Origin of the sequence: Vibrio hepatarius, from assembly GCF_018860525.1 — a bacterium.
Classification (GTDB): domain Bacteria; phylum Pseudomonadota; class Gammaproteobacteria; order Enterobacterales; family Vibrionaceae; genus Vibrio; species Vibrio hepatarius_B.
Genome location: NZ_JAHKPM010000029.1, coordinates 1 through 57,671, shown reverse-complemented (window position 1 = coordinate 57,671; position 57,671 = coordinate 1). Strand labels below are relative to the sequence as shown.

Annotated in this window: 49 protein-coding genes and 1 pseudogene (1 of these 50 running past the window's edge); 25 read left to right on the top strand and 25 right to left on the bottom strand. The window is 40.6% G+C overall.

Going from position 1 to position 57,671, the window contains the following annotated elements:
* The 4 genes in view from KO511_RS08125 to KO511_RS08110 are tightly spaced (at most 45 nt apart) and all read left to right on the top strand, a layout consistent with a single transcriptional unit that may run on beyond the window.
* On the top strand, window positions 1–253 hold the 3' end of the coding sequence (locus KO511_RS08125; protein WP_215986947.1) for an HlyD family type I secretion periplasmic adaptor subunit. It extends 1,139 nt beyond the left edge of the window; the window shows 253 of its 1,392 coding nt (coding positions 1,140–1,392); its start codon lies off the left edge, out of view; its stop codon occupies window positions 251–253.
* A gap of 45 nt (window positions 254–298) precedes the next feature.
* Window positions 299–961 (top strand): transglutaminase-like cysteine peptidase, encoded by a 663-nt coding sequence (locus KO511_RS08120; RefSeq protein ID WP_215986946.1) that lies wholly within the window; start codon window positions 299–301, stop codon window positions 959–961.
* A 5-nt stretch (window positions 962–966) separates the two neighbouring features.
* The gene (locus tag KO511_RS08115) at window positions 967–2,877 is read left to right on the top strand and encodes a bifunctional diguanylate cyclase/phosphodiesterase (protein ID WP_171360883.1); all 1,911 of its coding nucleotides are present in this window, start codon (window positions 967–969) and stop codon (window positions 2,875–2,877) included.
* 17 nt (window positions 2,878–2,894) lie between these two features.
* Window positions 2,895–5,009 (top strand): type I secretion system permease/ATPase, encoded by a 2,115-nt coding sequence (locus KO511_RS08110; RefSeq protein WP_215986945.1) that lies wholly within the window; start codon window positions 2,895–2,897, stop codon window positions 5,007–5,009.
* Between the two features lie 76 nt (window positions 5,010–5,085).
* On the opposite strand, the gene KO511_RS08105 is transcribed toward KO511_RS08110, so the two are convergent.
* Together KO511_RS08105 and KO511_RS08100 are read right to left on the bottom strand one after the other, a co-directional pair.
* Window positions 5,086–5,682 (bottom strand): GTP cyclohydrolase II, encoded by a 597-nt coding sequence (locus tag KO511_RS08105; protein WP_215986944.1) that lies wholly within the window; start codon window positions 5,680–5,682, stop codon window positions 5,086–5,088.
* 418 nt (window positions 5,683–6,100) lie between these two features.
* Window positions 6,101–8,638 (bottom strand): glycosyl hydrolase family 18 protein, encoded by a 2,538-nt coding sequence (locus KO511_RS08100; RefSeq protein WP_215986943.1) that lies wholly within the window; start codon window positions 8,636–8,638, stop codon window positions 6,101–6,103.
* 409 nt (window positions 8,639–9,047) lie between these two features.
* Between KO511_RS08100 and KO511_RS08095 the strand changes: the two genes are divergently transcribed.
* Window positions 9,048–9,695 carry a DUF2057 family protein gene (locus KO511_RS08095; protein WP_215986942.1) on the top strand — a complete coding sequence of 216 codons (648 nt, stop codon included), beginning with the start codon at window positions 9,048–9,050 and terminating at the stop codon, window positions 9,693–9,695.
* 18 nt (window positions 9,696–9,713) lie between these two features.
* Here KO511_RS08095 and KO511_RS08090 read toward each other — a convergent pair whose 3' ends face one another.
* The gene (locus KO511_RS08090; RefSeq protein WP_215986941.1) at window positions 9,714–10,985 is read right to left on the bottom strand and encodes an HD-GYP domain-containing protein; all 1,272 of its coding nucleotides are present in this window, start codon (window positions 10,983–10,985) and stop codon (window positions 9,714–9,716) included.
* Window positions 10,986–11,298: 313 nt separating this feature from the next.
* Here KO511_RS08090 and KO511_RS08085 point away from each other — a divergent pair, with 313 nt between their 5' ends.
* The 3 genes from KO511_RS08085 to KO511_RS08075 are packed head-to-tail and all read left to right on the top strand — an operon-like array spanning window position 11,299 to window position 12,772.
* On the top strand, window positions 11,299–11,727 hold the full coding sequence (locus KO511_RS08085) for a hypothetical protein (RefSeq protein ID WP_215986940.1): 429 nt from the start codon (window positions 11,299–11,301) through the stop codon (window positions 11,725–11,727).
* Window positions 11,724–12,323, top strand: coding sequence for an SCO family protein (locus KO511_RS08080; RefSeq protein WP_215986939.1), 600 nt, complete (start codon window positions 11,724–11,726; stop codon window positions 12,321–12,323). Before KO511_RS08085 ends, KO511_RS08080 begins: the two co-directional genes overlap by 4 nt.
* Window positions 12,323–12,772, top strand: coding sequence for a copper chaperone PCu(A)C (locus tag KO511_RS08075; protein WP_125319893.1), 450 nt, complete (start codon window positions 12,323–12,325; stop codon window positions 12,770–12,772). Before KO511_RS08080 ends, KO511_RS08075 begins: the two co-directional genes overlap by 1 nt.
* Before the next feature lie 291 nt (window positions 12,773–13,063).
* Here KO511_RS08075 and KO511_RS08070 read toward each other — a convergent pair whose 3' ends face one another.
* The gene (locus KO511_RS08070) at window positions 13,064–13,834 is read right to left on the bottom strand and encodes a hypothetical protein (protein WP_215986938.1); all 771 of its coding nucleotides are present in this window, start codon (window positions 13,832–13,834) and stop codon (window positions 13,064–13,066) included.
* 308 nt (window positions 13,835–14,142) lie between these two features.
* Between KO511_RS08070 and KO511_RS08065 the strand changes: the two genes are divergently transcribed.
* Both KO511_RS08065 and KO511_RS08060 read left to right on the top strand, forming a co-directional pair.
* Window positions 14,143–15,645 carry an arylsulfatase gene (locus tag KO511_RS08065; protein WP_215986937.1) on the top strand — a complete coding sequence of 501 codons (1,503 nt, stop codon included), beginning with the start codon at window positions 14,143–14,145 and terminating at the stop codon, window positions 15,643–15,645.
* A 249-nt stretch (window positions 15,646–15,894) separates the two neighbouring features.
* Window positions 15,895–16,601, top strand: a pseudogene (locus KO511_RS08060) (alpha/beta hydrolase).
* Between the two features lie 238 nt (window positions 16,602–16,839).
* Here KO511_RS08060 and KO511_RS08055 read toward each other — a convergent pair.
* Entirely contained in the window at window positions 16,840–17,298 is a 459-nt protein-coding gene (locus tag KO511_RS08055) for a YaiI/YqxD family protein (protein ID WP_215986936.1), read from the bottom strand.
* Window positions 17,299–18,003: 705 nt separating this feature from the next.
* Here KO511_RS08055 and KO511_RS08050 point away from each other — a divergent pair.
* Window positions 18,004–19,308 (top strand): dicarboxylate/amino acid:cation symporter, encoded by a 1,305-nt coding sequence (locus KO511_RS08050; protein ID WP_215986935.1) that lies wholly within the window; start codon window positions 18,004–18,006, stop codon window positions 19,306–19,308.
* A gap of 199 nt (window positions 19,309–19,507) precedes the next feature.
* On the opposite strand, the gene KO511_RS08045 is transcribed toward KO511_RS08050, so the two are convergent.
* Window positions 19,508–19,711 carry a hypothetical protein gene (locus KO511_RS08045; protein ID WP_215986934.1) on the bottom strand — a complete coding sequence of 68 codons (204 nt, stop codon included), beginning with the start codon at window positions 19,709–19,711 and terminating at the stop codon, window positions 19,508–19,510.
* Here KO511_RS08045 and KO511_RS08040 point away from each other — a divergent pair.
* On the top strand, window positions 19,710–22,823 hold the full coding sequence (locus tag KO511_RS08040) for an HD domain-containing phosphohydrolase (protein WP_215986933.1): 3,114 nt from the start codon (window positions 19,710–19,712) through the stop codon (window positions 22,821–22,823). The genes KO511_RS08045 and KO511_RS08040 overlap by 2 nt on opposite strands.
* Window positions 22,824–22,880: 57 nt before the next feature.
* On the opposite strand, the gene KO511_RS08035 is transcribed toward KO511_RS08040, so the two are convergent.
* A complete protein-coding gene (locus KO511_RS08035; protein WP_215986932.1) occupies window positions 22,881–23,534 on the bottom strand; it encodes a tail fiber domain-containing protein in 654 nt (217 codons plus the stop codon).
* A gap of 278 nt (window positions 23,535–23,812) precedes the next feature.
* On the opposite strand from KO511_RS08035, the gene nhaD reads away from it, so the two are divergent.
* Window positions 23,813–25,246 carry a sodium:proton antiporter NhaD gene (gene nhaD / locus KO511_RS08030; protein ID WP_215986931.1) on the top strand — a complete coding sequence of 478 codons (1,434 nt, stop codon included), beginning with the start codon at window positions 23,813–23,815 and terminating at the stop codon, window positions 25,244–25,246.
* Window positions 25,247–25,308: 62 nt separating this feature from the next.
* Here nhaD and KO511_RS08025 read toward each other — a convergent pair whose 3' ends face one another.
* The 3 genes from KO511_RS08025 to KO511_RS08015 are packed head-to-tail and all read right to left on the bottom strand — an operon-like array spanning window position 25,309 to window position 27,517.
* Window positions 25,309–25,674, bottom strand: coding sequence for a hypothetical protein (locus KO511_RS08025; RefSeq protein WP_215986930.1), 366 nt, complete (start codon window positions 25,672–25,674; stop codon window positions 25,309–25,311).
* Entirely contained in the window at window positions 25,674–26,156 is a 483-nt protein-coding gene (locus tag KO511_RS08020) for a methylated-DNA--[protein]-cysteine S-methyltransferase (protein WP_215986929.1), read from the bottom strand. Before KO511_RS08020 ends, KO511_RS08025 begins: the two co-directional genes overlap by 1 nt.
* Window positions 26,153–27,517: a DNA-3-methyladenine glycosylase 2 family protein gene (locus tag KO511_RS08015; RefSeq protein ID WP_215986928.1), complete on the bottom strand. Its 1,365-nt coding sequence runs from the start codon at window positions 27,515–27,517 to the stop codon at window positions 26,153–26,155. The genes KO511_RS08020 and KO511_RS08015 overlap by 4 nt, the downstream gene beginning before the upstream one ends.
* Window positions 27,518–27,678: 161 nt before the next feature.
* Between KO511_RS08015 and KO511_RS08010 the strand changes: the two genes are divergently transcribed.
* Complete coding sequence (locus KO511_RS08010) at window positions 27,679–27,882, top strand: hypothetical protein (RefSeq protein ID WP_215986927.1); 204 nt, start codon at window positions 27,679–27,681, stop codon at window positions 27,880–27,882.
* 64 nt (window positions 27,883–27,946) lie between these two features.
* Here KO511_RS08010 and KO511_RS08005 read toward each other — a convergent pair whose 3' ends face one another.
* Window positions 27,947–28,438 carry a GNAT family N-acetyltransferase gene (locus KO511_RS08005; RefSeq protein WP_215986926.1) on the bottom strand — a complete coding sequence of 164 codons (492 nt, stop codon included), beginning with the start codon at window positions 28,436–28,438 and terminating at the stop codon, window positions 27,947–27,949.
* 123 nt (window positions 28,439–28,561) lie between these two features.
* Window positions 28,562–28,918, bottom strand: coding sequence for a YibL family ribosome-associated protein (locus tag KO511_RS08000; protein WP_215986925.1), 357 nt, complete (start codon window positions 28,916–28,918; stop codon window positions 28,562–28,564).
* Between the two features lie 431 nt (window positions 28,919–29,349).
* Here KO511_RS08000 and KO511_RS07995 point away from each other — a divergent pair, with 431 nt between their 5' ends.
* The 7 genes from KO511_RS07995 (at window position 29,350) to KO511_RS07965 (ending at window position 40,107) form a co-directional block, all read left to right on the top strand.
* Window positions 29,350–31,011, top strand: a complete 1,662-nt coding sequence (locus KO511_RS07995) for a methyl-accepting chemotaxis protein (protein ID WP_215986924.1) — start codon at window positions 29,350–29,352, stop codon at window positions 31,009–31,011.
* 339 nt (window positions 31,012–31,350) lie between these two features.
* Window positions 31,351–32,931, top strand: coding sequence for a S8 family peptidase (locus tag KO511_RS07990; RefSeq protein ID WP_215986923.1), 1,581 nt, complete (start codon window positions 31,351–31,353; stop codon window positions 32,929–32,931).
* Between the two features lie 294 nt (window positions 32,932–33,225).
* Window positions 33,226–34,659, top strand: a complete 1,434-nt coding sequence (gene xdhA / locus KO511_RS07985; RefSeq protein WP_215987044.1) for a xanthine dehydrogenase small subunit — start codon at window positions 33,226–33,228, stop codon at window positions 34,657–34,659.
* On the top strand, window positions 34,652–36,973 hold the full coding sequence (gene xdhB, locus KO511_RS07980) for a xanthine dehydrogenase molybdopterin binding subunit (RefSeq protein WP_215986922.1): 2,322 nt from the start codon (window positions 34,652–34,654) through the stop codon (window positions 36,971–36,973). Before xdhA ends, xdhB begins: the two co-directional genes overlap by 8 nt.
* 27 nt (window positions 36,974–37,000) lie before the next feature.
* Window positions 37,001–37,852 carry a xanthine dehydrogenase accessory protein XdhC gene (gene xdhC, locus KO511_RS07975; RefSeq protein ID WP_215986921.1) on the top strand — a complete coding sequence of 284 codons (852 nt, stop codon included), beginning with the start codon at window positions 37,001–37,003 and terminating at the stop codon, window positions 37,850–37,852.
* Between the two features lie 32 nt (window positions 37,853–37,884).
* A complete protein-coding gene (gene guaD / locus KO511_RS07970; protein WP_215986920.1) occupies window positions 37,885–39,192 on the top strand; it encodes a guanine deaminase in 1,308 nt (435 codons plus the stop codon).
* Window positions 39,193–39,372: 180 nt separating this feature from the next.
* Window positions 39,373–40,107 carry a methyltransferase domain-containing protein gene (locus tag KO511_RS07965; RefSeq protein WP_125321004.1) on the top strand — a complete coding sequence of 245 codons (735 nt, stop codon included), beginning with the start codon at window positions 39,373–39,375 and terminating at the stop codon, window positions 40,105–40,107.
* 18 nt (window positions 40,108–40,125) lie between these two features.
* Here the strand turns inward: KO511_RS07965 and KO511_RS07960 are convergent, their stop codons facing one another.
* The 7 genes from KO511_RS07960 to puuE all read right to left on the bottom strand — a co-directional run bounded on the left by KO511_RS07960 (window position 40,126) and on the right by puuE (window position 47,234).
* On the bottom strand, window positions 40,126–42,243 hold the full coding sequence (locus KO511_RS07960; RefSeq protein ID WP_215986919.1) for an ATP-binding protein: 2,118 nt from the start codon (window positions 42,241–42,243) through the stop codon (window positions 40,126–40,128).
* Between the two features lie 5 nt (window positions 42,244–42,248).
* Entirely contained in the window at window positions 42,249–42,749 is a 501-nt protein-coding gene (locus tag KO511_RS07955) for a hypothetical protein (RefSeq protein ID WP_215986918.1), read from the bottom strand.
* Window positions 42,750–42,905: 156 nt separating this feature from the next.
* Entirely contained in the window at window positions 42,906–44,159 is a 1,254-nt protein-coding gene (locus tag KO511_RS07950) for a urate hydroxylase PuuD (protein WP_215986917.1), read from the bottom strand.
* 42 nt (window positions 44,160–44,201) lie between these two features.
* Window positions 44,202–44,720: an ureidoglycolate lyase gene (locus tag KO511_RS07945; RefSeq protein ID WP_215986916.1), complete on the bottom strand. Its 519-nt coding sequence runs from the start codon at window positions 44,718–44,720 to the stop codon at window positions 44,202–44,204.
* A 14-nt stretch (window positions 44,721–44,734) separates the two neighbouring features.
* The gene (gene alc / locus KO511_RS07940; RefSeq protein ID WP_215987043.1) at window positions 44,735–45,718 is read right to left on the bottom strand and encodes an allantoicase; all 984 of its coding nucleotides are present in this window, start codon (window positions 45,716–45,718) and stop codon (window positions 44,735–44,737) included.
* Between the two features lie 75 nt (window positions 45,719–45,793).
* A complete protein-coding gene (gene uraD / locus KO511_RS07935; protein WP_215986915.1) occupies window positions 45,794–46,309 on the bottom strand; it encodes a 2-oxo-4-hydroxy-4-carboxy-5-ureidoimidazoline decarboxylase in 516 nt (171 codons plus the stop codon).
* On the bottom strand, window positions 46,296–47,234 hold the full coding sequence (gene puuE / locus KO511_RS07930; RefSeq protein WP_215986914.1) for an allantoinase PuuE: 939 nt from the start codon (window positions 47,232–47,234) through the stop codon (window positions 46,296–46,298). Before puuE ends, uraD begins: the two co-directional genes overlap by 14 nt.
* A 277-nt stretch (window positions 47,235–47,511) precedes the next feature.
* On the opposite strand from puuE, the gene KO511_RS07925 reads away from it, so the two are divergent.
* Window positions 47,512–48,348, top strand: coding sequence for a DUF1460 domain-containing protein (locus tag KO511_RS07925; protein ID WP_215986913.1), 837 nt, complete (start codon window positions 47,512–47,514; stop codon window positions 48,346–48,348).
* A 375-nt stretch (window positions 48,349–48,723) separates the two neighbouring features.
* On the opposite strand, the gene KO511_RS07920 is transcribed toward KO511_RS07925, so the two are convergent.
* From KO511_RS07920 to KO511_RS07895, 6 genes are read right to left on the bottom strand one after another with little or no spacing between them, the layout of a single operon-like run.
* A complete protein-coding gene (locus KO511_RS07920) occupies window positions 48,724–49,692 on the bottom strand; it encodes a sterol desaturase family protein (RefSeq protein WP_215986912.1) in 969 nt (322 codons plus the stop codon).
* 3 nt (window positions 49,693–49,695) lie between these two features.
* Window positions 49,696–50,718, bottom strand: coding sequence for a Gfo/Idh/MocA family protein (locus KO511_RS07915; protein WP_215986911.1), 1,023 nt, complete (start codon window positions 50,716–50,718; stop codon window positions 49,696–49,698).
* A complete protein-coding gene (locus tag KO511_RS07910; protein WP_215986910.1) occupies window positions 50,711–51,013 on the bottom strand; it encodes a pyrimidine/purine nucleoside phosphorylase in 303 nt (100 codons plus the stop codon). The genes KO511_RS07915 and KO511_RS07910 overlap by 8 nt, the downstream gene beginning before the upstream one ends.
* A complete protein-coding gene (locus KO511_RS07905) occupies window positions 51,000–51,605 on the bottom strand; it encodes a hypothetical protein (RefSeq protein WP_215986909.1) in 606 nt (201 codons plus the stop codon). The genes KO511_RS07910 and KO511_RS07905 overlap by 14 nt, the downstream gene beginning before the upstream one ends.
* Window positions 51,606–52,355, bottom strand: a complete 750-nt coding sequence (locus KO511_RS07900) for a ferritin-like domain-containing protein (protein ID WP_215986908.1) — start codon at window positions 52,353–52,355, stop codon at window positions 51,606–51,608.
* Window positions 52,348–53,526: an MFS transporter gene (locus KO511_RS07895; RefSeq protein WP_215986907.1), complete on the bottom strand. Its 1,179-nt coding sequence runs from the start codon at window positions 53,524–53,526 to the stop codon at window positions 52,348–52,350. Before KO511_RS07895 ends, KO511_RS07900 begins: the two co-directional genes overlap by 8 nt.
* Window positions 53,527–54,528: 1,002 nt before the next feature.
* On the opposite strand from KO511_RS07895, the gene KO511_RS07890 reads away from it, so the two are divergent.
* From KO511_RS07890 to KO511_RS07880, 3 genes are all read left to right on the top strand, one after another.
* A complete protein-coding gene (locus KO511_RS07890; RefSeq protein ID WP_252724284.1) occupies window positions 54,529–55,338 on the top strand; it encodes a helix-turn-helix domain-containing protein in 810 nt (269 codons plus the stop codon).
* Window positions 55,339–55,431: 93 nt separating this feature from the next.
* Window positions 55,432–56,625: an MFS transporter gene (locus tag KO511_RS07885; protein WP_215986906.1), complete on the top strand. Its 1,194-nt coding sequence runs from the start codon at window positions 55,432–55,434 to the stop codon at window positions 56,623–56,625.
* Window positions 56,626–56,817: 192 nt separating this feature from the next.
* Window positions 56,818–57,671, top strand: an 854-nt coding sequence (locus KO511_RS07880; RefSeq protein WP_215986905.1) for a transposase, incomplete at its 3' end; no start/stop codon positions are given.

Here is a 57,671-nt window from a genome sequence, read left to right as displayed (position 1 = left end):
CGACTTTACTAAATATGGTGGCCTAGAGGGTAAGCTCGAACACATCAGTGCTGACACAACAACAGATGAAGAAGGCAATAGCTATTATCTTGTTAGAGTAAGAACGAAGGAAACGAGTCTTAACAATGATGTCTCACTCCCTATCATTCCAGGTATGACAGCATCAGTGGATATCATTACAGGAAAGAGAACCGTTATGGAATACTTACTTAAGCCGATTCTCGGCGCCAAAAATAACGCATTAAAGGAATAAATATGCTCAGCACTCGACCCAAATATTCACCTAAAATGTAGCGCGATGAAGTTCTGGCTTTCTATCCTCGTGATTATTTTAGTTTCGACGGCTTCAAAAGCACTCAATACCCAAGAGCAACGTTGGGTAGAAGCAGTTCGTAAAACTTATGGGGAACGCGCAGGGAAAAGGGTAGAAACTTGGCGTAGAGAAATGGTGCAATTTAAAACTATTTCAGAAAAAGAGAAGCTGGTCGAAGTAAACCGTTTCTTCAACCAACTAAACTTCGTTAATGACGATCGCCTCTGGGGCAAAAAAGATTATTGGGCCACACCACTTGAATTTCTTGGAAGTAATGGTGGGGATTGTGAAGATTTTACGATTGCAAAATATTTTTCATTACTTGAGCTTGGGGTCTCGGACAGAAAGCTGAGGCTGGTTTACGTTAAAGCAATCTCATTAAACCAATTCCATATGGTATTAGCTTACTACTCGAAACCAAGCGCAGAACCCATTTTGCTCGATAATATTGACCCACAAATAAAAAGAGCCTCAAAACGCAGAGATTTATTACCAATTTACAGCTTCAATGGTAAAAACTTGTGGCTAATGAAGTCGAAAAAAGGACAGCTGGCAGGGAAGTCATCAAGACTTAGTTTATGGAATGATCTCAGAGCCAGAGAAAAATCACTCAAATTGAACAAACCAATTTTGAATTACGATGAGTAAGCAATATGACTTTATATAAACAACTTGTCGCGGGAATGATAGCCGTATTTCTGATGTTGATGGTCTCAGTCTTCATCATCGAATTTAATACCACGCGAAATAGTTTGATTCAACAGCAGCGTTCAGAAATGAACAATACCATTAACACCGTTGGCCTTGCCTTAGCCCCCTACCTGGAGAGCAAAGATCAAGTCGCCGTCGAATCTGTGGTTAATGCGCTATTCGATGGCAGTACCTACTCCATTGTTCGATTGATTTTTTTAGATAATGGTGAAGAAATCATACGCTCATATCCCGTTAAACCACTCGACGTACCGGACTGGTTTACCAATCTTAATTTATTTGAACGCATTCACGATCGCCGAGTCGTCACCAGTGGCTGGATGCAACTCGCAGAGGTTGAGATAGTCAGCCACACTGGGGAAGCCTACGCCCAGTTGTGGAATGCCTTCTTACGGCTACTTGTTGCGTTTAGCATCATTTTTTCCATTGGTTTATTATCGATTGCTTTTATTCTCAAGCGCGCATTACGTCCGTTATTGCTGATAGTAACCAAGATGGAACAAGTAGCTAAGAATCAATTCGGCGACCCATTACCTATGCCAAAAACCCTAGATCTTATTGCAGTGGTTGAAGGGATAAATAGTATGTCAACGCAAGTTGAGCAGTCTTTCAAAGCTCAAGCAAAGGAAGCTCAACAACTTAGAGAACGCGCCTATATTGAGCCAGTTTCAGGGCTTGGTAACCGCGCTTACTACATGAACCAACTCAATGCATGGCTTGGAGAAGGTGGAGTGGGAGGTGTCGCTATCCTTGAAGCACACTTTCTTGCTGAAATTTATGAGGACAAGGGATATAAAGAAGGAGACAGTTTAGTAAAAGAACTTGCTAACCAACTCAGCGTTGCACTCAACTCATCCGAAATGACTATTGCGCGAATTTCTAATGAAGAATTTGGCTTCATTATGCCTAATATGGATGAGGGAGAACTAAAATCGATTTCGGAGGGCATTGTTAATTATGCTCATGGGACCAATGCAGATCCGACAGGAATGGCCAAATCAAATTTAGCTCTTGGCGTAGTGTATAACGAAAGTAATAAGAGCACATCTGATATTCTGACGATGCTCGACAACGCTCTTGCAACCGCAAAATCTGATCCAGAAATCAATTATGGCTATGTCACTAGCGATAACTCAGAGAATCTAATGGGTAAGCAGCAGTGGAAAACACTGGTTGAAGAAGCGATGAGCAATGATTGGTTTAAATTCCGTTATCAAGCAGCTAATGATGGCTCAGGCAAGACTTATCATCGCGAAGTTTTCTCCGCAATAGAAAGGGATGGGGAGAGGTTCAGCGCCAATCAATATATGTTTGCATTAGAACAACTTCATGCCAGCCATATATTTGATGAGTACGTAATAGAAATCATGGTATCTCAACTTGAAAATGGCGTATTCTCAGACCCAGTCGCTATCAATATTTCACAAAGCAGCATTGCTGAACCAAGCTTTATCCGCTGGATCGGCCAAGTCTTAGGCAAGCATAAATCTGCTGCAGCTCTTTTGCACTTCGAAATACCTGAAAACTGCTTTGTCAATACACCACACCATACAGCTCTTTTCTGTAATGCCGTCAGGAGCGCTGGGGCTGATTTTGGTGTAGATAATTACGGTCGAAATTTCCAGTCTTTGGACTACATCAACGAATTCAGGCCTGCTTATGTTAAAGTAGACTACTTGTATACTCATCACTTAGATGATGAAAATCAGAAATTTACCTTAACGTCTATTTCACGTACCGCACACAACCTTGGTATCAAGACCATCGCATCACGAGTTGAAACACAAGCCCAACTTGATTTCTTGGCTGAACATTTTATCGATGTGTTCCAAGGTTTTATTGTAGATAAGTAACAAGGTTATAGCCGTACATGCAAGATCCTTTACTCAACTCGCTCATATACATCAGTCGATATTTCGGTTTAGCTAACTCGCCTGAAGCCCTTATTAATGGCTTACCCTTGTCCTCTGGAAAGTTAACCCCCTTTCTTTTTCCCCGCGCAACCGAACGTGCTGGTTTAGTCGCAAAGGAAAACCGTTCTAACTTGACAGACATCTCAGAGTTAGTATTACCGGTCGTCTTACTCCTTAAGGATGGAGATGCCTGTGTATTGAACACCATTGACTTAGAGAAGCAGGAAGCTGAAATTGTGACTGGGGAATCAGGCCTAGTACCTACTGCTGTATCATTGGAAGAACTCAATGAACTCTATATTGGCCGTTACTTTCTAGTTAAAAAACAGTTTCGATATGATGAACGCTCGCCCGAGATACTAAAGACCCGAGAAGGGCATTGGTTTTGGAGCACATTATGGCAGTCAAGAAATATCTACAGAGATGTCTTTATTGCCTCGATACTGATTAACTTATTCGCAGTTGCTGCCCCCATGTTTACCCGCTTAGTCTATGACAAAGTTGTTCCGAATTTAGCTTTTGAAACACTTTGGGTACTCGCTAGTGGTATCTTTGCTATTTTCATATTTGAACTCACATTAAAAATTCTTCGCAGTTACTTTATCGATATTGCTGGAAAGAAATCTGATGTTTTAATTTCCTCAAAAATATTTAGTAAAGTACTTGGGATTCGTATGGAAGCAAAACCTCCTTCAGTTGGCGCTTTTGCTAAGCATCTACAGGAATTCGAGTCGATTCGGGAGTTCTTTGCGTCAGCGACTATTGGCTCCCTTATAGACTTACCATTCGCTCTTCTCTTTCTACTATTAATTTGGTTGATGGCAGGCAGCTTAGTCATTATACCGATTATAGGTGTATTGATTTTAGTAATTTACTCAATAATCATACAAGGTCCACTGAAACGTTCCATTGAAGAAGGCTCACGTTTAGCATCACAAAAATATGCCAATCTCATTGAGAGCTTATCTGGCCTAGAAACTCTCAAACTTTTCGGTGCACAAAGCCAATTTCAATATAAATGGGAAGAAGCGGTTGCTCATATGTCCAAGTGGAGCATTAAAAGTAAGCGTATCACAGATGGAATTCACAATACCGCAGGATTTGTTCAACAAGCATCCAACATTGGCATGATCATTCTCGGCGTATATTTAATTGCTGATGGCGAGCTAACAATGGGCGGACTTATTGCCGCTACCATGTTGAGTAATCGAGCCATTGGCCCTATGGTTCAGCTCTCGCTACTTTCTACCCGTTACAATCAAGCCAAATCCTCTTTGGCTATTATTGAACAAATCATGGCAATGCCAGATGAGCAAGAGGAAGGTAAGCGTTATATCCATCGCCCCATTGTTAAAGGCAAAATTGAATTAGATAAAGTGACCTTCCACTACCCAGATGCTCCTATCGCTTCAATACGTGATTTAAGTCTCACCATCAACCCAGGAGAAAAAGTCGCTATCATTGGCAGAATCGGATCTGGTAAAACAACGCTTGAGCGTCTGATCCTTGGGCTTTATAAACCAACCGAAGGCCATGTTCGTATTGATGATACAGATATCCAGCAGCTACACCATATTGACATCAGACGTAATATCGGATGTGTACAGCAAGACTGCCAGCTATTTTATGGGTCTATACGAGACAATATCACGCTTGGCCGCCCACTCAGCGACGATCGAGATGTTATGGATGCAGCTAACCGATCAGGTGTTAGCGTCTTTACTCAGCAAGATCCGGCAGGGTTGGAACGACAAGTTGGTGAAGGCGGGTTACTGCTGTCCGGAGGTCAACGTCAAGCCGTTACTATTGCTCGTGCCTTCTTACATAGGCCGCCCGTTCTACTGATGGACGAACCGACAAGTGCAATGGATAATCGCTCTGAAATGCAAATTAAGCAACAGCTCTCTCAACTAAAACCATCCGAAACTTTAGTTTTGATAACCCATAAGACGTCCATGCTAGAAGTGGTTGATCGAATCATCGTAATGGAGAAAGGCACTATTATTACCGACGGCCCCAAGGCTGAGGTTCTCAATAACCTAAGGCAAGGTAATATTCGCGCCGTAAACTAATCAGAGGAACAGGTAGTAGAGTGTAACAAGAACAGGTTCAACAATGATATGTTAGTTGAACCTTTCATCTCTGTTCTTACACTGTCAGTAAATGATTTCCATGACATACTTTGGCTTTGAGGTAATTTTTATTGCCGTCTTTAATATGGGCAGATGTATTCACCACTTCAATGATATTAATCCCATATTCAGATAGCTCACTAATTTTTTTCGGGTTATTTGTTACCAATCGAACCTGAGTAATACCTAGTGCATTTAACATTTGAGCGGCCTCTGTGAAATCACGCAGATCATCATCAAAGCCTAGGTGATTGTTGGCCTCATAGGTATTCATTCCTTGGCTTTGTAAGCGATAAGCATCAATTTTATTGTATAAGCCTATACCCCGTCCTTCTTGACGCAAATACAAGATAATACCACCCGACTCCCCCATCAGATTGATTGTTTCTTCAAGCTGCTCACCACAATCGCATCTCGAAGAGTGAAATACATCTCCAGTAAGGCATTCAGAATGCATACGTACTAGCGGTACTGCCTGCATTTTGTCAGCATTTTTAAAAATGACTGCCACGTGTTCTTTATCTGTCTTCAGACCATGAAAAGACACAATTTCAGCATCAATGTTACTTTGTTGCCCGACTTTAAAGTCTACTCGTGTACGTACATCTGACATATCTATACTCACTTTATTATTAAATATACCTAGCTATCACACTCGCCGAACATTACCTTATGCTAGTAATGTAATAACATAACTAATTACAACTTACATTATTACATTAGTTGAATATAAAACCTATATCAAATCTGTTTCATATTTAATGGAGATATGTTTGTTATAAATCAATACAAGATTGGAAAGTAAAGCATTTAAATTACTGGTATCAAACCTAACACCTACACTTACCTTTTAAATCCCCCAAAAAACCAGTTCAATAAGGCTCGACTGAATTAGAGCATACTCTAACGTCCAGTTGGCCTAGTGAAACTTTTATACTGAGTTGATTTTGATTGCTTAAGGCTTGATAAATCGCATGTAAAATGAATAACATACACACTCCATCGTGTGTATGTTATTCAGAAATACTGACTTAGTGGGTTGTGCAATTTGCTGCCCCGATGTCCTCCCATACGCCCCAAGGGCCAGATTGGGAAGGATTCTCACCTTGTGTCCACCACCTCGCTCGCCACTCTCTCTTGTCCCAAATCACTTTATCGCCGCTATTGTAAATACTATTTGCATCCCAAACGTTATCACATTGCCCTCCTCCAGCGCCTTTCTTTGCTACAACGACCGTTACTGACGCTAAAGAACTGGCTTTGGAGTCACTGACATTCACCGTAAATAATAAAGAGGTATCTTGATTAAACTCTGGCGAGATAAAACTCACCCGCGCGCCATCAATGTCCACTTTCATACCAGATGGAGTATCCCAGCGATAAGTAAGTGGATCATTTTCTGCATCGGTCGAACCCGAGGCATCAACCACAACTGCGTCTCCAGCTTTCACTCTATCTGGAGCCGATACTCTCGCAACAGGAGCTGTATTACCAGGCCCGGTATCTTTAGGCTGTATCGTCACTACAATAGCATCTGTACCCGTAGCACCATCATCATCCGTGACGGTTAGCGTGAAGGTTAGCTGTTCCGCTTTTGCCACCTCTGATACACTGAAAGTTACCTTGGAAGTGTTCGCGTCTTCGAGTGAAACAGGTATACCTGTCGTCTGTTCCCACTGGTAGCTAACAATAGTGCCGTCAGGATCACTAGAACGGGAGCCATCCAAAACGATAGAAGCAGGTCCAGTTGATGACATATCTGGTCCCGCATTCGCTAATGGCGCTCGATTAGCTGGCGTTCCACCAGCCAAACCTTCATGCATAGCATTAAGTATATCGCCATTATCAGCATCGATTTCCCACGAGAATAATCCCGCTAAACCTAAACTGCGAACATAAGCTCCCTTAGCTTTTATCGAGCGATCATCGTCAAAGGTAATCAATTGGCCAGTACTAGGATTCCAAACCCAAGGTGCTTCAGCCTGGCTGTCATAGCCATATTCAAAACCATTAACGCCCGTTTTATTTGGACCAAGCATATAGGTTTTGACACCTTTATAATCAATCACACCAGCTTCCCAAACACCTTGCTGTGTCGAGCCTTTAAGCTTCCCTGTTGCTGTACCTGTCATAGGATCATTTGAATCAGTCAAGGTATCTGGCGTTACGCCTTCCCAGCCACGCCCATACATAGCGGTACCAAGCACCAATTTATTTGCCGGAACACCCTGATCAAGGATCAATTTTATACCGTTATCACCTGTGTAGGCTGGACCTTTATAAGGAACACCATCACCATCCATACCAGAACCATCACACTGGCCAGGACGCATAAAAGTACCGCAATAAAGAGCTGTCTGATGACCAGGTACGTTGTCCCAACCGCCATAAAAGTCGTATGTCATAGCAAAGATGTAATCCATATACTGAACGGCATCGGCGTAATTCACATCTTCAATTTTGTCGTAACCAACCCCGATAGCGGATGTCAGCTCATAAGTTCGGCCAGAATCTCGCTCAAGTTGATCTAGCATGGTACGTAATTCACTCATTAAATTCACATACGCAGGACCATCATTGGCTGGATCGCCTAAATCAGGAGCTGCGCCACCTCCACCAGGGAATTCCCAATCAATATCAACACCATCATAAAATTTCCATGTCGTTAAAAACCTCTTAACAGACGCGACAAAAATATCTCGGTTCGCCTTAATGGTAAAATCATAAAAAGGATCAGAGAGTGTCCAACCACCAATGGAAGGAATAACTTTAAGTTCAGGATAACGCTGTTTAAGCGCCATTAGCATGGCGTAGTTACCTTTTATGGGCGAATTAAACGTATGCCCTGCCTGAGAAAAGTTTTTTTGATATGCCGCCCAAGGATCATGAATCACCACTTCATAATCTGGCACCCCAGTACACGCCGTTTTTAGCGCCTGATAACTATTACCACCGACAGATTTGAGTGATTCGTTGGGACCACATATAGGAATAAAGCCGTACAATATATGAGTCAAATTATGAGCTGGGATGTTATCAACCGTAAAATCGCGTCCATATATGCCCCACTCAACAAAATATGTCCCCATCACCGTATTGGGGTCCATATTGTAGTCATTGTTGTTAGGATCAACATTCATCGGTAGGGGTTCTAAGTGAACGCCATCTGTATCAGCAATAATCACAGTCGCGGGTGAACTGACGCTACATCCAGATGCATCGCAAGCTTCAACCGTTAACTGGTAACGTCCACCTTGGGCATACTTGAAGTTAGCTGTAGTTTGGCTTCCTGAAATATCACCATTGGCCACTTCATTTCCATCAAAGTAAATCTTGTATGTATTTCCTGTCGTACCACTCCATTGGTTAAACTTGATGCCTATATCAGCTTTTTCAAAATACTTCACCATCTGGTTATATCCAGAAGTCGTATCCATCGCCAACTCAACTTTGGAAAACTGGAGATTATTTGACCCATTCACATCAATAGTTGGGGTTGCGGGCAATGCCATTACTGAGCTCGATGATGCTATAGCGATACTGGCAACATACAACGTTATACGATTCATAACTGTCTCTCTCATTCCTATGACTTTCCCTAAAATGGGCAAGTCTTGTCTTTTCTTATCAACAGAAGTTTCTTACGGTAGTGATAAGTAGGCTCTATTCTTCGATTACCATCCGATGAACATATTTTCGAAGAACCTATTTTGAGTATTTAAGAGACTTTTTTTTTGATGAAAAAAATAAACATTGTTTTCGAGGCAAGCTTAAAAATTCGCAGAGCAAATTTACTTTGTTACACTGTAAACTGGATTTCGACCCAAATTTTATAAAATAGTAGCCAGCATTAATGACTCAACTATTCACTATAAAAGTTAACTTTCCGTGAAATCTTATCACTTTGACATTCGTCTAATTGAAATATCCCGATTCGCTTGGCAAAGTGTATGCTAACCAAAATAAGTGGATTGAGTCATGAACATCAAAACAACATTCTTGGCCGCAGCAGCCCTGACAATAAGCAGCATGGCTGTGGCTGACGTGACAATAACAGTACCAGACACAATTGATCTCTTAGTTGTAAACGATGGTAAGCCGGAGCTCTCTGGCAGTTTCTTCTCTAAAACAAAAAAATTAACCCTCCCCGATGGAGAAAATCAAATCTTGTTTCGTTACCAGCCTTATTTCATGCAAGGTAATGACCGCATCATCCTAGAAAGTGACCCGATTATCGCCAAGTTCAACGCCAAAGAAACTGAACTTACTTTCGATATGCCGCAATACCGAGATCGCCATGAAGGTGAAAAGGAAATCAAAAATTTTGAGTGGCAACTGACGTCAGCTGGCGGCGCTGCCGTAGCAGTAACACAAGACAAACTCATCAAAGATGGAATGCAGATTGGCCGAAATTTCAAGATAGAACTGGCTGACTATAACCGCCGAGGCGGCGTTGCGGCTATAACGCCTATCACAGCCACTACCATGCTTCCCACAAAGAAGATCGCAAATGAAAACCTAGGTACCGACTCAACCGCAGAAGAAATGTTGCATTTTTGGTACAGTAAAGCCGATGCGGAAACTCAATCTCGCTTTAAAGAATTCTTGCTAAGCAACGGTTCTTAACTCTAAGCAGCCAGTTTATTAAGCGCTGGCTGTTTCTTGCGCTGCTGTTGAAATAAAATAGCATTCTTGGCTATGATCATGTAAACAATCAAATACTGTCTGGTCTAATTTACCCCCCTCCACCAATGCCTGTATAATTTGCAGAGCCTCATTAATGGTTAGCCCCTGACGATATGGCCGAGATTGAGTCAAAGCTTGAAAAACATCGCTAATTGCAATAATACGGCTTGGAAAATCAATATCATTCGCCGATATTCCTAGCGGGTATCCTGAACCATCAAGTCTTTCATGGTGATTCGCGGCCCATTCAACAATCTGGCTCGACTGAAAAATATTCATCAAAGTATGCCGAGTATCTGTGGCATGACGTTTAATACACGCGTATTCCTGTTCAGTTAAATCTGTCGGTTTATGCAGCACAATTGACGGAGTTTTCAGCTTACCTATGTCGTGAACTAATCCAGCTAAGTACAACATACGCTGTGCTTTAGCTGAAAACCCGAGTTTTTTGCCAATAAAAGCGCTCAGACGAGCAACTTTACGTGAGTGCTGGCAGGTAAATGGGCTTTTGGTATCAACAATCTCTGCAAATAGTTCGGCGACTGAAATCGAGTTTTCTAACCCCATTCGAGCAGAAAAAAAAGGCACACTCGGGAAGCGACTCGCCATAGTCTCAATGTATTCTGGCCGCATTGAAAACCAGAAATCATCGTTGTGTATTAGCTCAGACATACAAGCCACTAAATTAGGCTCAAAAAGTGAACCTGAATTCTCCACAAGCTCATTAGCGATAACATTCTTATCAGAGTTTGTCAGATGACCAAATTGATCGAAAATACTGCCTAAGTAAAGAAAATCCACCCTATCACTTATGAAGATCAGACTGGCTAGCTTTTTGTCTGTTGATGACGGTCGGTTCTGATTAGAAAGTGTTACCCAATCGGTATGGTGATATAAAACCGGCAGTGCAAGCCCAGCAAGAGGCGGGCAAGATCTTAGGAGTTGATACCCTTTATCACAATGCGCTTGAACATTATCAGGTTGCAACTTTGTAAATAAAGAGGTGCGCTCTTTAGGCTTGGATACACCACAATCATGAATCAATCCAAGAGCAAAAGAAACTTGGGCAAGTTCTTCTTCCCACCCCATTCGTTGAGAACATTGATACGCCATATAAGCAACACGGTAGCCATGCTGAATATCATCAACCCCAACAGCATCAAGGGCTGTAGCAATTTCAAATAATAACTTACGTAAGTCTATACTGACATTATCAAGTAGCACATCCATCCTTAACCACCTAACTGACTGATCGCTTTGTTTGGCTTAAACAGGCTAAACTATGTTATTCGTTAAAAACCACACATTATTCATTCACGCTCATATAAATGTGACAAGAGTAACACCGTGGTAAAAATGACGTGCCGCAACTGAAATAGCCAATTTTCCAGCCACAGCTCATTACATTGTGTGGTGCATAAAGTCACAACTAACAAAACATCGTCACACACTCATTGATTATCTGCACAATTTTTTAGAGAGCTTCGCTATTTATCAACATCTAGTGATAGGATCGCCTCTTAGCATAAAATGAGAACGCTCTGTGTCTTCAATACTTAAACTCGTGGTGGTAGCCTGTGCGATAAGTGCGGGTTTCTTTGCCGGTGACATTTATCAATGGTTTAAAATACGTGCTCAAGTCAAACCTTTGTCAGAATATTGTCTCCTAACGACTCAGGCTTGTGAACTTGGTAATATTGGTATAAAAGTTGATCGAGATATCAGCCAACCTTTGGTACCAACCCACATCACTGTTGACTGGCCTGGTTCTAAACAGCAAAGCTTAATGATGACTTTGCAAGGCTATGAAATGGAGATGGGTACTCTAATGTTTAAACTCAACAAAAGCGGCGCTTCTCAATACAGTGGCTTAATTACGCTCCCTATCTGTACCACCAATACTATGACTTGGGTAGGCGAGGTAACTGATGGCCAACAAAGTGTGAGCGCTTCAATTAGGATGGAACAATGAGTAAAATATGGTCTTTAATCTTAGTCGCAGCGTTTGCACTCGGATTTGGAATCAATGCCTACTTGGATTCGCAACCCGAAGTCGAGGCACCAGTTGTATCAGACAAAGACGTTATCTTGTTTGGTAAAGATGACAAACCTGTAACTATCTTTGACCAACAAGACTCACGGATCCGTATTGTTTACTTTGGTTTTACACGCTGCCCTGATGTATGCCCAACATCACTTGCTATGTTAGCAGGAGCACTAAACCAACTTGATGATTCAGTGACTACTAAATTTAGGCCTATGTTCATCTCTTTAGATCCTGAGCGTGATGCGGCGGCTGACTCTTATAAGTATGCGCAGTATTTTCACCCAATGATTGAAGGGTTATCAGCACCTCTTGATGTCACCTCCCCTCTTGCACATAAATACGGCGTCATTTTCCGTAAAACTAAATTGAAAAACTCTGAGCTGAAATACACTCTCGATCACAGCTCATATTTTTACTTTCTAAAACCAGATGGCAAGTTAATCACTAAAGTGCCACACACGCTAACACCAGCACCTTTGGTACAAGCAATGAAAACCCTTACTTCACAAGGAAATTCGTAATGAAGTTCAAAGCCCTAATTCTAACCTCTCTCGCCCTTAGCCCATTTGCTCATGCTTGCGAAGACATTATGTTGTCACACACTTATGCGCGCGCAACGCCACCAAATGCGGCAACCAGTGCCGTATTTAGTGAAATAATGAACCACAGCGATAAAGACCGTGTAATTGTCTCAGCGACAACAGAAGCTGCTGGCAAAGTAGAACTGCATGACGTGATTAAAGAAGGCGACGTGATGAAAATGCGTCAAGTAGATAAGCTTACTATCCCAGCAAAAAGCATGATCGAACTAAAGCCTGGCAGCTTGCACATTATGCTGTTCAACCTAAAGAAACCACTAACCGAAGGCGAGAATATCGATGTGACCCTCACCTTTGCTAACGGCGAAAAGAAAGTCGTAACGGCGCCAATCAAAAAGGTCATGAGCGGCATGAAGCATCAACATAAATAAAACCGATCATCTTTCAACATACACACCACCTTCTATGGTGTGTATGTTTTCCTCGCGCATACTAACTTAACGATTCACAACATTGAAAATAAAATGAAATGGAACTCTGCTGCGAGTTATTAATTTTATGACCAATTAAATTTGAAAAATAATGCCGCCAATATGCTGCATTGTCTACTTGGTTCGAGGCATACTAGTGGTGAAAACATCAAGGTGACTTTCTTATAACCGACTACATTGGAGTTTCCCTCCTCATCACTTAATAAAAATTAATTATTGTGAGACAGTAGATTAGAAATGTGCAGTCCAACCAATTAGAAAGCCCTGTGACGCTGTGTCGTATTCAAAGTTTCCTTTGTTTTCGTAATCAACCCAGGTCGATTTGTAGGCAACATTTAAGTCGGACCAACTGTTTATCTGGTATCGAACACCAGTTAAAAGAGATGAGGTAAAGTCGGTATCACTACCAATCCCTGCATCAATAGTTGCATGAAACCTCCAATCCTTATCGATCTGCGTTATCCATCTCACACCTATTTGATAATCTATCCAATCTTCATCGAGTGATCGGTCGACACTTAGTCGACCACCTGAACCATAAAGCTTGGCATCAATGTCGTTATCCCACCAACGAAGTCCAAACAGATAATCAATCATTCCAAAATCGTATTGATTGCGCGTAAAACCTTTTACATCTAAAACACCTTGTCGGATATCAAGATTGCCTTTCAATATCTCTAGGTTGGCATCTAACACTGAGTTTGTTTTTCCACTTAGCTTCATGAAGCTGTAATCAATGTAATAGCCCCACTGATTGTCATAGATCCCCTCTAAACGCACCATGGCCGTCATATCAAGGTGATCCATGATAAAAGATGGATCGACATCGACATCTGCAGACAAATTACCAATAGTGCTATCTCCACGGATATTGAGTGCGAGTGCGTAGATTTCGAAGCTATGTTGCCACTTTTTTATGTCCGCATGTGTACTTGCTTCTTGCGCATTTATGGTTGAACTAACAGTCAATGCTGATGCGAGTAGGTAACGCCATTTAGCCATATTGATATCCCTATCCTCGATGTAAAATATCACAATTGCGAATGCATACCTTAACTGCCCACCATTTCAATATGCAACTTGTATATCATTGATTGTAGACTATGTTTTTTGAAAAGAGCCAAATTAAAAGAGTAAGGATATGAAACTACAACCTGTATTTTGTTCGGCGCTGTTTTGGCTTTGGCTGCTGGCCGGATCATTAGCTTGATATTGGATGGCATTTCTCTTCGTTTATCTGAGCTTGGCTTTGGCCTAATTGGTTTAAAAATGATTCATAACGAGCAATCTGAAACAAAAAAGGACATTCTATGAAAAAGGTTTTCCATATTCTTATACTGAATTTGTTGAGTAGCTTTTCGCTCTCAGCATGGTCAGCTCATGAGCAACCAAATATCTTCGTTATCTTCACCGATGATGTCGGAATTTCAAACCTGAGTGCTTATCACAACGGCGTTATGAGCAGTGAAACACCAAACATCGATAGCATTGCCGAGAAGGGCATGCTACTCACCGATTACTATGCACAACCATCGTGTACCGCGGGGCGTTCTGCATTCTTAACAGGACAACTGCCTGTGCGAACGGGGATGCATTCGGTTGGCTTGCCAGGAGGCCCTGTGGGTTTAAGCGCAGATACCCCAACGCTTCCTGAGATGCTTAAAAATATGGGTTATATGACGGGGCAGTTTGGTAAGAACCACTTAGGTGACCGAGATGAATTTCTACCGACAATGCATGGTTTTGATGAGTATTGGGGTTGGCTATATCACTTGAATGCAATGGAATACACTGAAGATCCTGATTGGCCAAAAGATGGATCGCTGGATGATTTTGCACCTCGCAACGTGATTTATTCAAGAGCTGATGGTAAGGGTGGACAAACGATTGAAGATGATGGCGCGCTGTCGATTGAGCGTATGCGCACACTGGATGATGAGGTAAACAAACACGCTATCAACTTCATCGAAAGAGCCGTTGAAGCGAAGAAACCATTCTTTACTTGGTATTGCCCATCACGAGGTCACGTATGGACACACCTTTCTGAAAAGTATGAATCCATGCTTGGCAAGAATGGTTGGGGATTGCAAGAAGTAGTGATGAAAGATCTAGATGATCATATCGGTGAAATGCTCGCTAAAATGGAAGAGCTCGGTATTGCAGATAACACCATCATTATTTTCACTGCCGATAATGGCCCTGAAATTATGACATGGCCAGATGGCGGTATGACACCATTCCATGGCGAAAAAGGCACAACATGGGAAGGTGGCGTTCGTGCTCCTGCATTGGTTAGCTGGCCAGGTAAAATTCCAGCAGGTAGCGTAGGAAATGGTATCTTTGACGGTATGGACTGGCTACCAACACTGATTGCAGCAGCAGGTGGTCCAACAGACCTAAAAGAGAAAATGCTGAAAGGCTATGAAGGTTTTAAAGCACACCTCGATGGTTACAACCAAGTCGATATGCTGATGGAAAATGGCGAGTCGGGTCGTAAAGAGATTTACTACTACGAGCGAGACCAACTGCAAGCCGTTCGGGTAGGTGATTGGAAAGCGCACTTTGTAGTTCAGAATCACGGTTGGAGTGGCCCGAAAGAAGAACTCAATGCACCATTACTTTTCAACTTGCGCCGTGATCCTTACGAGCGAGCAGCTGAAGAATCAGGAATGTACTTGAAGTGGATGGGCCAAAAAATGTGGGCATTTGGCCCTGCTCAAGCCACTATTCAACAGCACTTAGCGACATTTGAAGAGTGGCCTCCAGTAACACCTGAATCTCCGGCTGAGAAAACCGGTGGTGTGGGTAACTAACTAGAGAAAATTTTACACTTTACACGGAAGTATATTTTGAGTGGTCAATCTAATTGACCACTCAAATACGGGTTTTGCAACATCCTTGATAACCCTTTATTGCTAGTTAAACAATACTTGTAACTCATAAGTGCCCGAAAATAGGTTGTGTGCCGATGTTGGTGCATGCCGTTAGTGTTGTTTCTTTCGTTTTGTGCAGAATTAGTTATGATAAATCTTAATTCTGTTAGTTATAAATGCGAGGTGAACGTGCTAGTAGAAAAATGGTTAAATATTGATGGTGACCAGCTTTATTGTTTGTCTACTGAACTCAAAGAATCTCAAGAAACTTTAGTGTTGATTCACGGTCTAGGCGAATCGCATCTTTGTTTTGCGGATGCATTCGACTGGCTGCCGAACTACAACCTAATAATGTTTGATCTATGTGGTTACGGTTATTCACCAGCTTCAGTTGTTTCCCACTCAACAAAAACTCAAGCAAAGCGAATTTTAAAAGCTCTAGAGCAACTAAAGATTCATAATTGCTTTCTACATGGTCATTCTTGGGGAGGCGATACATCGACTTTGGTTTGCAAATACGATACGAAAGGTATTGTACAGGGTTTTATTAATGCCGAAGGTGGTGTTCACGAAGAAAATATAATTTTGTCTCAGGTTATTGCTGAAAGATATTCTGAATTAAGCAGCGACGAATTCTCGAAATGGGTAAAAGGTGAAGGCTTTTCAAAGCGTTTTACTATGTCTTGGAAGCACGGAGCAGGTATTAAATACCTTTCATCAGTTAGGCGCTGCGAGCCAGCCCTTCTCGGTAATACTGCTAGTGAAGTTTACGCTCAACACGCCACTCAAGATCTTCGAGGTGTGGTTAGATGGGGGCAAACCACTGGGTGCAAAATGACTCATCTAAGTTTTATGTAGAAGTAGACAAATTTATTATTAACGTCAGAAAACTATAACAAGTACTTAAGGTTTCAAGGTACTTTTTCTAATCTTACTTAAGCGGTTTAGCGCACTGTACCTAATCGCTTTACCCCAAAGCTGATTAAAGCAAATTTTCTTTAACATGAAATCAATGAGCGCATACATTTCAAAAAGTTATCCCTTTTAATACCGTTCACTCTCATTAGAGGCAGGGTCTCTACTTTCGCTATTGGGTTCGCTAGACTTTGGCTAGTCAGCTCACCCAAATTAAAGCTAGTTGAGGCTTCTTTGTCTTTGCACAAGCCACTTATCTAAATGATTGGCGAACTGCTGTCTATCGGCTTGGTTTAAAGGCGCTGGGCCGCCGGTTTGCACGCCACTGCTGCGCATGGTATCCATGAAATCTCGAATATTGAGCCGTGACTTAATATTCTCTTTGGTAAATAACTCACCACGAGAGCTCAGTGCATGCCCGCCCTTAGTAATAATTTCATCGGCCAGTGGAATATCACTCGTGATCACTAAATCATCTTTTTCACAACGCTTAACTATTTCATTATCCGCCACATCAAAACCAGCTTGCACTTGCAACATTGTCACCTTAGGTGAAGCCGGTGTGCGAATGAATTGATTTGCGACCAAAGTCACTTCTACGCCTGTTCGCTCTGATGCTCGAAACAAAACATCTCGAATCACAACAGGGCATGCATCAGCATCAACCCAAATTTTCATTAGTCAATCTTCCCAATATTTCGAATGGCCACATTAAACATCAAAAGCGACCGCCTGGGTAGAATAATCTATTGCCACTATAGCAACCCATGATGTCTTATCAGTATTCAATAATCGACCACAAACCATAAGCAAAACAAATAACAGCAATATCACCAAATAAAACAACTAATCACCCAAAAGTAACGCTTATCTGGTTTACGCATTCTTAGTCTCCCTTGAGTAGGCAAACAAATGCGACATAACATTCACACATCAAAAATAAAAAAATCATCAATTTTTTAAAAAATTAATTAATAAAAACAATGATGAAAGCTATTTTTCATCGAAAAAAGACTGTTCAATCAGCAAAAATTTCCCCATAAGCACAACACAGCACATTTTAAAAATAAGCAAAAGTGAATAATCAGTGATTTATTATTCACATAAGAAATAGTCCACCATAAGCATTCACAAGACGAATAATATGGCAATCATGGTCTATTTTTAAACTAAAATAGCTTTTTATGTGAAATTAAAATTAAAAACAACAATAAAATCAGCAAAAAGTGTTACCACTAAGTTAAATTTAGATCCATTATAGTGATCTTGATCACATCTATATATCTAACAATACATTTTACGTTCGTATTCTTCGCTTCGCCTGATACCCTCCAGAACGCCTTGAAGTGAACTTAAGGTGCATAACTATAAGGAGTGTTCACGATGAATACCAAGAAACCTCTGTCGCTAACTAGCCGTGTTATTTTAGGTATGGTAGCGGGTATCTTGACAGGATTTGCAATTCGCAGCCTTTTTGCCGACAACGGATTTGTCGACACATATATAGTCAACGGACTGTTTGACGTTGGTGGCCAGATTTTTGTCGCCAGCTTGAAGATGCTTGTTGTACCACTCGTATTTGTTTCACTAGTCTGCGGAACAAGCGCGCTTAAAGATCTTTCAACTCTAGGTCGAATGGGTGGTAAAACACTCGCTTTTTATATTGCGACCACGACAATCGCCATCACATTCGCTCTTACTATGGGTAGTATCTTCCAGCCGGGTGCTGGAGCCGATCTCACCGCAGTAAGTTCATTTAAATCAGCAGAAGCCCCTTCTCTGGGACAAGTTATTATTAACATGTTCCCGACTAACCCTATTAGTTCTATGGCTGAAGGTAAAACTCTGCAGGTGATTGTGTTTGCAGTATTGTTTGGTATCGCCATCAGCGCCGCTGGTAAAGCAGGTGAAAGAATCGCATCTGTATTTTCTGATCTGAACGAAGTGATCATGAAATTAGTCGCGTTACTGATGAACCTAGCTCCTTACGGTGTGTTCTTCCTAATGGCTAAGTTGTTTACTGGCCTAGGTTTGAGCGCAATCATGAACCTTGCTGAGTATTTCTTGGTGCTGGCAGGAACCTTGGTTCTTCACGGTCTAGTCACATACAGTTTGATGCTAAAAGGTTTCACGGGACTAAGCCCGATCACCTTCTTGAAGAAAATGGAAGATGCGATCATGTTCGCCTTCTCTACGGCTTCTTCAAACGCGACGATTCCTGTTTCGATGGAAACGGCCAAAAATCGTATGGGTGTAGATAACAGTATTTCCTCGTTCACTATTCCACTAGGTGCTACTGTGAACATGGACGGTACAGCGATCATGCAAGGCGTAGCCACCGCATTTATCGCTCAAGCATTTAACATTGACCTTACTATGGGTGATTACCTAATGGTGATCTTAACCGCTACCCTAGCTTCAATTGGTACAGCGGGCGTTCCCGGAGTCGGTCTAGTAATGCTTGCAATGGTCTTGAACCAAGTGGGTCTACCTTTAGAAGGTATTGCCTTAATCATGGGTGTTGACCGCTTACTTGATATGATAAGAACAGCAGTAAATATTACCGGTGATAACGCGGTTACCGTCATTGTGGCTAAATCTGAAGGTGCTCTAGACGAAACTCGCTTTAATGACCCTCTTGCAGGTGAAAAGGAAGAGCAAGTGAGCCTAAAACACTCTAAAGCCTAAGTCGAATAAGCGTCCAAACCATTAAACTTACCATCGCTTGATAAGTTTATGAGTTTCTAAATACCAAGCCTCAAAACAAACGTTTTGGGGCTTTTAAAATCATAAAACACCCCAGAACATGATCAACATTAACTAGCCTACCATGTCTTAATCTACTGACTTCACAACTGTCAAAAAGCTAATGACTCTACCTTGCAAATTAACCAAAACATGTCTTTAATTTTATAAGGTTAGCAACATTGATTAGAGTGACTCTTATAACTCGATAGGCTTGTTGACCAAAGAACAACGTCAAGCAAGTCGATACTTTATCTAGTGGCTTACGACGCGCCTTTTTTTCAAAATACTCTTTGGTCCGTGGTTCAATCGCGGTAGTAAAATCTCGAACCTGGAACACAGTCATGCCTCAGAAAAAGCCATATAAGCAGACCTTCTCTATACGGGTCACCATAGGGTCGCTGTTATTACTGGTTGCGACTCTTACAGCAACTTTAGCTCTCTCTATCCACTATCACTTTATCTATCAAACCCTAGAAGAACATCAGCTAGATGAGTCTTCATCTGTCGCAGAAAATGTCAGTGATAATATGAAAGATACTGATACTCGAATGCGTAACATTGCCTCAACACTTGCTCAGGTAATTGAACCTTCAAATGATAATCAACAATGGTTACCAGCATTTCTGGCCACATTAGAAGCGACTCCAGAACTGTATAGTGTGTTTTTTGGTACTCAAGATGATGACTTCTATCAAGTAATTAACTTGGATGTAGAACAAACATTAAGATCAAATATAAACGCAAAGTCTGATGACAAATGGCTGATGGTCACAGTAAAAAAAGCTAGAGATGGACAACGTAAGAAAACCGTTTCCTTTGTTAGCCACGATCTCAAGGTACGAAAAACTCAAGAAACCTTAAGTGGATACTTCCCTTCCTTAAGGCCTTGGTACCAAAAAGCCCAGTCGGGTGGTATTATCAAAACTGAACCCTATATCTTTGCTCAAGTTGCTGTATCTGGCCAAACTTATGCCACCAAAAATAATGCAGGAACAGCGGTGATAGGAATAGATGTATTACTCTCAACCCTTTCCACGATACTCAACCAAACCTTTGCACAGCAACTAAGTGAAGCTTATGTTTTCCGCCAAACTGGTGAGATGCTAGCCGATACTCACCCAACGTTCAAAGAGAAACCACTACCAACACTTCCCTCTCTACCAATGACTGAGCAAGAAAAAGCTCTAATCAAAAGCTTAAGCCCTTTACGGATTTCCAACCAAAGAAACTGGGCACCGATAGATTATAGTGTTCTTGGCGAGCCTAGAGGCTATGCGATTGACATGGTCAAAATGATCGGCCAAATGACAGGCATAAAATGGGCATTTAGTAATGGGTTAGATTGGAGCGAATTGGTCAATCAGTTTAATAATGATAAACTCGACGCATTACATTCCCTTCAATATCACAAAGACGGCTATGCTCAAGGCGTCTACAGTGATCCCATATTTACTTTACCTTTTGGCATTCTGGTTTCAGATACATTAACCGATATTAAAGATCTTAGTGCGTTCAATGACGATAAAGTCGCCATCTTATCAGGTTGGTCTATTATCCCAAATCTTAAAAAAAACTACCCAAACATCGACATCATTGAAGTCAATGATTCGTTCGAAGGTTTGACGCTTCTTAAAACGGGTAAAATCAGTGGTTTCATCGACAGCAGCGCTATTCTTAAACACGCTGTCCACCAATATTTTACCGACGGTGTAACCGTCATTGAAGATATAGCCCCTTTTAACCAAGGATTTGAGACCGAATTTCATATCGCGCTCAACAAGAGATACGCTGAATTACTGCCCATTATCAATCGAGCCATCAAAAAAGTTAAGGACACCCAGAAAGATTTCTTACTCGCAAAATGGCTTGGTAACTCAGCCGCAACCAAGCATCGAGTGATACCCCATGCTGTTTTTTACGACCTGATGGCCTCTCCTTCGCAACAAGGTAGTTTACTGAACACCACCACGAAGTCAGGTAATACTTATGTTTATTTGCAACCTGTAGGTTCATCTTCCCCCAGTGAATATTTAGCGATCACTTTGCCTGTTTCAGCACTGCATAACCAAGTCGTACGCCAAGTGTTATACGCCACAGGTATCTCCGCTTTAATTATGCTACCAATGCTATGGTTAGCTTGGCTATCTGGGAGCCCCATCATTCAAGCGATTCGGTCGCTTAAAAATGAAACCCGAAAAATTCAACAGCGTAACTATGATCAGTTACAGCCAGTCAAAAGCAGGATTCGTGAAATCTCACAGTTGTCAGACTCTATCGAGGAGATGGCCAATCAATTGCAAGCGCATGAAAAGCAACAAGAAGCCTTACTTGACTCTATTGTTCAACTTATCGCAAGAGCCATCGATGATAAATCACCATATACCGCGGGTCACTGTAATCGAGTGCCCGTGATTGCCATGATGCTAGCCGAAGCAGCCGAGTCATCAACTCAAGGACCATTTGACACCTTCCACTTTAAAGGAGAACGGGAAAAGCGTGAATTCCAAATGGCAGCTTGGTTACACGATTGCGGAAAAATAACTGTCCCAGAATACATCGTCGATAAAGGGACAAAGCTAGAAGCAAATTACAACCGCTTACACGAAATCCGTATGCGCTTTGAAGTTATATGGCGAGATGTCGCTCTCAAAGGCTACATGAAAAGACACAATGGCGAAGATGCAGATCAAGTTTTGTTATGGGTAAAGACACAACAATCGCGCTTACAAGAAGAGTTTACCTTTGTCGCCTCACTAAACACAGGCGATCGCCCCGTATCTGATGAAGATATCAGAAATCTTAAGAAAATTGGCGCCCAAACTTGGTGTCGACAATTTGATGATACTATTGGCCTCTCACCAGTGGAAAAAGACCGTCTCTCCACTTCTTCAACCACACAAACGCTGCTTAAAGATTTACCCGAACACAAAGTACCTCGCTTCCACCCTCCTTGTTATGACTATGGTATTACCATGCAGGCACCTGAGTACTTAAGTGACCACGGTGAAATCTATAACCTCTCTATTTTGAGGGGCACCTTAACCAAAGAAGATCGCTATCGAATCAATGAGCATATGGTTAGCGGCATTAAAATGTTAGAAAGCTTACCTTTTCCTGATGATCTAAAACAGGTCCCTAGACTTGCTACCACTCATCATGAAACATTAGCTGGGCGTGGCTATCCACGCCAACTAAGTGAAGACCAGCTTTCAGTTAAAGAAAGAATTCTTGCCATTGCAGATATATTTGAAGCTTTAACCGCCGCAGACCGCCCCTATAAAAAAGCATTCAAGTTAAGTAAAGCCATTGCAATTATGGAAGATATGGTAGCGAATAAACATATAGACGGTGACCTTTTCACTTTATTTATCCAACATGATTTGCATATCTCTTACGCCAAACGTTTTTTAGACCCCGATCAAATCGACGTAGGCAATGAAAATATTAAAACTTAGCAGAGACAAAAAATGTGTTTACACAACTGCGCAAAGTTCCAATAAAAGCTAAACTAGCTAGGGTTGCTGGCTTTCTAAACTAGTTAACCTTTCATCCATCTCTTTTATTGATTCCAGTAACACAGCAATCATTCCTTTATAATCAACTTGCAAGTAACCCGATTCAGGATGAGTGTTGATAAGCTCTGGATACCATTGCTCAACTTCTTGGGCAACAAAGCCAAGTTCTGTATTGCCCTGCTGAGAAATATAGTTGTATCGATAGCCATTAATTGTTCTGACCGCTTCTAATGTAGAAGTAATACGCTCTATATTTTCTTTCAAATGAACATCACTAAAGCGAAGAAAAACATGATCAATAAGATTATGATAAGAACGCTTACCTGGGGCAAAGTAAGAACGTTCACCATCCGTCACATAAAACACTTTCCAAGTTGAAAAATGCCCTTCTGCAGGCTGTGGTACTGTTCCCTCAGGGCAAAATCCATCAAGAGAGTGATATACACTTTCTGAAATAGGAATAAACACAAAATAGCTATTTTCCCAAGGCTGCTCTTGAGTTTTTAACGGCCAATTAAATGTTTGTTTATTATCCGACCATTCCCAATCATCTTGTTGTTGATCATAACAAAAAATATTAAATTCTTTCGCCAAGCTCGGTAGAGAAAATAATAATAAGCCCAAGTAAAGTAACAAACCATGTTGTTTCATATAGATAACCCTCCGTGGTTTAAAATTGTGCAGAGTATCTTTTAACAACAAATTTGAAACAAGTTTAAATGGTTAATTATTGATCATAGCGCAAATGTTAAACAGATTTTTGATGTAAACTCAATGTCTTAACGCCATTTCTTACAGCACGTTATTTAAACAATGATATATGTTTACTTGCAATTTAATCAGATCAAACCTACTTCACATACCCGAATAAGAAACCTCTTTAGAATGACTTCACTGTCGCAACAACTCACTTTCAAGGAGTGAAAGTAATGGCTATACAATGGTCAGCCTTTATCGCCCTCTTGTTATTCCCTTTTAGCTCTTTTGCAACCGTAAACACACAACAAGATCTCCAATTAACACAGTCTTATGTAGGCTACGCTGCCTTACTCATTTTTGTTTGTGCCTATATTTTGGTCATGCTTGAGGAACACTTTTCATTAAGAAAGTCCAAACCTGTGTTACTCGCCGCTGGTCTTATATGGGCAATGATAGGGTACGTATATTCGCAATATGGACAAATAGACATTGCAAAATCTGCACTCGAACATAATCTTTTAGAATATGCAGAACTACTGCTATTTCTATTAGTTGCAATGACTTATATAAGCGCGATGGAAGAGCGTAAGATATTCGACTCACTTCAAGCTTGGATGGTAGGAAAAGGTTTTAATTACAAATCACTCTTTTGGCTTACGGGAATATTAGCCTTTTTTATCTCTCCGATTGCAGATAACCTCACCACGGCATTACTTATGTGCGCAGTGGTATTGAAAGTAGGTGGCGATAACTCCAAATTCATCAATCTTGCATGTATAAATATTGTTGTAGCAGCCAACGCAGGCGGGGCTTTTAGTCCATTTGGTGATATAACGACATTAATGGTTTGGCAAGCTGGCTATGTGTCCTTTTCTGAGTTTATGCCACTATTTCTCCCATCTGTTGCAAATTATGTAGTCCCAGCAGCGATAATGTCATTATTTGTACCACGTACAACCCCAGATATCATTTACCAACATGTTGAACTAAAACGCGGAGCTCGCCGGATAGTGTTCTTATTTATTCTCACTATTGCTACTGCCGTCGCATTTCATGCGATGCTACACTTCCCTCCGGTCATTGGCATGATGATGGGGCTTGCATACTTACAATTCTTCGGCTTTTTCTTACGCAAAACGCTTAAATCTTCATTACATAAAAAAGCAGCTATCGCGATTGCAAAAGGCGACGATCATGCTTTAAAACGTCTAGGTTCCGTTGTTCCGTTTGATGTATTTCGCCGAGTATCCCATGCCGAATGGGATACTCTGCTGTTCTTTTATGGCGTCGTCATGTGTGTAGGTGGTTTGAGTCTACTCGGCTATTTGGGCTTAGTGTCTGAAGTCATGTATTCACAATGGAACCCTGTTTTAGCCAATATCGCAGTAGGGATATTATCTGCAATTGTCGATAACATACCGGTTATGTTCGCCGTTCTCACTATGGAGCCATCGATGTCAATGGGGAACTGGTTACTGGTTACTCTTACAGCAGGGGTAGGAGGAAGTCTATTATCGATAGGATCAGCCGCAGGCGTCGCTTTAATGGGGGCTGCTCATGGAAAGTATACATTTTTTGGCCACTTAAAATGGGCTCCCGTTATCGCCATTGGCTATACGGTGAGTATAGGATTACACCTTACACTTAACGCATCTTTATTCTAGAAAACTCAACAAATATCGCATAACAAGGGCAGTCTATCACTGCCCAATCACGGTAGGTTTTATTATTCTAGGCGTCTTTGCCAAACACTGGCCAGCTGATATTTTGCACAAATACTGCAAGTCAAAGCCTCATTGCCCCCATGAATCCGCATCACAATATCTTCTCTTTTTTCTAAAGAGCTGTTTCTCATTGTGATTGTTAAGTAATTATCCTCAACAGAAAATGACTTAGATACATCAGGTGCCCCAACTTTGCTAATCGTCACTTTGGCATCTTTGAAAATCAGTAGATCTTGTGTATACAAGTTTTCATACACACCTTCAAACTCATAGGTTTGCTTGTTTATCATTCGATTGAGATTATCTTCAAAGCATCCTTGCAACATCAAGGCTAGTAGTACGAAAATAATCCTATATTCTAACCGCATCAATCTGGTTCCCAGTGCTCCAATTTTAATAACGCCGCTTTTCTGTCTAAGCCACCCGCATACCCTGTAAGCTTACCTTTTTTTCCAATCACTCGATGGCAAGGCACAATCACTGAAATAGGGTTTTTACCATTTGCCAATCCTACAGCTCTAACAGCCCTCGGATTACCAATAGATTCAGCAAGTTGCTGATAACTCCATGTTTCTCCGAAAGGAATCGTCGTCAATGCTTGCCATACTTGTTGCTGAAATACGGTCCCGCTAGCGGCAAGAGGCAGTTCAAACGTATTTCTACATTGGGAGAAGTACTCCCGTAACTGTTTGATTGTTAAAATAAGTATAGGATGCTTTGGATCTTTTTTACCTAAGTCTTGCGGTTGTGTGGTCTGGGTCTCAAACCAAACACCCAATAAGCCAAGGTCATTTACTTGGATGGTCATTAGACCTAGGGGTGAATCAAAAGTGGTATAAAACTGGTTCATGCATGACTCCAACAATGAAATGTAGCGTAGCTCCCCCAAGGAGAAACACTCTCAGCAGTGAGTTCGGGAAACTGTTTCAGTATTTTTTTCACCACTAAATCTCCATCAAGAAAACAGTTAGAATTTGAGGCACCTCTTAATTTTGCATAGTGAATAGTCCAAGGTCCAATACCTTTAATATCTAGCCATGTATCACAGTCTGCTTCAGGGTATTCTTGCATATACTTAGCAAATTGGAGCAACGTTTGTTTGCGACTTTTCGGCATGCGCAAAAAAGACACATCGGCTTGGCTCACTTCTTGAGGTGTCGGAAAATGAGTTACTTTTTCGGGCTGCAAATGACTGACCAATAAGTTGAGTTGTCCTATAGCGGCCTTTATTGACACTTGTTGACCCAATATTGCACGAACACCACCCTCCCAAGTACTTAAAACTCCTGGAATTCGGATACCGCTTCGCTTGATAAATTTTGGGCTCAGATGATTAAATACATTTTCAATCGCGAGGATGTCACTATCAAGATCAAACATCCTTCTCAGTTCATTGACCATAGCTTGAAGCTGAAGATGATCAGATAACTCAAACTCAACTCGCATTACTCCAGCCCGGATAGGATAAATAGAAAAAATACCTGAAGCACCATTAATGTTAAATCTTCTCTGGTAACTCACTTTATCTACCCATTCCAAACCCTCAACAGCTCTTAACCGATAGAATTCGAGCATATGTTGCCAATCTAACGGGCCTTTATAAGACAAATCAATATAGTTGGTTTCAAGTTTTGGTTGACCTTTTTTTTGACGCATTTGGGTAGGAGTAAGTTTCATCACTTGTTTAAATGCATCATTAAAACGGCGCACACTTGCAAAGCCACTTGCAAAAGCAATATGGGTTATAGACATTGAACTAGAATGGAGTAACTGCTTGGCGAACATCAATTGGTGGTACAAAGCATATTGTTTCGGAGGCATACCTAGATAACGTTGGAACAATTTCCGTAAGTACCTGTCACTTATGCCTAACTTTTGTGATAAACCATCAAGATTGCAAGACTGAAGTTCACCTTGATCAATAAGCTTGATGGCACGCAAAAAAGTGGTTTCTACACCTTTCCATGCCCATGAATTGGGTGCGCTGTCTGGTCTGCACCGCAAGCATGGTCGATATCCGGCCTTTAAAGGCTGCGCTTTATCAAAAAAGTACTCAACATTTTCTTCTTTAGGTAAATTTGCTGGGCAAATAGGTCTGCAAAAAATACCTGTCGTTTTTACCGCAACGTAAAATAGGCCATCAAAACGTGCATCTCTTGCTTGACGAGCACTTTGACACTCTTGCAAGGATATTTGCGATAGTAAGTTCATAACAGTATTTCAATTCTTCAGCATCAGACTCTTATATCAAGTCTATCCACCCAAGCATAGAATACTAGCCATTTTCGGAAGCGAATCGAATTTGCTATCGATTAAAACTCATCTAGAGTTACAATGGAAAACAAACAAAACAAATAATAAGGAAGTTGGCTATGAACTTACATACGTGCACAATTGTGCTCAAAGATAACCATAAACTCACCTACCATAATGTTGAAAAAAGCTTAGAAACAATAGAAGTACATGGTACCTCTGGCATTAGTAACATATTGATCGATGCAACTGATGGACAAACTATACGCTCTTATTACAACTTATCAGTGGAAGAGTCTATTGAAAGCCTGATGGATTTATAATTATTGTGCAAAAATAACCGTAGGCCTGTTTTAACAGGCCTGCTTTTTATCTATTCTCTCACTGCTAAAAGTGCTTGAGCATCCATACATCACAACCATTATGCAATGTCCCAGCTAGAGGAGAACTAAGGTGTTCAAAGCCTAGACTTTCATAAAGCTTAACAGCTGTAGACATATTCGATAAAGTATCTAGGTAACACTGTTCAAAGCCTTGCTGCTGAGCGAATTCAAGACACTTTAGAGACAACTTTTTCCCGAGCCCTAAACCGCGACTCTCTTTCAGCAAAAAAAGCTTTTTTAACTCACTTATTTTCCCATTAGCGGTGAAGGGAGCAATACCACAACCACCTACGATCTTATTATCCAGCAGAGCGACCAGATACAAAGAGTTTTTCTCCAACGAATAGTATTGACTCATGTTTTCAACTTCAGCATCTGACGGGCCAAAGCCGTCCCCAACAGCACCATACTCTTTGCCAACTTGTTTTATGATCTGGCATATCTTCGAATCATACTCATGGGTAATTGGGGTAATGCTTAACCTTTGACCACTCATATGTGTTTCCTGAAAACGATAGTAGAAGCCAATGAAAATAATACAAACATTAATTCATATCAACAAGATAAAGAGATCCGATCAGGCACAATCAATATCACTAGAAAATTCATTAAAATGGGATTAAAACGGTTTTGGGGCGTAGCCTGTCATCACGCTTAGCTCTAGAAACTTGCCCAGCTTTGTCATTGGGTGTACCACAATTAAGCCTTTGACGGACTTCTTTAACTTTCCAACATCAGCCTGCTCCGCCTTGGTAATCTCACGAGAAAAGGCCATTGCTTTAAGCGTTTTACGTTCCTTGCTCAAATCATAAGTTTGTTTACTTCTGAAGGCATGAATTTTTTTATTGAGTTTATCTATTTCATCGGTAAATTTAGTCACCATTTCTTGGTCACCACGAGTTCTCGCTGAGTCCAACTTGCGCTGGCATTTATCGACGCGGTTATTAAGATCTTGAAGTTCTTGCGTAGTACTCATTATGTCATATTCTCAGAAAAAAAGGTTAGTGAGTCTACCATAATTAGGCCGTACTGTATTGCCAAACAATCCACCACATATCAGCTTGACACAAACACAGTAGCTCACAGAGATATAAACCAATAATACCATCTAAAGATAGCTTATGGCCTTATCTAAAACTATACGTAATACATTGACATAAAAGATAAAAAATGGTTCTGACTCATACAACCTTGGCCAATTCATTCCGGTACACTCAAAACTAATAACTTAATTATCAATAAATATGTGCCTATACCCACATATTGTCTAATCTTAAAGTAGCAGCGGTTGACTAAGGATCCGCCACCTACACTATTTAGTTTTTGTTAGGCATGCGTTCCTGCTATCAACTATTGATAACTGGCATTAACACCGGCGCCCTTAGAAATCTAAAATAGGATGTATGTATGAGCCTTACTATTCGAAGCCGCCTATACATTTTGGCACTTGTACCATTGCTGATTATAGCACTGGGCATGCTTGGCTTTACCTACGTAAAAACTAACGAGCTCAACGCTCAGCAAATTGACGTTGCTCGAAGTAACATGATGCATATGAAGAAAGAAGAACTTAAACACTATCTTCAAATGGCGCAGTCTGCGATACAACCTTTACTTGATAGTGGTGCGAGTCTTGAAGACGCATTTCCCACTCTCAGAGCTCTTAAATACGGAAAAACTGGTTATATGTTTGGATACAATTCCAAAGGTATCAGGCAAATCCAAGGAAGTAGCATGAGTGGTATCGGTGATAGCTACTGGGACTTGCAAGACAAAAAAGGCAACTATTTAGTACGTGACCTGATTCGTAATTCAAAATCAGGAGATTTTACCACCTATTATTTCCCAAAACCCGGCCAATCAGTTGCACTGCCTAAATTAGCTTACTCAATTTACATTTCAGAGTGGGACCTCATGCTAGGAACCGGCTTTTATACCGATGATATTGATGAGATTGTCGCTGAAATGGAAAATACAACCAACGAGGCATTGCAAGAAACGCTGTCTGCTATCATCTTGTTCTGTATTGTTATCGCGGCTATCGTTGCAGTATTTTCTGTTGGAATAAATCGAACTATTCTTAAACCTTTAGAGCTATTTGATGCATCTATAAGTTCATTTGCTAATGGCGATGCCGACCTAACAGCGCGTATGGAAAGTTTTAAAGCACCGGAGTTTTCACAACTGAGTACAAACTTCAATGCCTTTGTCGCTAGCCTACAAACCATAATCCGCAGTGTCAGCGAAGTCGGTCAACAAGTGGTCTCTGAAACAACCAATATGTCTGGGCGTGCGGCTAAAGTCGATGAAATCGCATCAGGACAGCGACAAGAAACAGAACAAGTCGCCACAGCAATGACTGAGATGACAACGACTGCTTCAGAAATATCCAACAATGCCAGCCAAGCTGCTGATTCAGCAAAAGAAGCAGATGATAATGCTAAAAATGCGCAAAGTATTGTTAACTCAGCAGCACAGTCGGTAGAAGCACTTGCAGAGGAAGTTTCACAAGCTAACGGCGTCATTTCTCGCCTTGAAAGTGACGTTCAAAACATATCGTCTTCTCTAGAAGTCATTCAAGACATTGCCGAACAAACCAATCTATTGGCGCTCAATGCAGCTATCGAGGCAGCTCGAGCGGGTGAGCAAGGCCGCGGATTTGCTGTGGTAGCTGATGAAGTGCGTAAATTGGCAAGTAGAACTCAAGACAGTACTGGCGAAATTCACCAAATGATTGAGCAATTGAAGTCCGCTTCTGATGATGCAGTTAAGGCGATGGAATCGAGTCGAAAACGTGGTGCGAGTACAGTAGAAGAGGCTAATGCCGCAGCCAGAGCATTAGTCAAGATTCAGGAGTCCATTGGCACGATTATGGATATGAATTCTCTCATTGCCACTGCAACGGAAGAACAAAGCATAGTCGGTCAGGAGATTTCTGAACGCATTGTGGTGATTTCCGACCAAAGTTCTCAATCTGCCGAACTAGCAAATGAAAATAAAGCTGGTAGTCAGGGGCTAAATCACAGAGCCAATGAGCTCTATGATTTAGTGGGTAGGTTTAAAGTATAGAACGCCTTGGCCCGCCATCTCAGCGGGCCTTTTCATCCTCTTCTCACATCAATCATACTTCCCCTTAGCATGCCATCTTCAGGCCATAGAGCAAAAACTCTCATTATTGAAGTACGTTCCAATAGTCGCGTAACTTCATATTTGGTTTTCACTCATTTCCATAAATCACACGCAAAGTTATTGACTAATTAATACAATTAAATGCCCCACTTTTACCATGTGCGTAATTTGTGTGTAAGTTGTAGATAGGTTCCTAAAGAGCCACAAAACATATCAATTGCTTGATGTTTGTCGTAGGCCATGTTCAACAATCTCTTTTACTATTCAAAGGAAAATAACATGTACAAGAAGTTTATAAGTTGTTGTATTGCCTCAACTCTATCAGTTATCTCAACGTCAGGGCTTGCACAACAAGGCGAGGTAAAATCCACTTTAACTGAAAACCAGAACCTTGCACCTTTACTAACAGTCGCAAGTGATAAAGGAATAAAAAATAAGTATATCGTTGTACTAAAAAGGCCAGAAATGATGCTTGATGGATCACAAGCGCTGGTTTATTTTACTCAGCAAACTGTCGCGGGTTTAGCAAACCAGCATGCATTTTCAGCCGAGAGAATTTACGATCATGTACTCAGTGGTTTTTCAGCCACACTAACCAAAGAACAGCTAAAGTCTCTTCGCTCTGACCCACAAGTTGACTTCATTGAGCAAGACCAAATTGTCTCTCTCGATCCTGTTTTATCAGATGAAGATACCCAAACAAATGCAGTGTGGGGCTTAGACCGAGTAGATCAACGTAACTTACCTCTGAGTGGCAGTTACAACTATAACTTTGATGGAACTGGTGTCACAGCGTATGTTATCGATACAGGTGTGACCAACACCCATACTGAGTTTGGCGGCCGTTCAAGATCCGGCTATGATTTTGTCGACAATGATAACGATTCAACAGACTGTAATGGGCATGGTACTCACGTTGCAGGTACCATAGGAGGTAATCAATACGGTGTTGCAAAGAACGTCAGCATTGTTGGTGTTAGAGTTCTGAGCTGTAGAGGATCGGGGTCAAATTCAGGTGTTATTGGAGGAGTCAACTGGGTTGCAGCCAATGCGTCTGGTCCTTCAGTAGCCAATATGAGCCTTGGTGGAGGTGTTTCCAGCACATTGGATCGAGCAGTCGCAAGCGCAGTACAATCTGGTATTAGCTTTGTATTAGCTGCTGGTAACTCGAATGCCGATGCTTGTAACTCTTCACCTGCCCGTGAGCCAAGTGGTTTAACAGTCGGCTCCACAACGAGTAGCGACAGTCGATCCAGTTTCTCGAATTGGGGAAATTGTGTTGATGTATTTGCACCTGGCTCAAGTATCAAGTCGGCATGGTATAATGGTGGATATAAAACAATTAGTGGAACGTCGATGGCTGCACCTCATGTTGCTGGTGTAACTGCGCTCTACCTACATGAGAATAACTCTTTATCTCCATCACAAATTTCAACCCTAATAGGAAATAGAGCCAGCACAGGTAAAATTAATGACACAAGGGGTACTGTGAATAAACTTGTTTACAGCCTCAACGATGGTGGCTGTGAACCAGATTGTACTACTCCAACTCCAGATGGCGAGCTTACTAATGGGACACCTGTGAGTAATATTGGTGCGAGCCGCGGCGGGAAAAAACAGTACTATATTGATGTAACTGCGGGTAAAACTCTCACTGTAACCACAAATGGTGGTTCCGGCGACGCTGATTTATATGTACGATTTGGTGCACAGCCAACAACTGGAACTTGGGACTGTCGCCCGTATCGTTCTGGGAATAATGAAGTATGTACTGTTTCCAATACGCAAAATGGTCGTTACCATATCATGCTAAACGCCTATAGCACCTACAGTGGGGTTACTCTCAAAGCAGGCTACTAACTTACCCCCTACCATAAAATCAATGCCAATCAACAATGTTTGATTGGCATTCTTTCATCCGTCTATTCTCTCTTCAATACCTTCTAGGTCATTTAAAAATCAATGCTAAGTGAATAACATTGATTTTAAATTAGAAAATAGCCACTAGTATTCATATACTTAAGAATAACGACAATGGCTGATATTTTCCCATCAATGTCTCGATGATGCTATAAAATTAGAGTTGAACAATACGTTAGACATTTATAGTTGAAACAACTGTGTCACAACACTGGAGGTCTCTTGATTTCTTTCATGCTCAATCAAAGCGTCATACAAGAACATCAGCTGTCACCTAACATGACTGTTCTTCAATACCTAAGAACACATGCACGTAAAACTGGGACCAAAGAGGGGTGTGGTTCTGGAGACTGTGGTGCTTGTACCGTCGTTTTAGCTGAAGCCAAGAATAATCAACTTGAGTATCGTTCCATTAATGCATGCCTGACCTTTATTTCTTCATTACATGGAAAACAGCTCATTACGATAGAAGATTTGCAAGAGAGTGATAAGTTGCACCCCGTTCAGCAGGCTATGGTTGACTTTCATGGTTCTCAATGTGGTTACTGTACTCCTGGCTTTATTATGTCGATGTTTGCACTGGTGAAGAATAAGCCTAAGTTAGACAAACAAAATATTTTGGAGTCTCTCGCCGGCAATTTATGTCGTTGCACTGGTTATCGTTCAATCGTAGATGCGGCTCTTTCCTTATCTTTTCATCAACCTTTAGTTGATCAATTTTCTTCTCTTGAGCAAACAACCATTTCCAAGCTCGAATCACTCAACAAACAACCTGCGACCCTTAAGTTTGGTAAACTCACTGCCTATTTCCCGCGCAGCATTGAAGAAACAGCTAAGGTTTACACTGTAAACCCTAAAGCCAAATTAGTTGCGGGAGGAACAGACTTAGCATTAGAGGTAACTCAGCTTCACAAAGAAATGACAACCTTGATATGCTTACATCTTGTTGATGATATGAAGCTGTGTTGTGAGAACGGTAAAGTAATTAGTATTGGCGCCAATACCAATATTACTGACGCAGCTCCCCTACTCACACAACACTTTCCTGACTTTGGTGAGCTATTACACCGTTTCGCTTCGCCACAAATACGCAACCTAGGTACTCTTGGAGGGAATTTAGCTAATGCATCTCCAATTGGTGATATTGCTCCTCTTCTTATCGCACTGAACACTAATTTAAAGCTACGATGTGGTGGGGAAAAACGAACAATACCGCTTGACGATTTCTTTGTTAGTTACAAAGTCACCACACAACAAAAAAGCGAGTTCATAGAACAAATTCTCATCCCCAAGCTAAAAAATAAAACATTGTTTCGAGCCTATAAGCTCTCCAAACGCCTTGATGATGACATTTCTACAGTATGTGGCGCTTTCAATATTGAAATTAAAAAAAACAAAGTCATTAATGCTCGAATAGCTTTTGGAGGTATGGCAGAAATTCCAAAACGAGCGATTCATTGTGAGAACACTCTCATTGGTAGCTCATGGGATCAGAAAACTATCGAATCAGCAATGAAGTCAATAAAAAAAGATTTCAAACCACTGACCGACTTTCGTGCTAGCAAAGAGTACCGATCTATAGTAGCTGCTAACATGCTTAAAAGGCTGTTTATTGAACAAGACTATCTTAACAATCAAATTGAAACACGAGTGACCTCTTATGTCTAAATCACATCAAAAGGAGTTAACCACTGGCGTAGGTAAAAGTGTTAAACATGATAGCGCAGAAAAACAGGTTACAGGTACAGCGGTTTACGTTGATGACTTACTTGAATACCCAAATCAATTACATGTCTATGCAAAACTCAGCACCTATGCACATGCAAAAATAACTAAACTTGATGTTTCACCTTGCTATGAGTTTGAAGGCGTGGAAATCGTTATAACGCACCAAAGCATTCCTGGAAAATTGGATATTGGCGCTATTTTACCAGGGGACCCACTACTCAGCGACGGCTTAATTCAATACTATGGCCAGCCAATTTTTGCCGTCGCGGCCAGTAACCTCGACATAGCACGCAAGGCAGCACAAGCTGCCATTATAGAGTATCAACCTCTTCCTCCTCTCCTCGATGTCAAGCAAGCTTTAGAGCAAAAACAATTTGTCACAGAAAGCCACCAGCAAAAAAGAGGCTCATCGAAGAATGCCCTAAAGCAAGCCAAGCACATCATTGAAGGTGAGTTAGAAATAGGTGGACAGGAGCACTTTTATCTAGAGACTCAAGTCAGCAGCGCAGTACCCACTGAAGATGGTGGGGTTCAGGTTTACGCTTCAACGCAAAACCCTACAGAAGTCCAACATAAAGTCGCACAAGTTCTCAACCTACCGATAAATAAAATTATCATCGAAGTACGCAGAATGGGCGGAGGTTTTGGCGGTAAAGAAACTCAGGCTGCGATTCCTGCTTGTCTAGCCGCCGTAATTGCTCATCAAACCAGACGCCCAACTAAAATGCGTCTGCCTCGTATGGAAGATATGACGCTAACCGGAAAACGGCACCCTTTTTACAATCAATATAAAGTCGGATTCAATGACGCTGGTGTCATTGAAGGCGTTGATATTGTCCTTTCAGGAGACTGTGGCTATTCTCCAGATCTATCTAGCTCAATTGTTGACCGCGCTATGTTTCACTCAGACAATGCCTACTACTTGGCGGCCGCAACGGTTACAGGCCATCGCTGCAAAACTAATAAAGCATCAAACACTGCATTTAGAGGCTTTGGTGGACCTCAAGGAATGATGACTATTGAACATATCATGGATGAAATTGCTCACTACCTAGGGAAAGATCCTCTCGATATCCGCAAAGCTAATTACTATGGTGATGAAGGGCGAAACATTACACATTACCACCAAAAGATAGGTGACAATTGCTTGCAAGCGATCACCTCTGAACTTGAAAAAACCAGTGACTATCACTCTCGCCGTCAGTCCATCAGTAAGTACAACAAACAAAGCCCAATACTTAAAAAAGGCTTGGCTATCACTCCAGTAAAGTTTGGTATTTCCTTTACCGCTACTTTTCTCAATCAAGCTGGCGCTCTGATTCATATATACACCGATGGCAGCATTCACCTTAACCATGGTGGAACGGAAATGGGACAGGGTTTGAATACCAAAGTGGCTCAAATTGTTGCCGAAGAATTCCAAGTGGATATAGAACAAATTCAAATCACAGCCACAAATACAGATAAAGTACCAAATACCTCACCTACAGCTGCTTCTTCAGGAACAGATCTCAATGGTAAAGCTGCTCAGAACGCAGCTATAACAATAAAAAAACGCCTAACTGAGTTTGCTGTCAAACACTATCATATACCTGCACAAGACGTTGTGTTTAAAAATGGCAATGTGGTAGTCGGTACTGAAACCATAACCTTTGAAGCTTTTATTCAAGAGGCATACTTCAATCAGATATCACTTTCAAGTACTGGCTTTTACCGGACTCCAAAAATCCATTATGACCGTGAGAAAGCACGTGGCCGACCGTTTTACTATTTCGCATATGGGGCAGCCTGCTCAGAAGTGATTATTGATACTTTGACGGGAGAATATAAAATTCTGCGTGTCGATATTCTGCATGATGTTGGTGCTTCACTTAACCCTGCGATAGATATTGGGCAAATTGAAGGTGGTTTTATACAAGGCGTAGGCTGGCTAACCACAGAGGAACTGAGCTGGAATGAGCAAGGACGCCTTACCACTAATGGGCCTGCGAACTACAAAATACCAGCTATAACCGATATGCCCATTGAATTTAATACTCAGCTTTTGCAAAACCACACTAACTCTGAAGACACGATCTTTCATTCAAAAGCTGTTGGAGAACCACCCTTTATGCTCGCTATTTCAGTCTGGAGCGCATTAAAAGACGCCATAAACTCTATCGTCGCACAGGGGACAACTCCAACACTCAATACACCAGCAACACCTGAGCGTGTGCTAATGGCAATTCAACAAGCAACCCGCTCTAAACCATAAACACATATTCAAATAGGCAGTTAAGCCATGCATAACGATAATTGGATTCATGAACTTGCTCAGCTAGAAAAACAGCATGAACCTTGTGTAATAGTCACTATTATAGAAACCCATGGCTCAGCGCCAAGGACTGCTGGTACTAAAATGCTGATTACTGGTAACCGTCTAATCGCAACCATTGGCGGGGGGCACCTAGAACACCTCGCTACAGACATTGCACGTCAAATGCTTCTGTCTGGTGAGACATACCCCAAGCTGGAAAGATTTAATCTTGGATCTAGGCTGGGCCAATGCTGTGGCGGTATGGTAACACTCAGTTTCGAACCCATCAGTCCCAACGCAAAGCATTTAGTCATATTTGGGGCTGGTCACGTGGCTCAGGCACTGCTTCATGTCGTTTCAACACTTCCCTTCAGAGTGACTTGGATTGACCAACGCGATGAAATTTTCCCAAATTCTATCCCTGCTCGTGTTACTAAGCTGGTCTCTGATGATCCTGTATTTGAAATTAGTTCTCAACCATCTGGAAGTTACTATCTAGTAATGACGCACAACCATCAATTGGATTTTGAGTTAGCGAGAGCCATCCTAGACAAAGGGGATAGCACATATTTCGGCATTATAGGTTCACAGTCAAAAAGAAAGAGGTTTGATATGCGATTAGCTCAAAGAGGTTACTCGCAACAACAAATAGATACTATGGTTTGCCCTATTGGTCTGAGTGCTGTCGATGGAAAACATCCCGCTGAAATTGCAGTATCGATAGCAGGAGAATTAATCATGCATTACCAAGGTTTACCATTGGAGAAAAAACGGTCCACGTCGAAGGAAGAACACCATAAGCAGGCCGATATATCAATGAATGATAGCATCGCCTAACGCTTAGCTGCTAGGCTAGAAAGGAAAGATACATGGCAAATAAACGCAAAGCTTTTCGCGCAAGTATTATACACTGTATCAAGGATCCTAAAGACGTGGGACTGAACAATTCTTATCAGTTCTTTGAGGACGGCCTGCTAGTAGTTGAAAATGGCTACGTGGTTGATATAGGCGAGGCAAAAAAGGTACTTAAAAAGCAGCCCAAAGACATAAAAATCACTAGATATAATAATAAAATTATAACTTCTGGCTTCATCGATACCCATATACACTACCCACAAACAGCCATTATCGCCTCTTATGGAGACCAATTACTTGACTGGTTAGAAAACTATACGTTCCCTGAAGAAATGCGCTTTAACGACCCCATTTACGCAAGAAATATTGCCAAACTATTTTTTCATCAACTATTGAGTAACGGCACCACAACTGCCTTAGTATTTGGTACTGTACATAAACAATCTGTTGACATCTTTTTCGAAGAAGCACAAAAACGTCAGTTAAGAATGATCGCTGGAAAAGTTCTCATGGACCGCAATACTCCAAAAGAACTGACTGATACACCAAAATCTAGCTATTACGATTCTAAACAATTGATTGACAAGTGGCACAATAAAGGAAGACTGCTTTACGCCGTAACTCCTCGCTTTGCTCCCACCAGCAGCCCAGAGCAACTGACAATGGTAGGGAAACTACTAGAACAATACCCAGACGTTTACATGCATACTCACCTATCTGAAAACCTTAAAGAGATTGAATGGGTCAAAGAACTCTTCCCAGATCGTGCTGGTTATCTTGATGTTTATGATCACTATGGCCTTTTGCATAAGCGCTCTGTACTTGCTCATGGTATTCACCTATCAGATCAGGAGTGTCAGCGTTTGGCTGAAACAGATTCAGCAATTGCGTTTTGTCCAACATCCAACCTCTTCTTAGGCTCAGGTTTATTCAAACTATCTAAACTAGAAAACTACAAAGTCAAAGTCGGTATGGGCACCGATATTGGTGCTGGCACCAGTTTTTCTTTATTACAAACCATGAACGAAGCATACAAAGTAATGCAACTTCAACAAGAGAAATTACACCCCTTGAAATCTCTCTACCTAGCAACACTTGGTGGGGCGAGAGCTCTCGACCTAGAAGATAAAATTGGCAATCTTGAAGTCGGTAAAGAGGCTGATTTTGTGGTACTTGATTTACACGCAACACCATTACTTTCTATAAGAATGGAGCAGGCCAAAACTCTGGAAGAAAAGCTCTTTATTCTACTGACTCTTGGCGATGATCGTACGGTATTTGAAACCTACATCCTAGGCGAAAAAGCTTATGATCTTAACTAGATATATTATGGTTTAAAGTAGCGTGCAAAAAATACTGATGCATCAAAATAAAAATCATATTGGGAATAAACTCAACATCAATCCTTATCTTAATTAAATACTTTTTATTATCAGTAGCTTAAGACAGGTCCATTTGGGGCATGATATATGCTTAAGTAACTGAAACTGGAGGTATTATTTATGTCAGAAAATATAAGGTTACTTAATCCACAACAAGTCGCTAAATTTGATGTCGAATATATCGATAAGGCTTTATTTCGGCTTATTTGCAGTATCATTGATCAGAATATTAGCAATCCAAACCAAGCACATTTTCTAGACGTGGGAGGAGGTAATGGATTGTATGCCGACAAGCTACTTAGTCAATACCTTGGCTGCTTTGTCGATATCATAGAGCCTGATTCGAATATGAACACTAAAAATATACCTAATAGTAATAAAGTTCTTATTAATAGCGTTTATCAACAATTCAAAGGTACCAAAGACTACGATATGATCCAGTTTAACTGGGTATTGCATCACTTTATTGCATCCTCTTACAGCGAAACTCATGAAATCCAGTTGGAAGGCCTGAAATCTGCCTATAACATGCTTGGGTCAGAAGGCATTGTAATTATCTTTGAAAACTTTTATGAAGGAAAAGATCACTCAAATGCACCAGGTAAGTTAATCTATCAATTAACGTCTTCTAAGCTACTCAAGCCTATGACTTCTCAAATGGGCGCCAACACCGCTGGAGTAGGCGTTTGTTTCAATTCAGAACTTCACTGGCGAGAGCAACTAATAAAAGCGGGGTTTAACAGCGTTTTTTCTGCTCATTGCTACGATTTTGGTGATCTGAGTCCACTCAAAAAATGGATGCTTGGTATCGAAAATCAACGTGTAGGAATGTTGGTAGGTGTCAAAACTCCATAATAGGCTAATTGACATATTTTACCCTTCAATACGGGTATACTCATCAAGTATGCCCTTTAGCCAATCAAGTTTAAATGGTTTACCAAGAACGCTACTAAATCCTTGCTCTAGGTAATACTCTACATCACTATCAAACGTATTAGCAGTCAAAGCAATAATCGGAGTATTGGGGGCAAGCCCTTCTGTCTTGATGCGCTGCAGTGCTTCCAGACCATCCATCACGGGCATTTGAATGTCCATAAAAATAATATCGAAACTTTTTTGTCGAAGCATATCTAGACATTCTTGACCATTATTCACCGTTGTGACCTCGGCACTCAACGTCAGCAGCATCTTTTCTGCCACAATCTGATTCATGCGAATATCTTCAACCAGCATAGCTGAAACCTTTCGTGGCTCATATCCCATAGAGGGAGATATTGAGTTTGGTTCAGGTGTACCCTGCAAGCAGCTAACTAAACTCAAAAGATCGTAAGGTTTGCTCAACAGCCTAGCATTATCCATAAGAGGTAACGGTGTATTAACGTGACAATAAACTAGGATAGATTCTGGTTCAACCTCAACCGGTTGGTTGAGTTTCTCATCTAGTTGCTCTCCATTACTGAGATAATACAGCAAGGTTGAGCCCTGTGAATCATAGAGATCAAGTTCTTCTAATTCACTAATTATCAACGAGCGTACATCTTGGTTACTGGCTATCACTTGTACAAATTTTTTGTTCTGTAAAGGGTTAAGTAAGGGTTTCTCTTTTATCACCTCTGTCGGAATATTAACGCTAAACTCACTGCCGGCACCAAAAGTACTATTCACTTGTATCGTACCGCCAAACATCGAGACTAAAGACTGGCAAATAGACAAGCCAAGTCCTGTTCCACCATATTTACGAGTAATAGAGTCATCAGCTTGGGTAAACTCTTGAAATACTTTATCAAGCTGCTCTTGAGTCATACCTATACCACTATCCTTGACTCTAATATTGAGTTGATCTTGTCCGTCTCCCCTTGCGATAGAGATGGACATATCCACCAGTCCCTTTTCAGTAAATTTAAGGGCGTTGTAACCTAAATTATTAATTATTTGCACTAGTTTGGTCTTATCTGAGCGAATTTTGTAATCACATTTAAGTCCGGTAGAAAAGAACACCTCAACGTCGTGTTGCTTATCAAAATTAATAAATACCGTTTTAGACACATCGATAAGTTCACTGAGATAAAAATCGTCGTTGGATAACGTCGATTTACCCTTCTCAATTTTACTTAGGTCGAGAACATTATTAATCAATTTAAGAAGGTGCTCACCGGAGCTATTAATCATTGATAAAAAGTGGCGAGTCTGCTCATCTGATGATTGGTAATACTCTTTTTGACTCAGACCAATAATTGCGTTTAATGGAGTGCGCATTTCATGGGACATATTAGCCAAAAATCTTGCTTTAGCATTAGCACTTTGCTCGGCATTCTTTTTGGCCTCTTCCATAACTTGGGTTTTTTCTTCTAAGTCTTTCCCTAATCTGATTTGATTTAAGTACATCCAAGAGATCACACCAACCATTAACATCGAGCATAGGAAAATGATCCCCAAATAAATATATTGTTTGTTATAAAATGACTCTTTAAAATTAAGAAATTCAGCCTGCCTCTGCTGGACATTGTTAACAAATCCAGACAAGTAAGCATTCAATCGCGTGTATGCTTTATCAAATGCAGATATCACTTGTTGAGCTGCTTGGATATCACCTAGAGTGAGCTTATCAATGTCATCAAAAGCCTCCGAAACAAAATGGTTAATCTGCCGGAGTTCATCCACATCACCATAATTTGAGTGTAAGTCTATCGTCCTCTCAGCCAGTAAATCATGATAGATACTCGCTCGGAACACTTTCGATTTAAACTTAAGCTGGAGTAGATGTTTTTTGTCTCTGTGGGTGGTGTAGGTAAGAATTGCCGCTTTTACGGTTAATAGCTTGGTTTTCGCTGTGATGTTGTTGTTAATGATAGTGACATAAGGTTCAGGTGCAACATTCTTAATTTTAGAGACTGAGAAAAAAACGTAAATAATCACTAACAGAAGCACAAGGGATAGCGCTGAGATGATAGCGACAAAATGTCGTCCTCTTTCCCAAAAACTTGCCCCCATAATCGCTACTCGACAATCAAATCTCGCACCTGCCAGACTGACAAACCATAGTACAGGTCTCTATCAAGCTCTGGGTGATCAACAAATGGAAAAACAATAAAAAATGGCCCTTTACCATCAATAGTCATCTTAATACCATCTTCATGTGTTGCCAGCAAAACGTCATATTTTTTAATATCAGCAATGGAAATACTCACTACATAATCGTCCCAGGCAATCACTTTAAGTGACGAACCTTTTGCACCAACATAGTCCAACAATGCACTTAACTTAGGTCCTTTGTATTCTAAGGGCTCAGCAACAACATGGTTATGGGTTGTAATGACACCTTGTTGTAACTGTTTAATCATTTTAGTATCAAATTCAACACCACTAGATGTGTTTGACTCGGTAATTTTGCCAGAGACCCAAAGTATTGGCTCTCCTTCTGGAGGAGGCAGGGCATGTACAATATTAGCGAACATTACCCCAATACTCAGCAAACTGACAAAAACGACTTGGCGCATAAGAAACCCTCAAAAGTGCTTTAATTATCATTAATTTGTTTATATATTTATCGTTTAGTATAGCCAAAGAATCACTACTACTCTTGACTTCGCTCAATTCAAATCATTGATGCCAAATACAACACATCAGAATATTTAAAAAGTAGTGCCATGATTTTATTGACTCGTAGAAATAGAAGCACCTTGAACAACCCATAACTGGATCAAGGCACGCTCTTCATCTGTCATTTGAGTTAAGTTACCTGGTGGCATCACTTGGGTCTGTACCGCTTGAGACATAATTGAAGGTAGGTGGCGTAATATATCTTGTGGTGAGTCTAATTTTACGCCAGCAGGTGCGACCGAAAATGCCTGATGTGCAGGAGTTTGGGAGTGACAAACACCACAGCGAAGCTGAATAACATCGTTCACCCTAGCGAAGCTAACGTAATTATCTTGAACATCATCCCTCATTTCCGTGGAGTAGATTTTTTCTAAACTATCCATTTGGAACATCGACATTGACGATGTATTAGTCATATAAGGTGACGATACAAAAGCTAATGCAATCATTCCTAAGGCGGTGGCAGGGATCGCCCAAATAAATTTTTGGGTACTATGACGAGTATTAAAATAATGGCGCAGAAAAATACTAAGGGCAGACAAGCCCGCTAGAATCGCCCAGTTGTAACTGGAGCCATAAGTGCTGGGAAAATGATGACTTATCATAATAAACAAGACAGGTAGTGTCATATAGTTATTATGCCGAGAGCGGAGAAGCGCTTTAGCTGGTAAGGCAGGATCTGGCTGACGTTGCTGCTTAATCGCTTGTACCAAGTCACGCTGAGCCGGCATAATAACCCTAAACACATTACCAACCATGATAGTACCAATCATGGCACCAATATGAATGTATGCTCCCCGCCCACTGAAAACTTGAACTAGACCACAACTGGCGCCAACAAAAAAAACAAACAACGTAATGGCCAGTAATATCGGCACTTGTTTAAGTGGTGAATTGCATAATCGGTCATAAATAATCCACCCTATTAAAAGAGAGGCAACACCAATAGAAATAGCACTTACTTCTGACAGCTCTGAATCAGGGGACATAAGATAAAGCTCAGCATTAAAATAGTAGATAACACACAGCAACATAACGCCGGTTATCCAAGTAAAATAAGCTTCCCACTTAAACCAATGCAGATGCTCTGGCATTTTATCTGGCGCTAGCTGATATTTTTCTAGATGATAAATCCCTCCTCCATGTATTGCCCACAAGTCACCCGAGAGCCCTTTTTTCGGATTGATTCGATTAAGGTTGTTTTCCAGCCAAACAAAATAAAACGAAGCTCCAATCCAAGCAACACCAACCACCATGTGAGCCCAGCGAATCACTAGATTCAACCATTCTATTACATGAGGATCCATATTGTTCTCCTATTTAACGCCGACTTAAATCAAGTCAAAGTATTAGGGAATATCTGCTAGATGAAGCTCAACCAAATCTTTATCAAATATCACAGTTTCACAATTACTCCCTTTGCCATCACGATCAACAACCAACAACTGATCACCCTCAACCAGAGTAAGCAGAGGGTGATGCCAAACACCTTTAAAGTAATTTACGCCTTGATGACCATTAGTGACAAACGCTCTGCTCTGGGAAAGTGTGGGAAAGTCGCCCTTGGGCGCAACAATAATTAAAAACGGATTTCCATCAAGTGGTATAAAGGCCTGAGTTCCAAGTGGATGACGCTCAAGTACTTTGATAGTGAAAGGGTAGCTGGGTAATTTTGCTTTAAAGATACTGATAACCGCATTTCCATCTTCATCATTTACATCGGTTACGGCCAGTTTATGGTAACGACGTGCCATACCATTATTGATGATCGAATAGTCACGATTTTTTATCTCAATGACTTCACCAAATTGAGCAAACGTTTGTGCCGTTAGTGGCTCTATTTTTAACCGACCCAGTTCACATGCCATATCTATCTAGCCCATTAAGCCTTAGTCCCAAATAAACGCAAGCGACTGATTCCCCCATCAGGAAATATGTTCAGGCGCACATGCGTAACAGGACCCAAATTAATCACCTCCGAGGTAAATTCATGAATGTCATCCGCATTGAGTTTTTGAGCAGGAAGTAATTCAGACCAAAACGCGCTTTGATTTATCAAGTCTTCATTGCTCTCTCCTTCAAGATAGGCAGCCTGAACCGAACAGCGGTCTGGGAAGTTACCCTTAAAATGTCCTGTATCGACAACCACACATTCTATGTTTCCAGCATGGCCTAATTCGACAAGTACCCAGTCATTACCTGGCGTTCTCCTACGAGCCGTTTCCCACCCATCTCCCATGTTTTCACCTCGACCAATACCAAGGATATTCGACTTATTGCCAAAATGTTGATCGCTGCATGACAATGCACGCCCACCATTTTCAACCGCCGCGAGGTCTACTCTTTGCCTGTGATCCAATCCTTGCCAGTCGACACTCGGTCGGCCATAAACACGTAAACGAGCTACACCTCCATCTGGATATATATTAAGGCGTAAGTGAGTGTATACTTCGTCGCTATCTATTTTCTCAACGTGGTGAGTGTTACCGTATAAATTCATTTGGGGTAGAATTTCTTTCCACTGAGTCAATGCACATGGATCGCCATCAGGCCAATAACAAGCATCGATAGATGCCGCGGGTGGAAAGTTACCCGTAAAAAAAGAAGTATCGACATCAACACCCGCCACCATTCCAACTAAACCCAAGCGAATGATACAAAAATCATGGCCTTCTTCACGCTTTCGGCGACTTTCCCAGCCATCCATCCATTTTCCATTTTCATCATAGATACCTTCCCGCCACTTAGGTGCCTCACGACGTATTAATCGGCTTTTGTCAGCAAAAAAATCATCCGTGGCATAGATTACCTGAGCGCCAAGCTTTTCATCAGCAAGGTTGATATAATGTTCAAACTCTAACGACATGGCTTTATCCTCATGAATTGACTTCAACATTAACGTCATCAAACACCTCAAAAAATAATTTAAAGCATTGATTTATTACATATTTATCAATCTTATCAATGCAATCTTGTTGACCTCTTCGAGGGCAAACACAAATTCCGTCTTAACGTCATTGTCAATTCTGTTATTGAAAGCATCAAGAATTTGCTTTCGAGTTGCCCCTTTCACCGCCATGATGAAAGGAAAATTAAAACGGCTTTTGTACAAGTCGTTATAGAAAGTAAATTGCTCAAACTCCTCAATAGTACATTGACTAAGCCCAGCTCCCGCCTGCTCAGCCAAAGATGAGACACTCAGATCACCACTAATGGCAGCCCGACCTGCAAGATCGGGGTGTGCGCAAAGAACGTCTAATTGCTGATGTTTTTCTGCCTCGATTAATACTTTTGCCATGCGTTGATGTAAAAACTCAACCTCATTATCTTTTTCACCGAGCCCTTGTTCAAATACCTTCTCAGCAACCCAAGGACTGTGTTCATACACTTCACCGAACTGATTAATAAATTCTTCGCGAGTCATGTCACAAGGAGCACAAGTACTAAACTGACGCATTTTGTTCCCCTTTTGCCGCATTATATGGATGATATTGATGCCAGTGCCGAGCAATATCAACACGTCGACATACCCATACACTGTCATGAGATTGTACATAATCTAAAAAACGCTTCAGGGCCATAATTCGGCCCGGTCGGCCAATCAAGCGGCAATGCAACCCAACGGACATCATTTTTGGTGCGGTTGCACCTTCTTGATATAAAGCATCAAAACTGTCTTTCAAGTATTGGTAGAATTGCTCACCACAATTAAAACCCTGCGCCGTAGCAAAACGCATGTCATTGGCATCCAACGTATATGGAATCACAAGCTGTGGGCGCCCAGCCACCTCACACCAGTAGGGAAGATCATCATTATAGGCATCTGAGTCATACAAAAAACCGCCCTCCTCTGCAACCAAGCGGCGAGTATTGGGCCCAGTTCTCCCCGTATACCAGCCTAAAGGCCGGCTGCCTGTGACCTGTTCAATAATGTTTATTGCCTTAGCCATGTGCTCACGCTCTAATGCTTCTTCCATATGTTGATAATCAATCCAACGATAACCATGACTACATATTTCATGTCCAGCTTGAGTCATTGCTTTCGCCACATCAGGGTGGCGCTCAATGGCCATGGCGACGGCAAACACAGTCAACGGAAATTGGTATTGCTCAAACAAACCTAAAATACGCCACACCCCCGCTCTGCTACCATATTCATAGATTGATTCCATACTCATATGACGAGCACCTTGAATGGGCTTAGCGGCGGGGATTTCAGACAAAAAGGATTCAGATTCATCATCACCGTGTAAAAGGCAACGCTCTCCCCCTTCCTCATAATTTAGGACAAATGACAATGCGATACGGGCTTTGCCCGGCCAATGGGGGGTTGGCGGGCTCGAACCATAGCCAATCAAGTCTCGGGCATAGTCCTCATCCATATCGGCTCCTTGACATTCACACGACCAAAATATTTATTAACCCTATAAATTTAGCCTATTAGGTAAAATGTGAAATAACGGAAACAGTTATTGCCGGGTGAGAGAGGAAAAAAGCAGGTTTTGCATTGTGATTAAAAGTCATTTGAGTGCATTCTCAAATGTAAAACACACTAATGATAGAATTAAAATTATAATGGCATTCTTTGCTAACGAAGAGTGAGGCTAAACCACCTCTACCCTCTTCAATTGATATGTACTATCAAAGCAGGTCGTTATTATGAAAATGTTACCCTCATTATTTGCATTTTGTTTTGGGATTCTGACAATTCATCAAGCGTGTTCTTCAGATCGCGAGCCATTTTCTGAAGCAACAAATAACGAGCAAAGCAAATTGTTCTCCGACTATGCCAAGTTTTACACTGAGGCTCAAGAACACTTGGAGAATATCATCAACTCAAATGTCAATTCAGACTCCAAAAAGATTGAGCAGCTATCTTCTGTGTTTGTCGATGTACCTTACGTTGCCAATCAATTAATTGGCGACCACCAAACGAAAGAGCAACTGGTGATCAAATTTGGTGAGCTCGATTGCTTTACATATCTAGATTATGTTGAAGCCTTACGAAAATCCGATCATTTAGAAGAGTTCAAGCACCATTTGATCCAAACTCGTTACATCGAAGGTAAGATACATTTTCTAAATAGACGTCATTTCTTTTCAGACTGGGTAAACGAAGAAACGTACAATGCGACCGATGTGACTACTGAGTTATCTAATTTATCGATAAGTGTGGTTAAAAAGCTCAACCAAAAAACAAGTGGTGGTGTGTACCTTGTTGGTCTGCCCATAAAAGAGCGAACCATCTCCTATATCCCTAGTGACAACGTTGATGAAACAGTACTGCAAAACATGCAAAGTGGTGATTATGTCGGCGCTTACACAGATATCGCAGGCCTTGATGTCACTCACACCGGAATATTTATCCAAACGGATAACGGCCCCGTTTACCGCAACGCCTCTTCCAAACGCGCCAACAATAGAGTTGTAGATACGCCTTTCCTAGACTACGTCAAAACCGTACCAGGTATAGTGGTATATAGGGCCATCGACTAACAACCTGTCCATAGGTTGTGAGCATTACCTATATGTCACCCCAACCCCCATGTGAGGGCAACAGCACATAGATAAAAAAGTGCAGCAGAGTTGCTTGGTGATCACACAAGCAACTCAGGTATTGTTGAATCAAAATTGGACAAAAGCTTCTTAGTTTAAATGAATAAGTGACATCAATTTAGATACGAAAAGTACTTTTTAAATACCATGGTCTGTCAAGCTTTCTCAGACAAAAGAGAAGTATTTTAACCTGACATATAATATTTCAGATTATCGACAGATGCTATAATTGGTTTTAAATTCAATGTTTATTCCACAAAAAGTAAAGTTAACTTAATTCAATGTTTATTCCACAAAAAGTAAAGTTAACTTAATTCAATGAATATCTTCATTGAATTTACATATCCTAACCAGTCTTATAGCTTTACGAACTGGCTCAACATAGTGGTTGTATAATCCAGAGTATGAGGAGTACTCATCCGGTATACCAAAATCTAACTTAGTATCTTTATTTGGGTGATATTGGCAACCAAACAATCGGTCCCAAAATGAGAACAAAAAACCAAAATTTTTATCATAATGCACTGGGTTGCTGCTATGATGAAGCTGATGGTAACTTGGGCTAACAAAAATGTCCTTCAGAATTCTCGGGTATCTTATATTCACATGCGAGTGTTGTAAATTTAGACCAAGAGCCAAGAATAGAAACATAAATAAATTCTGTCCAGCAAACGTAATAGTTAAGCTTTGTCCATCAAAGAATGAGTTAAATAACCCGCTGTACAAGCCTAATAAACTACTAGTAACAATAATATAGCACGCTTGGTTAACAGGATGAGATCTATAGGCCGTTAATGGATTCAAAGTTACGGGAACATGATGTACCTTATGAAACTCCCATAAAAACCTTATACGGTGAGCTAGATAGTGTTCCAGAAACGTTCCCAAATCAAACACCAATATAGCACCAACCGTATAGACTACAGAAATTAGAGGTGTTGGTTCAAACATAGCATAAGTATTAAAATTGTTGGTTATCAAGTCCAAAGTAGTAGTTTTGATGGTAATGGCAAGTCCCAAAATTGAGCTATATATGAACCCAAAAATTAGCTTATCGACAACAAAAACTTTCAAGTCATCAATAATGCTCACACGATTTGATGTGTGGTCATGATACAATTTACTTACAGCTTTCTTAAAACTAGACTTACGCTCATTAACAAAATAAGTATAAACTATAGCTATTAATATAGCACTTGCAATATATACAAAATATAAACCATGAGATGGAACTATAATGAATGAGAATTGCTCTATTAAATAATCTATGATGAAATGAAGCAAGGATTACCCCCCACAATGGCGAATAATAGACGATTTCCTAATATCGTTAATCAATTTAGAGCTGGTTAACGTTTTATTGAGCATAGTCTCGATAAATGAATGCGGTGTCTTAATACTTTCAGAAAAAAAATTCAACATATTGATATGCTGTTCTCCAGTGAAATATATTCGCTCAAATTTTCCGTCAAGCGTAGGTTTCATTCCATGTCTCACTTCAATATCCAGATACCTCTGCACGTCACCGTAAACGAATGATCCCCAATATGGCATAATGAAGTCATTAATGATTAATTCACCTTTAGAGCCTGAGATTCTTAGAACTTGGCGAACAGTGCTTTGGCGATATGAGCTGTTTAGGACAAAACTTGTTGTAACGTTACTACCTATAGTGGAATGCTCGACTATAGCTCCATTTTTATTCTTAATTAACTGAGATGAATGCTCGAAATCTCCACCGCATATCTCTACTAGTGTTCGAACTAGATACCACCCTAAATCACCTAGAACACCATTTGGTTCTAGAGAAGGGTTAAGTTTTGTTAACGCTTCATCAGGGCTTGGCCAGTTAAAAGTAGCGTCGACAAATTCAATTCTTCCTACATATCTATTAATCAATTCAGTTAAACGAGAAAATATCTTATTATGCAAGCAATGACTAGCTTCTAATATTACCAATTTCTTGGATATTGCGATATCGAAAGCTTCTATTAACTTCCTATCATAATTGATGGGCTTTTCAATGAGGACATGTTTATTTTTTTCAACAGATAAAGTTAAGTAATTATTTTTTATTGCAGTAGGAGATGCAATATACACTGCATCCAGACTGTTATCATTCAAAAATTGATGGATATCTGTGTGGACATTACTATATTCTATGTCATGATCACTGGCAAATTTTCTACCAGAATGTAAAGACCTAGAGAGCACAGAGCGTAGTTTAAATCCACATGATACATTACTATTTAAGCATTGGGCAATAAAATTCCCCATCTGACCTGAACCAATAATTCCAATGTTAATCATAGTCACACCTGTAATCTAAATCAGAAACCACCTCTACAATAAACTCTACACTATCTGGTATAGTGATATTATCTCCCGCCTTTACCGAAATTTTGATATCCTCATAAATAAAAATTGCTTCACCACTAAATATAGAAAACTTCTCAATGCCCGTTGCTTTCCATATGAATTTTCCTTTAAGCATGAATCCAAAAGAAATCTTACAGCCTGTTTGATCGATGAACTCGCGGATAAGTGACTTACCATCAAAAAATATAAATGACTGTACGTATTTTAATTCCTCAAACTCTTGCATTTGCTGCCTCGAGTACTTCTTTGTCATGAATCTCTAACCCTGAATTAAATGGTGATGTAATTACTTCTGGAATAGGATCGAAAGCTAGGTGCTTACGACTATCAAACAATAAAGCCTTATCCCTTGTATAACAAAGGATAAGTTGAAGCCTGTTGTCATATGGACAGGCATCACGCCAATGTTCAAGTTTTTTACCATCAAGTATTAATGCTTGTCCATTTTTCAGGACAACCGACTCACCTTCGATAAAAATACCCCAGCCATCTTCCTCAGATATATTAATATTCATTGAAATTATGTAGTCTACAGAATTTCGATCTTTATGTTTCGGGACTATATGGCCTTTTTTGTAGTTCCAAAGAAATGAATAGCTCGGATATACAACTTCGCCGACGACTGACGAGACAATATCTCTAAAATAACTTAACATTGCTTCAAAGTACGGAACAGCGTAATACATATGTGCTGACTCTGAGTCTGTATTACCTTGCAGTCTCTTGCTATTTCGTAAGATAGCTAAGTAATCAATGATGATACTTAGCTCCCTTCTAGTTATCGCATTATCAATAACTTGGTAACCCTTAAACTCCATTTATTCCTCCGCCAATAATTTGCTAATGAATGATGCTTGACGCTTTTCAATTCTCTGACTCAACAATTCAAGCTCAGTCCCACTAAATTCTGACAACCAATGAATTGCAGACTCATTTACATGTAAAACCGATTGATAAGTCTCAAGATGCGTAATTAAAAAATCTCTAAAGCTAGACTGCTGTTTGACCTTTTGACGGAAATAATTGATGCCCATTAGTACGTGTCGAGCTTCATCTTGCAGCGCGCCTTTATAGATCTGTCCGATGAGACTGTCCTCACCAAAGGTTGAAACAAAAATATTGAACTGCTCAAGAGCCCCATTTTCCAGAAAAACATGGCTTAGAAAAATCTCATCAAACTCAGTTAAGGAATCAAAGTGATTGTCATATAGTTCTTGTGTTTTAGAGCAATCACTTATGGCTCCGTTGGCTAATAGTGCATACTTAGCGAACAATTCAGCATGCCTTGCTTCATCATTAACAGCTTGTCCTAGGCCGATTTTTAACGAAAAGTCTTCACATTGAACCAATAGTTCTGCTGCGTTTTGCATGCCAAGGATTTCAACGTGCGCAGACATGCTAGCTATATCTGCGGCTGGACCTTTCAAATGCTCTGAAACTAGATCATCACTTGCCAGTGACCAATCTAAGCCAGAGTCCCATAAGGCTTGAGACTTACCTTTGAGATAAGTTTGATAGTGTGTATCTTCCAAAAAACTGACGTCACAAATTTTTGTACAGTTAAGCATTTAGATTTCCTTTGTGTAAGCTTAATGATTTTAATTTTATTAATGTGTTTATACATACCAAAAACATCATTGAACTAGTAATGATAAATGTTGCTTGAATACCAATCTGATCTGCTGAAATCCCGCCAATAATTGGTAAAGAAATAGCTACAATCGATGCTATTTTCTGTATATACCCTGTAACTGAGCCTAAGCGTTCAAAGTCTACCAATGTACGTAACCCTGTTTTCATAATGACGAATGACATACCTGAAGACACGCCCGTTAATGAAACTATTAAGTAACAACCAACAACAGATATTAGACTGTCATTAACGATTCCCATGATGAGAAACGCGATACTATTGACTGATATAGAAAATATATAGCATTGTATAATGCTTATTTTATCAATAATATATGAGCTTAATTTCGTGCCAATAACTCCTCCTAAACCTAGAGAGGAAATTACTAACCCTACACTTATTGGTTCACCTGTTATATCTTTAAAAAACAAACTAATCATATCATTACTAAAATATAGAGATATACTAGAAAAAATATATGATAATATTAGAACCTTAAGATTTTGGTTTTTCCTAATGATCAATCTAGGGTCTAAACATATACTATCAAAGTCATCTTTATCTTTATTATTCTCAAGTTTAATATTTCCTTTTATAAGTAAAAATGAGCTAAGAAGTCCTAGCATACTAAATACAGTTGAAAAGATAATAATAGACCCTATACCAAAATACTCATTTGCAGTTACAGAAATAATTGGTACTAAGATTCTTGCTAGATTTGTTATATAGCCTATTTTTTCGTAAAAACCTTTTGTTTCAAACTCATCTTGGTTTAGCTTTACCGTTGAAACATTTAGCCCAACTCTACAGGAGACTTTTATCAGCAGTATTACATATAGGTAATAGATAGAATCTATATAAACAACAAAAAAAGTTATTGATATACATATTATAAACATCAACATACGAAAGTAATTAATTTCGCAGTAATCAACGTATCTACCAATTATGCGACTCAAGAAAAAAAATGGTATAGCATAGCATGCTCCTAAAATTCCAATTTCAGAAGGAGAGGCTTGTAATATATAAACAGCAACCAAAGTAAATAATGTATAATCTAAATAGGTGTCACATTCATTAGCTGCAATTGATAAATATTTCTTCATAGAGTCCTCTAAAAAGTGAGCGCTATACAGTGCTCACTTGTAAAAAATACAAATATATTAATTATTTATACTACTCCGACAGGTTGATAATCTTTCATTATCATCTCCTTAATAATATTTTATGAAATATTTAATTCTTATGAACTTAACATTTAATTAGATAACACCAACAGGCTGGTATTCAAACATATTTACCTCCTTTTTATTCACAATTGATAACACTTTTTAACAATTACAATAATAAGAAAAACATTCAATACTTATTTTTGATTTATTGAATTTTATAATTAAATTACCGATCTATTTTCAAAAAAAAATGAAATTGATAATAATATAACTTTCATTATGAATTAGAAACATTTTTATTTATTATTGAAGATTTAATTTTGTATTTATTATCTATATATTTGGTGTGATCATAAGATTTTTAAAGCAGTCAAGTTGAGTATTTCTACATTTGTCTTAGATGACAGTTAGACAGTGCATCTAGTAATGCAAATCGAAGAATGTGGGTCAGATAAGCTTATTCAAACTATGTTTTATCTTCTCTAATACGGAGCATGCGCCTACGAGAGTTATCTGATAGAATTAAAATTTGTGATTTCATACAATGCTCGTTTCTATTGCATTTAAATCAAACTTCATAGCAAGCATTGAACCATCAGGAAAACCAACGTCCGTTTAGAGATTGGTTTTTCTAGAGTAAATATCTATAAGTAAACTATTCTTGTGCACTGGAGTTAAATAACTTTGGGGCAAAAGTTGCCTGATGAGATGATCACCTCGGCATCGCAATGTGCCATGATTTAGGTTTGACAGAACCCGTAACAGAAGTGACCATATACGTCCTCACTCACTCTTACTCATGACTCAAATACATACTTAGAGTAGGGTTAAATGGCGTGACTACCTTCGAGCAACGGTGATCAGAAAAAACAAAGGCTGCCGAAAAAACGTGCTGTTAAGTACCCGGCGGTATAAGGGAAAATAGCGGGAAACCGAATGGCTGGACCAATGACAATGGATGTGTCGTATAATGACCACCAAGACAGAAACGAGACTGACTGTTTATCAAAGAATGAGAGAATGAATTTGGACAACCATCAAGTCACGATTAGATGCCATGATTCGCACTATTCAGGTGAGGTTCACACTCATGATTTTGCACACTTAGTTTTTATTCACCAAGGCTGCCAAATTGTTTCCACTGACCAGCACAGTTTACTGTCAATGCCTGGTTCTTTGATTTATATTCCTCCGATGATGCCGCATCGTGCTGATTTTCTTAAACAGTCACGCGTTTCCCTACTGCGCTTACCCTTGACGTCGCTCCCCAGCAGCGACGCAATATGTCTACTTGAAGTCTCCCCTATCGTGGCTCAATTGTTCCACCTCTGGGAACAAGGAGGACCAGATAAAACGCTCGTTAATCACTATGTACAAGTACTCATCGATCAGTGTCTTCAATGTCAGCCAGCCACCAACCCTCTGCTTGCAAAGGGGTATATGGACAGGCGGTTACTACTGATCATCGAAGCATTATCAGACCAACCGAACATCAAAATGTCGATCTCAGACTTTTCTCAACAAACGGGAGCTTCCGTTCGTACATTAAACAGACTTTTTCTCTCCCATTTCAACGCGTCTTTCCAAGAGATACGCAATAAAGTCATCATGGAGCGAGCTGAAAAAATGATTAATCAAGGCATGATCGCGACCGATGTTGCTTTTGATCTTAAATACTCAAGCCTATCCTCCTTCTCAACCGCCTTTAAAGAACATCAAAAAAAGTCACGAAAGAAAGCACATTGACGCGATTTGTAAACACCCTGTCGCTTTAGCCAAAACCTTGGCGAAAAGAACGAGCTAACATAGCACTATGTTCTTAACCTTATGGGTAGACGAGTGTCTAAATTAACCACAATACTTATCAGTATTTTAATGGCGTCGAGCTATTTTTTTGCCGCAAGCATGTACACACCAAGCTTTCCTGAAATTCAAAGCCAGTTGAACACGTCTGAAGCGCTCATACAGCAGTCATTGAGTCTCTTTTTTATCGCCTTGGCCTCTAGCCAGCTTATTTGCGGGCCTCTATCCGAACGCTTTGGAAGAAAGCCCGTCGCATTGATAACCTCTGTGGTGTTTGTCATCGGTTCCATGATGTGCCTGATGTCAGATAATATTGACACCCTGTTACTGGGCCGAGTGATACAAGGATTGGGGGTCGGCGGCCTTTATCTGTTGTGCAGAACGATATTGCAGGATGTTTTCGACAAAACCCAGCTTATGGGAATACTTGCTTGGTATGGAATTCTATTTATGAGCTTACCCGGCCTAACGCTCATTTTGGGGGGCTATCTCACTCACCATTTTAGCTGGAAAGGCAATTTTGTCTTTATAGCAGGCCTTGCCATCGCGACGCTATTGGTGATCACCTTCCTCAAGCGTGAAACCATAAGCCACACAAATCCCGACGCGATTAAACCGAAACAGATAATAAAAGACTATGTGTTCATATCATCGAATCCAACATTCTTGTGTTATTTAGCGATGATGTTTAGCGGAACCAGTTGCCTTTTACTGTTCCAAGTCACGGGATCGTTTGTTGCTCAGAATCAATTTGATCTGACGGTTGCAAATTATGCTTTAGGGTCACTGGCTTTGATTGTGAGTAGCGTGGTCTCACGATTATTTTGGAGCCAGTATTTAAGGCAACGAATCAGCGAAAACATGACGCTAGTGTTTGGCTGTTTAATTCAGGTTTTGGGCTGTGTTGTGACCACGGTAAGTTTGTTAATACATAGTTACTTACTTCTGTTAGTCGGCTTCACTGTGATGGCATTTGGGTGCGCATTTTTGATAGCGATCGCTGGCGTTTCAGCCCTGTATATGTTTCCAAATCATAAGGGACAAGTTGGTGCGATTTATGGTGCCTTGCAAATGGTGGGAGCATTTGGTTTTACGTTTGGTTTGTCGTTGATCCCAGCCACACATCAGACAATGGTTTTAGCCAGCTGGATACTATCTTTTATCAGCATTAGCGCATTTGTCATCATATCCTTACGCCAAAGAACCGGTGTTGATATGCCATCTACTTAGTATAGGGAGAGAGGGGCTCCGCCCCGAAATAGCATTCAAAATAGGACTAATTCAGGACACACACAATAGACTAATTCAGGACACACACCAAAAGGACTAAATAAGTATGATTTAGTCCTTTTCGAGGGATTGATTGCAACCACCTGTTTGAATGATTGCTAACTTCTTATTATTCGATAAGGAGACATATTTATGACGACTGCACGCAAGCAACTTATCTCGATTGAAGCGACATCCTATTATCACTGCGTGTCTCGATGTGTGAGGCGCAGTTTTTTGTGTGGTGAAGACACCCAAAACCAAGTGAGTTATGAGCATCGCAGAGAATGGATCGTCAATAAAATTCACTCGCTTTCTGAACTCTACTGCATTGATATTTGTGCTTACGCCATCATGAGTAATCACTACCACTTAGTCGTCAGTATCAATCGAGAGAAAGCTTTGGCCTTGTCACATCATCAGATAGTTGAGCGCTGGGGAATGGCTCATAAGTTACCGCTTATTATTCAACGCTGGCTTCATGAGCAACTCACTCACCCAATTGAACACGCAAAATGTATTGAGATCATTGAGCTTTGGCGAGAACGTTTATGGAATTTGAGCTGGTATATGAAAGAGCTTAACTACGATATTGCTTGTAAAGCTAACAAAGAAGACAGCTGTACTGGCCATTTTTGGGAAAGCCGATTTAAAAGCCAAGCCCTGCTTGATGAAAAAGCCCTCGCCGCTGCAATGGCGTACGTAGACCTAAATCCTATTCGCGCAGGCATTGCCACTAAGCCAGAAGACTCAGAATTTACCTCCATCAAAGCTCGAATCGACGCCTTAGATAAACAGCTTACCACAGCCCCTTGTCTTCATCCTTTTATCGGTAATGAGAGCAACTTAAAACAAGACGGCATTCCTTTTCGATTGATGGATTATATTGAATTAGTTGACTGGACAGCCCGCCAAATTCGGCCGAATAAAGCATCTATGAATACCAGCCGGGCCCCCATATTAGACAGGCTTGGGGGAAACATAAATAACTGGCTAAAGGTTTGTAC

Coding starts and splice junctions, on each gene's coding strand:
- KO511_RS08120 (WP_215986946.1), top strand. CDS start 299: ATGAAGTTCTGGCTTTCTATCCTCGTGATTATTTTAGTTTCGACGGCT.
- KO511_RS08115 (WP_171360883.1), top strand. CDS start 967: ATGACTTTATATAAACAACTTGTCGCGGGAATGATAGCCGTATTTCTG.
- KO511_RS08110 (WP_215986945.1), top strand. CDS start 2,895: ATGCAAGATCCTTTACTCAACTCGCTCATATACATCAGTCGATATTTC.
- KO511_RS08105 (WP_215986944.1), bottom strand. CDS start 5,682: ATGTCAGATGTACGTACACGAGTAGACTTTAAAGTCGGGCAACAAAGT.
- KO511_RS08100 (WP_215986943.1), bottom strand. CDS start 8,638: ATGAATCGTATAACGTTGTATGTTGCCAGTATCGCTATAGCATCATCG.
- KO511_RS08095 (WP_215986942.1), top strand. CDS start 9,048: ATGAACATCAAAACAACATTCTTGGCCGCAGCAGCCCTGACAATAAGC.
- KO511_RS08090 (WP_215986941.1), bottom strand. CDS start 10,985: ATGGATGTGCTACTTGATAATGTCAGTATAGACTTACGTAAGTTATTA.
- KO511_RS08080 (WP_215986939.1), top strand. CDS start 11,724: ATGAGTAAAATATGGTCTTTAATCTTAGTCGCAGCGTTTGCACTCGGA.
- KO511_RS08075 (WP_125319893.1), top strand. CDS start 12,323: ATGAAGTTCAAAGCCCTAATTCTAACCTCTCTCGCCCTTAGCCCATTT.
- KO511_RS08070 (WP_215986938.1), bottom strand. CDS start 13,834: ATGGCTAAATGGCGTTACCTACTCGCATCAGCATTGACTGTTAGTTCA.
- KO511_RS08065 (WP_215986937.1), top strand. CDS start 14,143: ATGAAAAAGGTTTTCCATATTCTTATACTGAATTTGTTGAGTAGCTTT.
- KO511_RS08055 (WP_215986936.1), bottom strand. CDS start 17,298: ATGAAAATTTGGGTTGATGCTGATGCATGCCCTGTTGTGATTCGAGAT.
- KO511_RS08050 (WP_215986935.1), top strand. CDS start 18,004: ATGAATACCAAGAAACCTCTGTCGCTAACTAGCCGTGTTATTTTAGGT.
- KO511_RS08040 (WP_215986933.1), top strand. CDS start 19,710: ATGCCTCAGAAAAAGCCATATAAGCAGACCTTCTCTATACGGGTCACC.
- KO511_RS08045 (WP_215986934.1), bottom strand. CDS start 19,711: ATGACTGTGTTCCAGGTTCGAGATTTTACTACCGCGATTGAACCACGG.
- KO511_RS08035 (WP_215986932.1), bottom strand. CDS start 23,534: ATGAAACAACATGGTTTGTTACTTTACTTGGGCTTATTATTATTTTCT.
- nhaD (WP_215986931.1), top strand. CDS start 23,813: ATGGCTATACAATGGTCAGCCTTTATCGCCCTCTTGTTATTCCCTTTT.
- KO511_RS08025 (WP_215986930.1), bottom strand. CDS start 25,674: ATGCGGTTAGAATATAGGATTATTTTCGTACTACTAGCCTTGATGTTG.
- KO511_RS08020 (WP_215986929.1), bottom strand. CDS start 26,156: ATGAACCAGTTTTATACCACTTTTGATTCACCCCTAGGTCTAATGACC.
- KO511_RS08015 (WP_215986928.1), bottom strand. CDS start 27,517: ATGAACTTACTATCGCAAATATCCTTGCAAGAGTGTCAAAGTGCTCGT.
- KO511_RS08010 (WP_215986927.1), top strand. CDS start 27,679: ATGAACTTACATACGTGCACAATTGTGCTCAAAGATAACCATAAACTC.
- KO511_RS08005 (WP_215986926.1), bottom strand. CDS start 28,438: ATGAGTGGTCAAAGGTTAAGCATTACCCCAATTACCCATGAGTATGAT.
- KO511_RS08000 (WP_215986925.1), bottom strand. CDS start 28,918: ATGAGTACTACGCAAGAACTTCAAGATCTTAATAACCGCGTCGATAAA.
- KO511_RS07995 (WP_215986924.1), top strand. CDS start 29,350: ATGAGCCTTACTATTCGAAGCCGCCTATACATTTTGGCACTTGTACCA.
- KO511_RS07990 (WP_215986923.1), top strand. CDS start 31,351: ATGTACAAGAAGTTTATAAGTTGTTGTATTGCCTCAACTCTATCAGTT.
- xdhA (WP_215987044.1), top strand. CDS start 33,226: ATGCTCAATCAAAGCGTCATACAAGAACATCAGCTGTCACCTAACATG.
- xdhB (WP_215986922.1), top strand. CDS start 34,652: ATGTCTAAATCACATCAAAAGGAGTTAACCACTGGCGTAGGTAAAAGT.
- xdhC (WP_215986921.1), top strand. CDS start 37,001: ATGCATAACGATAATTGGATTCATGAACTTGCTCAGCTAGAAAAACAG.
- guaD (WP_215986920.1), top strand. CDS start 37,885: ATGGCAAATAAACGCAAAGCTTTTCGCGCAAGTATTATACACTGTATC.
- KO511_RS07965 (WP_125321004.1), top strand. CDS start 39,373: ATGTCAGAAAATATAAGGTTACTTAATCCACAACAAGTCGCTAAATTT.
- KO511_RS07960 (WP_215986919.1), bottom strand. CDS start 42,243: ATGGGGGCAAGTTTTTGGGAAAGAGGACGACATTTTGTCGCTATCATC.
- KO511_RS07955 (WP_215986918.1), bottom strand. CDS start 42,749: ATGCGCCAAGTCGTTTTTGTCAGTTTGCTGAGTATTGGGGTAATGTTC.
- KO511_RS07950 (WP_215986917.1), bottom strand. CDS start 44,159: ATGGATCCTCATGTAATAGAATGGTTGAATCTAGTGATTCGCTGGGCT.
- KO511_RS07945 (WP_215986916.1), bottom strand. CDS start 44,720: ATGGCATGTGAACTGGGTCGGTTAAAAATAGAGCCACTAACGGCACAA.
- alc (WP_215987043.1), bottom strand. CDS start 45,718: ATGTCGTTAGAGTTTGAACATTATATCAACCTTGCTGATGAAAAGCTT.
- uraD (WP_215986915.1), bottom strand. CDS start 46,309: ATGCGTCAGTTTAGTACTTGTGCTCCTTGTGACATGACTCGCGAAGAA.
- puuE (WP_215986914.1), bottom strand. CDS start 47,234: ATGGATGAGGACTATGCCCGAGACTTGATTGGCTATGGTTCGAGCCCG.
- KO511_RS07925 (WP_215986913.1), top strand. CDS start 47,512: ATGAAAATGTTACCCTCATTATTTGCATTTTGTTTTGGGATTCTGACA.
- KO511_RS07915 (WP_215986911.1), bottom strand. CDS start 50,718: ATGATTAACATTGGAATTATTGGTTCAGGTCAGATGGGGAATTTTATT.
- KO511_RS07910 (WP_215986910.1), bottom strand. CDS start 51,013: ATGCAAGAGTTTGAGGAATTAAAATACGTACAGTCATTTATATTTTTT.
- KO511_RS07905 (WP_215986909.1), bottom strand. CDS start 51,605: ATGGAGTTTAAGGGTTACCAAGTTATTGATAATGCGATAACTAGAAGG.
- KO511_RS07900 (WP_215986908.1), bottom strand. CDS start 52,355: ATGCTTAACTGTACAAAAATTTGTGACGTCAGTTTTTTGGAAGATACA.
- KO511_RS07895 (WP_215986907.1), bottom strand. CDS start 53,526: ATGAAGAAATATTTATCAATTGCAGCTAATGAATGTGACACCTATTTA.
- KO511_RS07890 (WP_252724284.1), top strand. CDS start 54,529: ATGGCTGGACCAATGACAATGGATGTGTCGTATAATGACCACCAAGAC.